The sequence below is a fragment of the Micromonospora narathiwatensis genome, from assembly GCF_900089605.1.
Taxonomy (GTDB): domain Bacteria; phylum Actinomycetota; class Actinomycetes; order Mycobacteriales; family Micromonosporaceae; genus Micromonospora; species Micromonospora narathiwatensis.
Window position 1 is genome coordinate 1,824,443 of record NZ_LT594324.1, and the last position, 56,761, is coordinate 1,881,203.

A 56,761-nucleotide genomic window follows, 5' to 3' on the forward strand; every position below is an offset into this window, starting at 1 on the left:
CAGCGGTACGCCTCGACGGCGACTCCGGCGGCGGCGCCGCCGGCCGCGCCGGTTCCCGGCCGGGGCCGGTAGAACCCGGCGTGTCGATCCCCGGCGACGCGTACCACGATCGGGTGGTCGAGGATCTTGTCCGCCGACGCGCCCGACACCCCGTGCACCCGCAACTCGACGGCCTCGCCCCCAGGTGCTGTGCCCACGCGGTCAGGGTCACAGACCGGCGACGTCGCTCGCTGCTGAATCTGTTGATTCGTCCGCCGACGCTTCCGGGCCGGGTCGTCGTTCCTGGCCGGCGCGACGTGGCGGCACCGGATCGGACCAGAAACCTCAAACAGGAGAAACCGGCATATCTCTCCCCTGGCTGTGCTTAGCTTCACGGAGCAAACCGGTGCCGTACGGGGGGAGGGATCACGCATGCCGGGACGTGAGCTGCGGGGCCTGCTGCACCCGTTCCTCCTGCTGCTGATCTTCGAACGGCCCGGTCACGGGTACGACCTGATCGAGCGGCTTGAGACGATGGGCGTCTCCGACGTCGAGCCGGGTCACGTCTACCGGGTGCTCCGTGGCCTGGAGCGCGACCGGTCGGTGATCTCAGCCTGGGAAACGGACGGCGCCGGGCCGGCGCGCCGGTGCTACACGCTGACGGCCCAGGGTCACGACGACCTCCGCTCGTGGGTCACTCACCTGACGTACCTCAACCAGGTCGTCGACGCCTGCGTGCGGCGCTCGGCGGACGCCTTCGAGCGGGCGGCCGGCGTCGGGCGTCGCGATCCCTACGCCGTTCGAGGTTGACCGGAGGACCATGCGATCTCCTGTGTTCCCGGCCGTCGACAAAGCGTTCGCCCGCCGGCTCGCGCCCGGGGAGGCGCTCGCCGCCGACGCGGAACGGATCGCGCGGACCTGCCACGAGATGGCCGTGCGGTTCCATCGCGGCGGCAAGTTGATCGTGTTCGGCAACGGCGGGCCGGCGACCGACGCCCAGCACATCGTGGTCGAGTTCGTCCACCCGGTCATCGTGGGCAAGCGGGCACTGCCGGCGATCTCCCTGACGAACGACGCGGCCACCCTCACCGGGATCGCCCGCGCGGACGGCTTCGACGAGGTGTTCGCCGCACAGCTTCGACTCCTCGCCACTCCGGAGGACATCGCGCTCGGCCTGTCGGCCGACGGCCGGTGCGCCAACGTACGCCGCGGGCTCGCCACGGCCCGCGACCTGGGCCTGCTCACCGTCGGCCTGCTCGGCGGCGACGGCGGTGACATCGCTCGTGACGCGGCCGCCGACCACGTCGTCATCGCCCGCTCCGACGATCCGTGCATCGTCAAGGAGGTGCACGTGACGATCTATCACATCCTGTGGGAACTGGTGCATGTGTTCTTCGAGCAGCCGGGCCTGCTGGACCGGGCGGCGGCCCGGTGAGCGCGTCGACCGGCCCGGCGTCGGAGTGCCACGGTGACGACATCTGCATCACCTGCTCGGACATGGCCGTGGCCGTCCGGGTCCGGGAGCTGACCGGTGACGGCCTGGCGGTGGTCGAGACCGAGGCCGGCCCGGAGGAGGTCAGCGTCGCCCTGGTCGAGGCGGTGCCGGGCGACGTCGTGCTGGTGCACGCCAAGGAGGCGATCGCAGTGGTGGACAGGATCCGATGAGCACCCGGGTCGGGGGTGCCCTCGGGGCGCTCTATCCGTTCCTCGACGACGAGCCGGCCGACGTGGACGCGGTGCTCGCCGCGGTCGCGACGTCCACCAGGGAGAAGGCGGCGGAGATCGTGGCGCTGCGCGGGGCGCTGGTCGCCGAGCACGGGCAGCGGCTGGTCGACTGCGCCCGTCGGTGCGCCGCGGCCTTCTCCGCCGGCGGCACGCTGTTCGCGTTCGGCAACGGCGGAAGCAGCACCGACGCCCAGGACGTCGCGCAGTTGTTCCTGCACCCGCCGACGGCCGCCCGCCCGTTGCCGGCCATCTCGCTGACCCACGACGTCGCCCTGATCACGGCACTCTCCAACGACGTGGGATTCGACGTGGTCTTCGCCCGGCAGGTGGCGGCGTTCGGTCGCGCCGGGGACATCGCGGTGGCGTTGTCCACGAGCGGGGGCTCGACCAATGTCCTGTGCGGGCTCGCGGAGGCGGCCCGGCGGGGCCTGGTCACCGTCGGCATCGCCGGATACGACGGCGGCCGGATGGCCGAATCCGACGTCGTCGAGCACCTCTTCGTGGTGCCGTCCGCATCCGTGCACCGGGTGCAGGAGGCGCAGACCACGCTCTACCACGTGCTCTGGGAACTCACCCAGCAGGCCCTGGCCGGCGAACTCTGACCGGCAGTCATGGGCCAGGTCAGCGTGGCGCGGCTCCACGTCCGCGTCGAGGGCATCGTGCAGGGCGTCGGCTTCCGCCCGTTCGTGCACGCGCTCGCGACGGAACACCGCCTGGCCGGGTTCGTCGGCAACGACACCGGCGGCGTCTTCGTCGAGGTCGAAGGGGACGGCCGGCGGCTTGCCGCCTTCGTCGCGGACCTCAGCCGACGCGCACCCGCGCTGGCCCAGGTGGAGCGGGTCACCACCGAGACCGTCGTGCCGACCGGGCAGCCCGGCTTCGTCATCGTCACCAGCGTCACCGGCGCCGGCCGGGACGCCCTGATCTCCCCGGACACCGCCACCTGCCCGGACTGCCTTGCCGAGCTGGCCGATCCGGCGGACCGTCGGCACGGCTACCCGTTCACCAACTGCACCAACTGCGGGCCGCGCTTCACCATCGTCACGGACGTGCCGTACGACCGTGACGCCACCACGATGGCCGCGTTCCCGCTCTGCCCGGACTGCGCCGCCGAGTACGCGGATCCGGGGAACCGCCGCTTCCACGCCGAGCCGGTGTGCTGCCCGGAGTGCGGCCCGACCCTGCGGCTCGTCACCGGGGCCGGCGACCCGGTCCACGGCCCGCCCCTTGACGGCGCGGTGCGGTGGTTGCGCGACGGGCGGATCGTCGCGCTCAAGGGGCTGGGCGGCTACCATCTCGCCGTCCGCGCCGACGACGAACGAGCCGTCGCCGCGCTGCGCGCCCGTAAGCGCCGCGAGGAGAAACCGTTCGCCGTGATGGCCGGCGACCTGCCGGCGGCGCGTGTCCTGGTCGACGTGGCGGCGGCGGCCGTGCCGGTGCTCACCGGCGCCCGCCGTCCCGTGGTGCTGCTGCCCCGCCGCCCGGACGCCCCGGTCGCCGCGTCGGTGGCGCCGGACAACCGCGACCTGGGCGTCATGCTGCCGTACACGCCGTTGCACCAGCTGCTGCTCGGCCGGCTCGGCATGCCGATCGTGCTGACCAGCGGCAACGTCTCCGACGAACCGATCGCCCACCGCGACGACGACGCCCGCGTGCGACTGGCGGGCATCGCCGACGCCTTCCTGACGCACGACCGGCGCATCCACGTCCGCACCGACGACTCCGTGGTACGCGTGTTCCGCGACCGGGAGCTGCCGGTGCGGCGCTCCCGGGGGTACGTGCCCGCGCCGGTGACCGTGCCGTGGCGGTTCGACCGGCCGGTGCTCGCCTGCGGCGCCGAACTGAAGAACACGTTCTGCCTGGCGAAGGGGCGTCGCGCCTTCGTCTCGCACCACATCGGCGACCTGGAGAACTACGAGACGCTGCGCGCGTTCACCGACGGCATCGAGCACTTCGGTCGGCTGTTCGACATCCGGCCGCAGGTCGTCGCCCACGACCTGCACCCCGAATACCTGTCGACGAAGTACGCGCTGCGGCGCGAGGACGTCGAGCTGGTCGGCGTACAGCATCACCACGCCCACATCGCCGCCTGCCTGGCCGACAACGGCGAGCCCGGCCCGGTGCTCGGCGTCGCGTTCGACGGTCTCGGGTACGGCCCGGACGGCACTCTCTGGGGCGGCGAACTGCTCGTCGCCGACCTGGTCGGGTTCCAGCGGGTCGGCCACCTCGACGCGGTGCCGATGCCCGGCGGGTCGGCGGCGGTCCGCGAGCCGTGGCGGATGGCCGCGGCATACCTCGACGAGTTGTACGGCGACGCGCTGCCGGACCTGCCGGTGCTGCGGCGGCACGAGCGGCGCTGGCCCGCGGTGGTGGCGTTGGCGCGCGGCGGCCTCAACTCGCCGCCCACCTCCAGTGTGGGTCGGCTCTTCGACGCCGTCGCGGCGCTGCTGGACCTGCGTGATCGGGTCAGCTATGAGGGACAGGCCGCCATCGCCCTGGAACAGCGGGCGGATCCCGACGAGCGTGGCGGCTACCGGACCGACGCGCCCGGGCCGGTCCCGCTCGCCGACGTCGGCCGCCAGCTCGTCCGGTGCGTGGTCGACGACCTGCTCGCCGGCGTGGACCCGGGCCGGATCGCCGCGCGCTTCCACCACGGCCTGGCCGACGCCGTGGTGCGGGCGGCGGCAGCGGCCCGGGAGCGTACGGGACTGAGCAGCGTCGCGCTCTCCGGTGGCGTGTTCCAGAACGTGCTGCTGCTCGACCGGGTGGTGTCCGGGCTGGAGGCGGCGGCGTTCCGCCCGCTCGTGCACTCCCGGGTGCCCCCCAACGACGGCGGCATCTCCCTGGGCCAGGCCGTGGTTGCCGCCGCCCGCCATCGGGCCGGCTCGGCCGGCTGACCACCCACCCCGTCCGGGGGCGGAGTCAGCAGATGCGGGGGAGTGGGTCGCCGACCAGCAGGTCGACGACCCGGGTGCCGCCGAACGCGGTCCTGAGCAGCACGATGCCGGGTGGATCGGCGGCGACGTGGCCGATGACGCTCGCGTCCCCGCCCAGGGGGTGGCGGCGCAGCGCCGCCACGGCCGCCTCCGTCTGCGTGCCGTCGACCACCGCGACGAAGCGTCCCTCGCAGGCGACGTAGAGCGGGTCGATGCCGAGCAGCTCGCAGGCTCCGGTGACGGCGGGACGCACCGGCACCGCCGCCTCGTCGAGGACGACGGCCACCTCCGCGGCCTGCGCGACCTCGTTGAGGACGGTCGCGACGCCGCCCCGGGTGGCGTCGCGCAGCAGCCGTACGCCGGGCGCCGCGTCCAGCAGGGCCGCCACGAGACCGTGCAGGGGCGCGGTGTCCGAGACGAGATCGGCCTCGATGTCCAGCTCGCCGCGGGCGAGCATGACGGTGACGCCGTGGTCGCCGATCGGCCCGGAGACGATGATCGCGTCACCGGGCCGGACGTGCCCGGTGCCCAGTGCCACCGGCCGCTCCAGCAGGCCGACCCCGGCGGTGTTGACGTAGCAGCCGTCCGCCTTGCCGCGCTGCACCACCTTCGTGTCGCCGGTGACGATCTGGACGCCGGCGCGCCGCGCCGCCGCCGCCATGGACGCGGTGATCCGTTGCAGGTCGGCGACGGGAAAGCCCTCCTCGAGGATGAACCCGGCCGCCAGGTACAACGGACGTGCGCCGCTGACCGCGAGGTCGTTGACGGTGCCGTTGACGGCGAGGTCGCCGATGTCTCCGCCCGGGAAGAACAGCGGCGACACCACGTACGAGTCGGTGGTGAAGGCCAGCCGGTCGACGTTCGGGCGGAGCACCGCCGCGTCGTCGAGCGCCTCCAGTGTCGGGTTCCGGAACGCCTCGACGAAGATCCCCTCGACCAGCGTGCGGGTCGCCTTCCCGCCCGCGCCGTGCGCGAGCGTGACCCGGGACTCCCTGATCCTCGGCCGGCGGCGGCGGGCCCGTTCGATCCGCTCCAACACCTGCTGCTCCGGCGACAGCCGGCCGGATTCCCGTCCGGCCAGGGCCTCGGCCTCGGCCACGGCGCGTTCGGCCCAGTCGGCGGTGCGTTCGGTCGTCATACCCGCACCGCCTCCGTGAGCCGCTGCCGGGTGAACCGGCCGAAGTTGTAGTAGGCCGCGCAGGCGCCCTCCGAGGAGACCATGCACGTCCCGATGGGCGTCTCCGGCGTGCACGCGGTGCCGAACACCTTGCACTCCCAGGGCTTGAGCACTCCCTTGAGGACCTCGCCGCACTGGCAGGCCTTCGGATCCGCCACCCGTACCCCGGGTACGTCGAAGAGCCGCTCGGCGTCGAAGGCCGCGTACTCGTCGCGCATCCGCAGGGCGGAGTGGGAGATGAAGCCGAGGCCGCGCCACTCGAAGTACGGCCGCAGCCGCATGACCCGGCCGATGGCCTCGATCGCCCGCGGGTTGCCGTCCCAGGGGACCACCCGGGTGTACTGGTTCTCCACCTCGCAGCGGCCCTCGGCGAGTTGCCTGAGCAGCATGAGGACCGACTGCAGCAGATCCAGCGGTTCGAACCCGGCGCACACGAGCGGCTTGCCGTAGTCGCGGGCGATGAACTCGTACGGCCGGCACCCGATGACCGTGGAGACGTGTCCCGGCCCGAGGAAGCCGTCGAGGCGCAGGTCCGGCGAGTCGAGGATCGCCTTGATCGCCGGCAGGATCGTGACGTGGTTGCAGAAGACCGAGAAGTTGTCGATCCCCTCGGCGGCGGCCCGCAGCACGGTCATCGCCGTCGACGGCGAGGTGGTCTCGAACCCGATCGCCATGAACACGACCCGGCGGTCCGGGTTGGTCCGGGCGATCTTCAGGGCGTCCAACGGCGAGTACACCATCCGGATGTCGGCGCCGGCGGCCTTGGCGTCGAAGAACGAGCCGCTCCCGCCGGGAACCCGCATCATGTCGCCGAACGCGGTCAGGATGACCCCGGGCTCGTGGGCGATCGCGATGGCGTCGTCCACCCGGCCCATCGGGATCACGCACACCGGGCAGCCCGGCCCGTGCACCAGCGAGACGTTTTCCGGCAGGTAGTCCTCGATCCCGTGCTTGTAGATGGTGTGCGTGTGGCCGCCGCAGACCTCCATGAACTTGTACTGCCGGCCCGGCTCGCACATCGCGGCGATCTGGGCGGCCAGCGCCTGGGCCCGGTCCGCGTCGCGGTACTCGTCAACGAAACGCATGTGGTCGTTTCCCTAGGTGATGTCGGATTCGGCGAGCGCCTGGAGTTCGTCGGTGTACGCCTGCCCGAGACCGTTCAGCAGTGTCAGGGTGGCGGCGGCCTCGGCCTCGTCGATCTTCGACATGGCGAATCCGACGTGCACGAGCACCCAGTCGCCGACGCCGACCTGGTCCTGACCGAGCAGGCCGATGTTGACCGCCCGCCGGACGCCGACGACGTCCACGACGGCGAGGTCGTCGCGACCGGCTTTGATCTCGACGATCTCGCCCGGGATCCCTAGACACATCGGCTGGTTCGCCCTTTCCGGTCACATTTTTTCGATCTTGATGTAGCGCCGTAGCGCGGGCAGTTCCTTCCAGAACAACCCGACGACGGCCACGCCGGCCAGCAGCGCAAACAGCTTCCGCACAGCTCACCTCCCTTGGTCGCGTCCCGGCTCCGGTCAGCCGGGCGGCAGGTTCGGCATGCTCGGCAGGATCGGGCCGTGTTCCTTGGGCCGGATGCCGGTCGAGCGGCGTGCGTCCACCGTCCCGTCGTCGTGGTGACCGGTCTGCCTCCTTCTCCGCGAGTTGCCTTCCTCAATGCCCTTGGTGTGCGCCGGCGCGTCGAGTTCGACATCGGGATCGCCGACCCGGATCTCGCCCATCCCCGCCCCCTTCATCAGTGGTCGCCGGACGGCGGACCGTGCCGCCGGCCGAGATCGTCGAAGAACCGGGGGACCTCCCGCCACACCGCGCTGCCCCCCGACATGCCCGTCCAGTGCCGGCGGATGAGCGCCACCAGCCGGAAGCAGTCGTCGACCGGCACCAGCCACTGTTGGCCGCCGCCGTGCCGGGTGCCCGCCCACACCAGCAGCGCCTCGACCCGGGGCCGCAGCTCGGCCAGCGCGGGTGACCGCGCCTCGACGGCCCGCCAGGACTCGGCGTCGATCTCCGACTCGGTCGTGCCGAGCGGGCTCGGGTAGTGCCCGAACACCTGGCCGTCCCGCCGCTTGACGAAGAACGCCAGGCCGACCGGCACGCCGAGTTCGTCGGCGGCGGGGCCTGCCAACCGGGTCCCGCGGGTGGGCACGAGTTGGTACCGGTCGCCGCCGGCCGCCTCCCGGTCGAACAGCAGGGAGCACGGCGGGCAGGCGCAGACCAGTTCCCGGTCCTGCTCGTCCCACACGTGCCGGTGCTCCGCGTCGACCGGCGCGGCGCACATTCCGCACCGCTCGACCGAGGCCGCACGCTGCCCCGCGCGGCGGATCACCCGTTGCAGCGCGCCGGCCGTCACGCCGTACCCCCCGACGCCGGTGGCCCGGCAACCTGCGGCAGCCGGTCGTCCGCCGCCGGCCGACCGGCCGGGGCCCCGTCGGGCCGTCGCCACAGGGTGGCGACCGGGATCAGCGCCGCAGCCGCCGCGGGCGCCCCCACGTCGACCGCGGACAGCTCCGGGGCGAACGTCAACACCTGCTCCCGTACGAGGTCGCGCAGGGCCGCGGCGCCGCACGAACTCGTCGACAGGCTGATCCGCGCCACCGCGTCCTGGACACCGAGCAACGCGATCTCGGCGCCCTGCGCGCGTAGCTGCGGCCGGAGATCGTCCACCGCGCGGGCCACCCGTCGCTCCACCGGATCGGGATGGACGCGGTGTAGCAGCAGCAGGTGCCGCAGCAACTCGTCGCCGGTGAGCCGGTCGAGCACGCGGGGGCTGTCGGCGGCGAGGTCGGTGATCCGGGCCAGCGCCTCGCCGTACACCCCGGTCAGGAGTTCGACGGCCTCCAGCGCCAGCTCGGCGGTGCGGCCGGGGGTCTGTTCGAGTTGACCGAGCACCGCGTCGAGGCGGGCCAGCCGCGGCTCGACGGCCGCGTCGTCGAGCCGCTGGACGTCCGGCTGCTCACCCATGCGACGCGCCGAACATCGGCGAGTGGATCTTCTTGAGGGTACGACCGCCGCCGACGTACATGTGCACCCCGCACGGCAGGCAGGGGTCGAAGCTGCGTACCGCCCGCATGATGTCCACGCCCTTGAAGTTGTCCGGGCCGTTCTCCTCGAAGATGGGGGTGTTCTGGATCGCGTCCTCGTAGGGCCCGGGCGTGCCGAAGCTGTCGCGGGGACTGCCGTTCCACGGCGTCGGCGGGTACGGGTGGTAGTTGGCGATCTTGCGGTCCCGGATCACGATGTGGTGCGACAGGATGCCCCGGACGGCCTCGTGGAAGCCGCAGCCGATGGCCTCGTCCGGCACGTCGAACTCGGCGAAGACCCGCATGTCGCCGCCGCGCATCCGCGCCATCGCCTGCTCCAGGAAGTGCAGCGCCATCGCCGCCGCGTACGCGATGAAGTAGGCCCGCGAGCGGTCCCGCTCCAGCGCGTTCGACCAGCGCGGGATCTTCCACTCCAACGTCGTCTCGGGCAGGGTCCGGCTCTTCGGCAGCGTGATCAGCACGCTCTGCCCGGTCGACTTGACGTACGGGGTGTCGACCAGCTTCGCCAGCGCCGTGGTGTAGAGCCGGGCGAAGCAGCCGCCGCCGGTGTCCAGCGCGAGGTGCTGCCCGCTGTTCTTGTCGAACCAGCGGGGGCTCATCACCCAGCTGTACCTGTCGTTGAAGTCGCGCTTGCCGGGATCCGGGAGCGTGGTCTGGTTCCAGGGGTGGCGGATGTCGACCGGGTTGCCGAGCGGGTCGTACTTGACGAACGGCTCCTCCTGGCCGACCCAGTCCTTGTAGTAGGAGCTGCCGAGCAGGATCCGCATGCCGAGGTTGATGTCGACCAGGTCGGTGGTGAGCAGCTTGCCGTCGACGACGATGCCGGGGGTGACGTGCATCGCCCGCCCCCAGTTCGTCATGGTCTCGTACCGGTAGTCGACGACGTCGGGGTCCTGGAAGGCGCCCCAGCAGCCGAGCAGGACCCGGCGGCGGCCGACCTCCTCGTAGCCGGGCAGCGCCTCGTACCAGAAGTCGAAGATGTCGTCGTTCATGGCGACGGCCTTCTTCACGAAGTCCAGGATGCTGATCAGCCGGCTCAGGTAGTCGGTGAACAGCGTCGGCTGCGGCATGGTGCCGACGCCGCCGGGGTAGACCGTCGACGGGTGGACGTGCCGGCCCTCCATGAGGCAGAACATCTCCCGGGTGGTCCGGCTGACCTTCAACGCCTCCTTGTAGACCTCGCCCTCGAACGGGTTGTACGCCCGCATGATGTCGGCGATCGTGCGATAGCCGTGGATGTCGCGGCCCGGTGCCGCGGTGGCCTCCGCGCGGGCGAGGACGCTGGGGTTGGTCTGCTTGACCATCGCCTCGCAGAAGTCGACGAAGACGAGATTGTCCTGGAAGAGGGTGTGGTCGAACATGTACTCGGCGGCCTCGCCGAGGTTGATGATCCACTCGGCCAGTGGCGGCGTCTTGATGCCGTAGGCCATGTTCTGCGCGTAGACGGAGCAGGTCGTGTGGTTGTCGCCGCAGATGCCGCAGATCCGGCTGGTGATGAAGCCCGCGTCGCGCGGGTCCTTGCCCTTCATGAACACCGAGTAGCCGCGGAACAGCGACGACGTGGTGTGACACTCGGCCACCACGCGGTTCGCGAAGTCGATCTTCGTGTAGACGCCGAGGTTTCCGATGATCCGGGTGATCGGGTCCCACGCCATCTCGACCAGTTCGCCGGGTTTCTTGCCGGCGGCCGGCTTCGGTTTCGTCGCGGTCAAGGTTTGTTCCTCTCCATCGCCGCCTGTCGACGGGGATCCGCCGGGCCGTACGGACGCCACCGGGGGTTGTAGCCGCTGGTCAGCTCCGGACCGTTGTGGTGCCACCTCGGTTCGCGGTTCGCGGTGGCGTTGGTGATGCCGCGCAGCCGGCGGACCAGGGCGCCGTACGGCTTGATGAGCAGTGTGGACAGGCTGCCGCCGGGCGGTATGTCCATGAACGGCATGAACTTGTCGGGGAAGCCCGGCATGGTGCAGCCGATGCAGATGCCGCCGACATTGGGGCAGCCGCCCACGCCGCCCATCCAGCCGCGCTTGGGGACGTTGCAGTTGATGACCGGCCCCCAGCAGCCGATCTTGACCTGGCACTTGGGCGAGTTGTAGTCCTTGGCGAAGTCGGCCTGCTCGTAGTAGGCGGCCCGGTCGCAACCCTCGTGCACGGTCTTGCCGAACAGCCACTGCGGTCGCAGCATGTGGTCCAGCGGCGGGGGCGGCGCCGAGCCGGCGGCGTGATAGAGCACCCAGGTCAGGGTCTCCATGAAGTTCTCCGGCTGGATCGGGCAGCCGGGCACGTTGACGATCGGCAGGCCGCCCTGCGACCGGAAGTCCCAGCCGAGATAGTCGGCCAGGCCCATGCACCCCGTCGGGTTGCCGGCCATGGCGTGGATGCCGCCGTACGTCGCGCACGTGCCGGCCGCGACGACCGCCCACGCCTTCGGCGCGAGCTGGTCGATCCACCAGTTCAGGGTCAGCGGCTCGCCGGTGTGCTCGTCGTTGCCGAACGACGTCCAGTACCCGTCACCATTGATGTTCTCGTTCGGGATCGAGCCCTCGATGACCAGGATGAACGGCTCGCGCATCTCGCCACGGGCCGCCTTCCGGTACGGCGCGAGGAACTCCTCGCCGCCGGCGGCCGGAGACAGCACCTTGTTGTGCAGATTGACCTTCGGCAGCCCAGGGATGAGCCCGAGCACGATGTCCTCGATCGCCGGCTGGGCGGAGGCCGTCATCGACACGGAATCCCCGTCACAACTCATGCCCTCGGAGATCCACAGAACGGTGACCTCGTCGAACCCGTTCACCTGCGGCATCACCGTGGTGTCGCGCGCGCTCATCAGACCGCTCCCAGTTCGGCGGTGTCCACCGTGATGGACTCCAGCACGACGTCGTCGTCGCCGGCGACGTCGACGTCGACGCCTCCGCACTGCGGGCAGGCGACCATCGCGAGGTGGTCGGTGATCGGCCCGTCCCGGCCGCATTCGTGGCACCGGACCGTCATCGGTTCCAGCACGAGATCGACGGCGGTGTCCGCGGCGACCGTGCCGACCGCGGCCACCCGGATGCCCTGCGTGACGACGGCGGCGTCGACCGGGTGGCCGCCGATCCGTACCCGTAGGCCGGTGACCCGGCGCCCGGCGGCTCGGCGTACCGCCGCCGCCACGATCGCCTCCGACAGACCTGTCTCATGCATCGGCGGTCACCCCCTTCTCGGCTGCCGTCCGTTCCGAACCCTCCCGCGGGCCGCCCGCGTCGGCGAGCCGCGCGGCCTGCTCCCGTACGATCCCGATCACCGTTCGGACCGCCTCGTCGACCGCGGCGGCGACCGGTGTCGACAGCCCCATCCGCTCGTCGAGGACGGCGGGTTGGCAGCCCACCACGAGGACGCGGCCGACGCTGCCCCCGAGGCTGCGCAGCAGGCGCAGCACCGACTCGGGATCCATGCCGTGCCCGTCGGCGGCCGGTGCCTCCAGCGCGTCCGCCGGCCGCAGGGTCCAGCCGGGATCGTCGAGATCCACCTGTAGGACGGCCAGCGTTCCGGGTGGCTCGTCCAGCGGCAACGCGTCCACCAGGACCAGCACGTCGTGGCGGCCGTCCAGCAGATCGTAGGCCAGATGCATGCCCCGGATGCCGTAATCGGACACATCCACCCCCGGTGGGAGGACGGCCTCCCGCAGGCGTCCGACGACCTCCACGCCGAACGCGTCGTCGCCGAGGAAGATGTTGCCGATGCCGGCCACCAGGACCCGGCCGTCGCCGCTCATCGCGCCTCGACCTCTCCGGGCAGCGCCTGGACCTCGCCGGTACGGGCCTCGACCGCCTCGGGCAGCGGTTCGACCTCCTCGGGGCGGAAGTGGCGCAGGCGGCCGTACCACTGGTGCAGGTCCGCGCCCGGGTCGTCGTCGACCGTCACGGCCAGGAACCGCGTCCCGTCCACGTCCAGCAGCACCTGCTCCACCCGGGCGGTACGGCCGGCCAGGAACATGTCGTGCGCGTCGGTGCCCCGCCGGCGTGGTCGTAGCCGGACCCGGCTACCGCGCGCCAGCAGGCTGCCCGCGACGAGGACGGCCTCGGCCTCCGGTGAGACCGCCGGTTCGGCCCCGGGCTCCCACCAGGGCGCCTGTTCGGCGGGCTCGGCGGGCGGGCGGGCGGGCGTCAGGGAACGGATGGCGCCGTGCAGCCGTTCGAGGACCTCCGGCGGCATCGTCTCGACGCGGTCGAGGATGGCCGCGGCTCGGGGATCGGTGGCCCGGACCTCGCGCTTCTCGGCGTCGGAGAGGGTGAGCGTACGCAGCGACAGGATCTCGTCGATCTCGGTCGCGTCGTGCAGGTCACCCGGGCTCTCCGGGGCGATCCGCGGATGGTCGTAGAGGATGACCGGTGACGACAGGAGAGTGTCGGCGGTGTCCGGCTCGCCGGCGAGGACCGGAAAGGTGTGCACGTTCCGGCACTCCCGGGCCGCCCCCGCCGCCCACTCCGGCGGGTCGAGCAGCGACAGGAACCGACCCCGGTCGACGGCGATCAGGGTGTGCGTGGCGAGCAGGCAGCAGCGCAGCGCCTCGGTCCGCCGGCTGCCGGCCGGGGTGGTCCGGTCGGTGTTGTCGACGCGTACCGTGAGCCGCAGCAACCGGAAGGGTGCCCGGCACGGCTCGGCGGAGACGCTGACCGACGCGGACAGCGGCGAACATCGGCGCACCACCCGCCCCACCGGCTCGCCCCGGCCGTCGACCAGCACCTCGACGTCCTCGCCACCGGGCACCCGCACCTCGACCCGGCGTCCGCGCCGCAGCTCGGTGACCGGCACCTCGACGTCGAACTCCCGTGGGACCGCCTCGTCGAAGCTCAACTCGGTACGGCCGTCGACGTCGACGCGGTCGACCGGCCGGTGGCCGCCGCCGGCCGTCCGCTTTTCGACCGCCTTGCGTTGCAGGTGCAGAAAGCGCAGCCGGATCCGGACGACCCCGCTCTCCGGAGTCTCCACCAGACACTCGGTCTGCTGCCACGGCGACTCCGCCGAGCCCGCCACGCCGCTGTCGACCAGGCCGTGCGCCTCCCCCCAGGCGGGCGGTACGAGGACCCCGAACTGCCAGCGCACCCGGTTCTTCCCGGACGAGCGCCGGTAGGGGTAGAGCAGGTAGCCCTCGTACAGGATCGCGTCGGCGACCGCCTCGGCGCTGCCGAAGCCGGCGCTCGAACAGCGCGGATGCATGCCGTCAACCCCCCTCGGTGTGAGCCGTCGCCCTGGTTCTAGCCCGGCGCGGGGGGTGTCCGTAAGTGCGCGGCGTTCCTAGGCGACGACGGCACTCACCGGACCGGGGGCGCCGCGTCAGGACGGCCGGGGAGGGTCGTCAGCGCAGGCGGTGGTCGAGGGCGGTGTGCCGGCGTCCGGCGCCGACCGTGCGTACGGCGGCGGCGAGGGCGCGGCGGGAGCCGACGAGGACGACGAGCCGCCGGGCGCGGGTGACCGCGGTGTAGAGCAGGTTGCGTTGCAACATCATCCACGCGCTGGTCGTGAGCGGGATGACCACCGCCGGATATTCGGAGCCCTGGGAGCGGTGGATGGTCATGGCGTACGCGTGGGCGAGTTCGTCCAGTTCGTCGAAGTCGTAGTCGATGCTCTCGTCCTCGTCGGTGCGTATGGTGAGGGTCTGCTCCTCGGGGGAGAGGGCGGTGACGACGCCGAGCGTGCCGTTGAAGACGCCGGCCCGCCCCTTGTCGTAGTTGTTGCGGATCTGGGTGACCTTGTCGCCGACGCGGAAAACCCGCCCGCCCATCCGCCGTTCGGGTTGCCCCTCGCGGTGCGGGGTGAGGCGCTGCTGCAACAGGGTGTTGAGGGCGGCGGCGCCGGCGGGGCCGCGGTGCATCGGGGTGAGCACCTGCACGTCCCGGCGGGCGTCGAGCCCGAACTTCGCCGGTACGCGGGCGCAGGCGACGTCGACGGTCAGGGCGGCGGTGGCGTCGTTGTCGTCGCAGGCGAACAGGAAGAAGTCCGGCAGGCCGTGCAGGATGGGCGGGCGGCCGGCGTTGATGCGGTGGGCGTTGGTGACCACGCCGGACTGGGCGGCCTGGCGGAAGATCTGGGTCAGCCGCACCCGGGGGACGGCCGGGGCGGCGAGCAGGTCGCGCAGAACCTCACCGGCGCCGACGGAGGGGAGTTGGTCGACGTCGCCGACGAGGAGCAGGTGCGCCCCGGGCGGGACGGCCTTGACGAGCTTGTTGGCCAGGATCAGGTCGAGCATGGATGCCTCGTCGACGACGAGCAGGTCGACGTCGAGCGGATTTTCCCGGTCGTAGGAGGCATCCCCGCCGGGACGTAGCTGGAGCAGCCGGTGCACCGTGGCGGCGGGCTGGCCGGTCAGCTCGGACAGCCGTTTGGCGGCGCGACCGGTCGGCGCGACGAGGGTGACCCTGGCCTTCTTCGCGGCGGCCAGTTCGACGATCGAGCGGACCGTGAAGCTCTTGCCGCAGCCCGGCCCGCCGGTCAGCACCGCCACCTTCGACGTGAGGGCGAGCCGGACCGCCTGTTCCTGCTCCGGGGCCAGGTCCGCGCCGGTGCGCGCCTTCAGCCAGGTGAGGGCCCGGCCCCAGTCGACGTCGGCGAAATGGGGCAGCCGGTCGGCCCGATCCCTGAGCAGCCGCAGGAGCGCGGAGGCGAGGGACTGCTCGGCGCGGTGGAACGGCACCAGGTACACCGCCGGCACCGGCTCGCCCGCGCCGTCCGGCAGCGTCTCCCGGACGACACCCTCGTCGGCGACCAGGTCGTCGAGGCAGCGGGTGACGAGATCGCCCGGGACGTCGAGGATCTTCGTGGCGTCGGCGACCAGTTCCGCTGCGGGCAGGTAGCAGTGGCCGTCGTCGGTGGCCTCGGAGAGGGTGTACTGCAGGCCGGCCATGACCCGTTGGGGGCTGTCGTGCGGGATGCCGACGGCCTGGGCGATGGTGTCGGCGGTCTTGAAGCCGATGCCCCACACGTCGGCGGCCAGCCGGTACGGCTCCTTCGTCACGACGTCGACGGACGCGTCGCCGTACTGCTTGTAGATCCGTACCGCCAGCGACGTCGACACCCCGACGCCCTGCAGGAAGACCATCACCTCCTTGATGGCCCGCTGTTCCTCCCAGGCGGCGGTGATCTTCGCGGTGCGTTTCGGTCCCAGGCCGGGCACCTCGACCAGGCGGGCCGGCTCCTCCTCGATGACCCGCAGGGTGTCCAGGCCGAAGTGGGCCACGATCCGCTCGGCGAACACCGGGCCGATGCCCTTGACCAGGCCGGAGCCGAGGTAGCGCTGGATGCCCTGGATCGTGGCCGGCAGCACGGTGGTGTAGGAGTCGACCTCGAACTGCCGCCCGTACCTCGGATGCGACGACCACCGGCCGTGCAGCCGCAGGCTCTCCCCAGGTTGTGCCCCGAGCAGCGCGCCGACCACCGTCAACAGGTCGCTGCCGCGTTCGGTGGCGACCCGGGCGACGGTGTACCCGGTCTCCTCGTTGACGTAGGTCAGCCGCTCCAACACCGCGTCCAGCACCGCCAGCGGCGGACGAGCAGAGACAGTCACCGGCCTATCGTGCCGGTTGGCCCACCACCGCCGTCACGGTGGTCGGCGCGGCACCCGGTCAGAGGTTGAGCGGCCCCGGGTCGGTGGCCAGTTCCCGGAAGCGCTTGCGCGGGTCCGGCACCAGCCGCCGGGCGGACAGGTCGAGCAGCCCGGCCACCCCGGTCAGCGTGGCGACCGGGGTGCCGTCCGGCCGGGCGTAGTTCTGGTCGATGTGGAACGTCTTGCGCTCGCCCCAGCGGAACTCGCAGGACACGTCCACCTCGTCGCCACCGCGCAGCTCGCTGAGGTATCGGACGGTGACCTCCAGGGCGACCGGTCCCACGCCGCTGGCGATGAGCCGGTCCTGGGAGATGCCGGCGGCGCGCAGGCACTCCCACCGGGCGTGCTCGCCGTACTGCAGATAGACGGCCTGGTTCAGGTGGCCCTGGGTGTCGAGTTCGTAGCCCCGCACGGTGACGCGCACCCGGAACGGATCTCCCATTCGCCCGAGCATAGGCCCCGGTAGCTGCCGTTCGCACACCTGCCGTGGCCAGGTCACCTCGTGTTCCCCTCGGTCGACGAGATTGGCCCCGTTACGTCTCCCCGACGAAGGAGCGACGACCATGGGCCACGGCCACCCTCATCATCACCACGCGCACCCGGAGCAGGCCGCCGGCGGCGACCTGCCGACGGCGCTCGACACGTCCGTACCCGACAGCGAGCTCTCGCCCGCGGACCTGTCCCGGCGCGGCTTCCTGCGCAACGCCGGCCTGCTCGGCGCCGGCGCCGCCGCGACCGTGCTGGCCACCCCCGGGCTCGCGCACGCCAACGACGACGACGATCAGGGCCGTCAGCGTACCGGCGGGTTCCAGTGGCTGGCCGGCGACCACCACATCCACACCCAGTACAGCTCGGACGCCATGTACCGGGTCGTCGACCAGGCCCGGCACGCGCGGGCCAACGGCCTGGACTGGATGGTCGTCACCGACCACGGCAGCGAGACCCACGCCAAGATCGGGGTGGAGAAGGTCAACCCGGACATCGTGGCCGCCCGCAGGCAGCTCAAGGACCTACTCGTCTACCAGGGTCTGGAGTGGAACATCCCGGCCGCCGAGCACGGCACGGTCTTCGTCAGCCCCGGCCGCAACGAGGTCGCCGTGCTGAAGGAGTTCGAGAACGCGTACGACGGCGCGGTACGCAACGCCAGCGACCCCACCCCGGCCAACGAGGCGCTCGCCATCGCCGGGATCAAGTTCCTCGGTGAGGCGGTCCGCCGGCGCCGGGTCGACGGCGCCCTGTTCCTGGCCAACCACCCGGCCCGGCGCGGCGTCGACTCGCCGCACGAGATCCGTGGCTGGCGCGACGCCGACCCCAGCGTGGCGATCGGCATGGAGGGCGCCCCCGGCCACCAGGCCGCCGGCATCCCGAAGCCGGAAGGTGCGGGCGGCGGCCGTGGCTATTACGAGGGCAGCCCGTCGGCGGCGTCCTTCCCCGGGTACCCGCTGGAGAGCTACCGCACCTGGGGCGGCTTCGACTGGATGACCTCGACGGTCGGCGGGCTGTGGGACAGCCTGCTCGCCGAGGGCAGGGCCTGGTGGATCACCGCCAACTCCGACTCGCACGTCAACTACCTGGACACCGCCATGCGTGGGCCGGGCAGCGACTTCGCCGCGAACGGCCGCTACAACGACCCGGTGCACGGCCCGCTGCTCACCACGGCCGGCGACTTCTGGCCGGGCCAGTACAGCCGCACGCACGTCGGGGCGGACTCGTTCGACTACCGCGCCGTGATGGACGGGCTGCGGGCCGGCCGGGTCTGGGTCGACCACGGCGGGCTGATCAGCGGGCTCGACGTACGGGCCCGGGTGGCCGGCGACCGGCGCCCGAACTCGGGTACGCCGCTCGGCGGCGTCCTGCAGGTACGTCGGGGCACCGCCGTCGAGCTGACCATCGACATCGACCTGGCGGCCACCCCGAACTGGTCCCAGTTCGTGCCGGTGCTCGCCCGGGTCGATGTCATCGCCGGCGCGGTCACCGGTCCGGTGGCCGACGGCGACACGTTCACCGCCCCGAACACTCGGGTGGTCAAGTCGTTCGAGGTGAACAAGGGCAGCGGGCGGGTGTCGTTCACCTACTCGTTCGGCAAGGTGGCCGAGCCGTTCTACGTGCGGCTGCGGGGCACCGACGGCAACCGCGCCGCCCCCGGCCTGATGGGCGCCGGGGTGGACCCGTTCGGGCCGGCGATGGATGTGATGGGCGCCGCCGACCCGTGGACCGACCTGTGGTTCTACGCCAACCCGATCTGGGTGTTGCCCCAGTGAGAACGGTCGGCATCAGCCTGGGCCACCGGACCGACGAGGAGGCCGAGCACTGGCTGCGCGACGTCGTGCGGCCGCTCGGCCTCCCCGGCCTGGTCGCCTGCACCCACCTCGTACGCGAGCCCTGGCCGCACGTCGCGATCAGCCTGAGCGGGCCGGACCTGGACGCGGGCGGGGCCGGGCCGGGCGGCGGCGTGTCACCGGCGGAACGACCGTCCTGGCTGCCGGCTACCCCGGCGGAGCTGTGCGCGGCGGCCGAGTACGCCGCGACCGAACATGACGCGCTGCGTTCGGGCCGGGCGGTGCTCTTCCCCGGGGTGGAGCGGCTGACGGGCACGGTCGCGGTGGGTGAGTTGTTGGCCGCGAGCGCGATCGACCAGGTCATCCTGCTGGGCGGCGAGCCCGCCGACGCCGGGGCCCTGGTGCTGACCCGCGACTTCGTCCGGCCGCAGTGGCGCGACGGGTCGCTCACGCTGATCGTCACGCCGGCGGGGCCCGGTCGGGTGGCCCCCTTCGAGGTGCCCGACCCCACCCCGTGCTGCGCCGATCACTGACGAGGTCGGTGGCGGCCCGCAGCCCGGCCCGTCGGTCCCCGCGAACCGGGGTGACGGCGGGCCAGGGCGTGGCCGCCACCGCCACGGCGCTCGGCGGCGCCGCCGGCCGCTTTGGCCAATCGGACCGCGTTCGCCCCACCGGCGATTACCGTACGTTAACGTGACCATATTTCGCGTAACGCTCGGTACGGTTCTTGCCGTGCCCGCCGCGGTGGTCGTGCCAGCGATGCCGGCAGCAGCCGCGCCGTACGTGTCCTGCCCGGCCGTGAAGCCGCCGATGCCCCCGCCCACCGCACCGGCCCCGCCGGCGGTCGACCCCGCCCAGGCAACGGTCGGCGGTGAGGCGCTGGCGACCACCGGGCTGGCCGTTCCGGCGGGTGCGCCGGCGGCGCCGGCGGTGACCGCCACCTCCTGGCTGGTGGCGGACCTCGACCGTGGGGTGGTCCTGGGCGGGTGCGCCCCCCACGAGTTCCGGGCGCCGGCCAGCGTGCAGAAGCTGCTGCTGGCCGAGACGCTGATGCCCCGCCTCGATCCGGCCCAGGTGGTCGAGGTGAACCGGGACGATCTGCGCGATCTCGATCCGGCCAGCTCGCTGATGGGGGTGGTCGAGGGCGGCCGGTACTCGATCGAGAGCCTGTGGTTGGGGCTCCTGCTCAAGTCCGGCAACGACGCGGCCAACGTGCTGGCCCGCGTCGGCGGCGGCAGCGCCGGCCGGCAGGGCGGCGTGCAGGCGATGAACGACGAGGCGCACCGGCTGCGCGCGAACCAGACCCACGCGGCGACGCCCTCCGGCCTGGACGGCCCCGGTCAGTACACCAGCGCGTACGACCTCGCGCTGATCGCCCGGGAGGCGTTCGCCCGGGAGGACTTCCGGCGGTACATCGCCACCAGGACGGTTCAGATACCGGGCGAGCCGGGAACGCCGGACCTCGCGCTGACCCACGACCTCACGCTGCTCGACCACTACCCGGGGACGCTCGGCGGCAAGACCGGCTTCACCGACCTGGCCCGGCAGACGTACGTCGGGGTGGCCGAACGCGACGGCCGGCGGCTCGCGGTGACCCTGCTCGGCGCGGAGACCGCGCCGCTGGGCAGCCTCGGGGAGGCGACGGCCCTGCTCAACTGGGGTTTCGGCCTGGCTCCCGACGCGTCCGTCGGCCGTCTCGTCACACCCGAGGAGAAGAGGGGCGACCACGTGGTCGCCCCGGCGCGCGGCGACCGGCGCGGCGGGCTCGTGGACTGGTCGTCGTGGTCGCTGCCGACCGCTCTCGGCCTCGGCGCCGCCGTCCTCCTGGCCGTGCTGCTGGTGACGATCCCCTGGCGACGGGTGAGCGCCCGACGCCGAGCCGAAAAACGGTGACGCGCTGAGGCTGCCGGAGGCGCACGTCGCCCGGCGGACCGCCGCCCGGGCGGTGTGCCCGGAGAAGGCGGTCCGTCCGGGTCCGACCGGCCCACGGACCAGGCCGGCCGGACCCGGACGCGCGGTCAGGCCACCACGGACCGCAGCGGGATCTGCGCGTCCCGCAGGGCGCGCACCAGGTCACCCAGGAACGGGTGCTCGTCGGACTGGAGACCCTCCGGGTTCGGGATCACCAGGTAGGCGGAGGAGTCGGCCTCGGACACCCGGGCGGTGTCGGTGAAGCCGGCCACCACCTGCCGGGTACGGTCCAGGTCGCCGGCCGCCACCTCGATGGTGATCGGCCGCCACTCACCGCCCAGGTTCTCCGGGGCCGGGGCGGCCGCCGCGGCGGCGCGGGCCGGCTCGACGCCGGTCGTGCGCTGCGGCGCGAGGGTACGCGCCGACTGCCCGCCCGCGTTCGGGTAGAGCAGCGCGTTCGCCACCAGGTGCAGACCGTTCTCGTTGTACGCCCGGAACAGCGGGTTGAACGCGAACAGCACCGCCCGACCGGTGCCGGTCGGCTCCTCCACCAGCGCCACCGAGCCCTTGAGCGCGTCACCCCGGACGGTGTAGCCGTTGGCCCAGAAGGTGTCGCCGGACGGGTAGCTGAGCACGTTGGTGCCGGTGCTGCTCGGGCTCAGGATCGGGTCGCCGTTGTTGAACTCGAAGTCCTCCGCCGGGCGGCCCAGCGCGACCGGGCTGTCCTGGTTGACGTCGACCCGCAGGTGCGAGCCGATCACCTGGTAGCCGCTCGGCTTCTGCTTCTCGACGGTGGAGGTGAGTCCGGCGGCCCGGGCCATCCGGGTGCCCTCGTTGCGCAGGCCGAGGTAGGTGTGGCCCTGGGCGATCCAGTTGCGCAGGTTGGCCTGCCCGGCGGCGGTGAGGCCGCCGGTCGAGTTGCTGCCGTCCGGCACGACCAGCACCGTGCGCTCGGTGAACGCGGGGGCGTTGTTGTTGATGTCGGCGGTGGTCACCGGCGTGAGGTCCAGCCCCCACCGCTTGCCGAGCACGTACCGGGCCTCGCCGTGCGAGCCGGAGGTGGTGCTGATGCCGGTGCCCTGGAACAGCCCGACGTCGGGCAGGTCCACCGGGGTTCCGTCGGCCGCCGCGGCCCGCGGGGCCAGGGTCACCCCGAGGGTGCGGGCGACCTCGTCGATCTCCGGGGTCAGGCTCTTCGCGGGGAATCCGACCACGCCGGTGTCGAGGTCACGCACGAGCGGCACGCCCTCACCGAGCAGCCGGAAGGTGAGCTCGGCCGCCGCCGCGGAGTCCAGCGGGTACGCGTACGAGCCCTTCGCGCCCGCCGCCGAGGTCTTCCCGCCGGAGACGCGCCGGACCAGCTGGGCCTGCGGCCGGACGTCGTCGCCGGTGTAGAGGGCGTTCACGCCCATCAGCAGCGGGTTGCTCCAGGACGACACGTCGTAGAAGTAGGGGAACGGGACGTACGGGTCCTCGCCCATGATCGCCTGGATCCAGTGCTTCTGCGGCTGGTCCATGGGGATCCAGTACGCGCCCTGGGGCACGGTGACGTCGGTGGCCGTACGACCGCCGAAGATCCGGGCGGTGGGCACCCGGGTCGGCTTGGTCACCTCGTACACCTCGACGTCCATCCCACGCAGCCGCTCGACCAGCTGGCGTACGTCGGCGAGCTGACGGTCGGGGAGCAGGAAGTACGACCGGATCTTGACGTCCGGCACCGGGAACTGGACGGTGTTGGTCGGCTGGACCACCTCGTTCGGCTCCAGCGTCCCGGCCCGGCCCTCGGCGAGCGCGTCGGTCCAGATCTTGTAGTAGCCGGTCAGCACTTCGTGCTTGTGCGTGGCGGCCCAGCCGAGGGTCGACCACTGGGTGTGGAACTGCTGCTGCACCCGGTCGGCCACCGCCGACGAGCTGCCCTTCTCGAAGGTCATGCCGGCGGCGCCGAAGCCGGCGGCCGGCACGGTGTCGCCGTAACCCATGAAGAACAGGTCGTACGTCGAGTAGTTGAAGTAGCACTCGGTGGTGACGGCTCCGCCGCACGCGCCGTTGTAGCCGAACCCGGCCTTGTTGGCCTCGCCGATCCGGTTGATCCAGTCGACCGCCTCACTGGCGATCTCGTGGTGGATCGGGTCGGCGTTGGGCGGGAAGAAGTACTGCCGGCCGCCCATCTCGTGCGCGTCGATGAAGACCTGCGGCGGGTACTGCCGCATGAGTTCGATCTTGCCGTCGGTCTCCTGCTGGGTGCGGGCGAACCAGTCCCGGTTCATGTCGAAGCCGTACTCGTTCTGCCGGCGGTTGGCGTCGCGGCCGTCCGGGTTTTGGGTCGGCACGATGACGGTGACCAGGTTGTCGTTGCGCTGCTGCACCGCGCAGGACAGGCCGGCGGCCAGCTCGTACAGGGTCTTGAGGGCGGCGTCCGTGCCGCTCTTCTCGCCACCGTGCACGTTGGCCGTCACCCAGACGATGGCCGGCTGGTCGGCCGCCGTCCGGGCGGCCTTCTGCGCGGTGGTCCGGCGCGGGTCCCGGAGGTCGCGGACGTCGTCGGCGATCCGCCGCAGCGTGCCCTGCTGGACGTGCCGCTCGCTGGAGACGACGGCGTACGGCAGCGGCTGGCCGAGCACACTGGTCGACATGACGCCGGTGATGACCCGGTCGGAGGCGCCGTCGACGGCGTTCAGGTAGGTCCGGACCTCGTCGTTGGTGACGACCCGCTCCTGGCCGAGGCCGAGAGGGAAGCCGAGCACCGACTCGGGGCTGGGCACCGTGGACAGTCGGGCGGAGGGGTCGTTGCTGCACGTCGGGGTGGGGGCGGTAGCGCCGGCGGGGGTGCCGATCGCGAGGGGTGCGGTGCCGGACAGCAGGAGGACCGCGGCGGCGCCGGCCAGCCGTCGCGTGAGGATTGATCCGGGTGGTTGCTTCGACAGGGGCATGTCGTTACCTGTTTTCCACTGGGAATTGCGACGCAGTGAGACCGGAGCCTATGACCAGGGCTTTCTCGTGGTCAAGATTCATTTGGGATGGACATACCCGCACGTCAACGCCTATTTGCCCGCACACCCTTCGGAGAAACGGGGAGCGGGACGGCTGGGATCCGTCCCCGGCCGCCCCTGCGCCGTGGTGGCGGACCGGGCCCGCCAGGACGACCAGGAGCGCCTGCGCGGGGCCGCCGTCGCGAAGTCGTCATTCAGCCGGGTGGACCCACACCCGGACTTCCTGTCGAAGCGGCCGACCGGCACCAACGCGACAATTAGGATGCGGAAGGTGATGACCTGGCGACGCGGCGGCCTGCTGGCGGGGACGGTGCTGCTGCTCGGTGCGGCCTGCACCACCACCACGGAGGCCGAGCGGCAGCAGCCACCGGCGGGCCCGTCGAAGACGTCGGCGGGGACGCCGTTCGGGCCGTTGGTCGCCGGGATGCCCGGGTACCCGAGCCCCGGCAACGTGTACGCGGGCGTGGGGCCGAACCTGCTGGCCGAGCCGGTGCGGGGCGACAAGGCGCTGGTCTACGTGCCGAACACCAAGAGCAACGACGTGTCGGTCATCGACCCGAAGACCTACCGGGTCGTCGACACGTTCCCGGGCGGCCCCGAGCCGCAGCACGTCGTGCCGTCGTACGACCTGCGGACGCTGTACGTCGCCTCCAGCAAGATCCCCGACGGTGGGCTCGTCCCGATCGATCCGCGCACCGGCAAACCCGGTGCGTTCCGCAAACTGGAGGACGTCTACAACCTCTACTTCACGCCCGACGGCCGGCAGGCCATCGTGGTCGCCGAGGCGTACCAGCGGCTGGACTTCTACGACCTGGCCAACTGGCAGCGGGTGCGCTCGGTGCGGTTCCCCGAGTGCAAGGGCGTGAACCACATGGACTACTCCGCCGACGGCAAGGTCATGATGTTCAGCTGCGAGTTCGCCAACCGGATGCTCGTGCTCGACACGGTCAGCCTCCGCAAGCTGCGCGAGTTCACCCTGACCGAGACCGCCGACGGGATGCCGCAGGACACCCGGCTCACCCCGGACGGGCAGCACTTCCTGGTCGCCGACATGCATGCCAACGGTGTCTACGTCTTCGACGCGGGGGCGACCCGGCAGACCGCGTTCATCCCCACCGGGAAGGGCGCCCACGGTATCTACTTCAGCCGCGACGGCAAGCTCGGCTACGTCACCAACCGGGACGCCGGCAGCATCACCGTGCTCGACCTGGCCACCCTGAAGCCCACCACCACTTGGAAGATCCCCGGCGGCGGCAGCCCCGACATGGGCGGTCTCTCCGCCGACGGCACCGCGCTGTGGCTCTCCGGCCGCTACCACAACGAGGTGTACGTCCTGCGTACCAGCGACGGCAAACTGCTGGCCCGGATCCCGGTCGGCAGCGGCCCGCACGGTCTCACCGTCTGGCCCCAGCCGGGCCGCTACTCCCTCGGCCACACCGCCAACATCCGGTAGCCGCCGGACCCGCCACTTCGGCCCGATCGCGGCCCGTCCGGCAGTGTCGGCAATCTGACAGCCGTAGCGCTGAGCGCTCTGGTGATCGGGTTGCCCGTCGACGCCGTCGATAAGCCTCTGACCTGGGCATATGTTTGATTCATGGGGGGTGGTTTTCCCAGTTTCGTGTTCGCCGCCGCGCCGACGACGTCGTGGGAGGTGCCACAGGTTCATCGGCTGCGCGCGTCCACCGGAACGCGCGTACGGAGAGGAGCGAGTCGTGGGGACCTTCCATGAACGGACAAGTCAGCGGGTGTACGAGCTCGCCGTCCTCGCCACCGCGCCGATCTGCGGTGTCATGCTGGCCGCGCTGCACGTCCGGCCGCAGTCGATCGAGCTGACGATGCCCTACGTCATCCGGGTCAGTTGGGAGTTCGGCCTCATCGTGGTCGGCGTCGCGGGTCTGCTCGGCATGTTCTGGCCGGGGCAGCTCGGCACCGGCCTCGGCATCGAGCTCGCCGCGGTGCTGATGCTGGGCGCGATCGCCGCGATGTACGTCGTCTCCGTCCTGGTGGTCGCCGGCGAGCAGGCGGTGGTGGCGGCGTCGTTCGTCGGCGCGGTGGCGCTCGGCTCCTGGCTGCGCTCGTTCGAGATAATGCGGTCCCTGCGCTGGCTCATCCGCATGCACCACGCCGGCGTCGATCCATGCGTGAAGGCGCCGACATGATCACCGCCCAGGATCCCGGCTCGCCCTACTGGGCGCAGGTTCTGATCTCCACGCTCGGGCTCTTCGGCGGCGCCAGCGGCCTCGGCGTGCTCGCCACGATCGCCGTGCAACGGCGGAAGTTGAAGGCCGACACGGCCGGAGCGCTGACCGACGCGGCGCTGGCCCTGGTCCAGCCGCTGCGGACCCGGGTCACCGAGCTGGAGACCGAGGCGCTGGCCGTCCGGGAACAGTTGACGGCCTCCCAGCGGGAACTCCAGGAACTGCGGACGACGGTGTGGGAGCTGACCAGGACGCTGGACCGATGGCGAGAGGCGATCATGGCGCCGGGGACGAGCGTGCGCCGGATCCAGGCTCTCGTGGCGGAGGAGGAGCGGCGCTTCCGCAACCAGCCCCGACGCCCCGTCCCCTGACGCGCCACCGGGGACAGCCCGGCACCCTGACGATCGCCTGGCGGCGAGCGGCGTCAGCCGTGCCCGTCGCCTCGGTAGAGGTCCAGTTCGCCGTCCAACTCGACGGCGAGCACGGTGGCGTACCCGTCGAGCGTGGTGGGCGCGTCGACGTAGAGCACACCCGGCACGTCGGCGAAGCCACCGACCACCCGGTGCGCCAGCTCGGCACCGGTGTGCAGCACCGAGACCCGGCGTACGGCGTTGCGCAGGCCCCGCACCGCGACGAACTCACGTGGCGCGTCGAAACAGAGCAGGTACACCGTCCGGCGGTCCGCGGAGAGCGTGGACGGGCCGTAGTGGTGCCCGGGCGGCAACCCGGCGCGGGTGCCGTGGACGGCGTCCCGGTTGCGGCCGATCCAGTCGCCCAGGCCGAGCAGCCGGTCGGTCTGTTCGGGCGTGATGGTGCCGTCCGGCTTCGGTCCGACGTCGAGCAGCAGGTTGCCGCCCGCGCCGATCACCTCGGCGAAGGTGCGGACGAGCTGCCGCACCGACTTGTGGTTGCGGTCCTGCGGCCGGTAGCCCCACGAGTCGTTGACGGTCAGGCACAGCTCCCACGGACCGTCGGGCGCGGTGACGGGGAGACCCTGCTCGGGGGTGGCGTAGTCGCCGAAGCCGGTCAGCCGTCCGTTGACGACGGTGTGCGGTGCCCGGGCCCGGATCCGCTCGCCGAGCTGGGCGAAGCGCCACTGGCTCTCGTCGCGCTCCCACTGCCCGTCGAACCAGAGCAGGTCGGGCGCGAACCGGTCGACCAGTTCGTCGAGCTGCGCCCGGTGGAACGCCAGGAACCGCTCCCAGCGCTCGGGGTCCTCGCGACCCGGCGGCGCGTACGCCAGCGGGTTGTCGGAGTTGGCGTCCACGACCGGGCCCCGGACGGTGGCGTAGTCCGGATGGGACCAGTCCGCGTGGGAGAAGTAGAGCCCGACCTTCAGATCGCGTCGGCGCATCGCCGCGGCGTACGCGGCGACCAGGTCGCGCCCGGCCGGCGCCCGCCGTACGACGGACAGGTCGCCGGCGTCGGTGTCCCACAACGCCACGCCGTCGTGGTGCTTGGCGGTGAGGACCGCGTAGCGGGCGCCGGCCCGGTGGAACAGCTCCGCCCACGCGTCCGGGTCGAACCGGGCCGCGGTGAAGCCGTCCAGTTGCCGCAGGTAGTCCTCCGGCGAGATCTCGCCGTTGAACATCGACCACGACTCGGTGACCCCGTTGACCGCGTAGACGCCCCAGTGCACGAAGATGCCGAGCTTGGCGTCGGCGAACCAGGGCTGCAGGGTCATCGCGCGTCCGGCCCTCCGGTCCGTCGTCGTCGGCCGTGCCGTGCCGTCGGGTGACGACGTGCCCTGGCGTGCCGCTGTTGGGCGGCCGGCTGCCGACCATCCGCAAAGTTAGGGGCACTGTCGACAGTTGTCAATGTTCGGGGCGGCGGAACGTATCGCCCGACGTCTATTGACAAAGGTTGTTAACGATTGCAATCTGTGAGAGCGCTCTCTCTACGCGTTTGGGGTGATTCCATGAACGTTCGACGACAGTTGGTCGCTGCCGTCTCCGCCCTTCTCCTCGTCGCGGCGGTGGCGGTCGGCGCGGCCCCCGCTCACGCCGTCGGTCCGTCGTTGTTGCCGGTCACCGTCAGCAACAACACCGGCCGGGCCGAGGCGGTGTACCTGTACGTCATCGGCATCCAGTTGTCCAGCGGTCGACTCGGCTACGTCACCGCCGGCGGCACGTTCGTACCGTGGACCGGCGGCCAGATCCCGCCGTCGCCCGCTCCGGACGCGTCGATCCCCGGTCCCGGCAACGGCGGCAGCGCCACCATCCAGTTCCCGCGTGGCTTCTCCGGCCGGGTCTACTTCTCCTTCGGCGAGAAGCTGAAGTTCTTCCTCACCCCGGACGGCCTCGTGCAACCGGCTCCCTGGGCGGCCGGGGACGCCAACCGGAACATCCTGTTCGACTGGAGCGAGTTCACCTACAACGACGCGGGGCTCTGGTTGAACAGCTCCCAGGTCGACATGTTCGCGGTGCCGCACGCGGTCACCGTGACCGGCGCCGACGGAGCCACCAGGCGCACCGGCGACGTCGTCAGCAACGGCCGCAACGCGGTCATCGACGGGATCCGGGCGCAGGCCGGCTGGGCGAACACCATCTACACCCGGTCGGACGGCACGGTGTTGCGCGTCCTGGCGCCGGGCAAGGCCGCCGGAGCCGGCCTGCTCAGCGCCACCTACCTGGACTCCTACATCGCCAGCGCGTGGAACGCGTACACCAGCAGGACGTTGACGGTGGTGCCGTTCGCCGACCAGCCGAGCGTCCGTTACTACGGCCGGACCGCCGGCAACGTGATGACCTTCACCAACGGGGCTGGCCAGGTGGTGGCCACCTTCAACCGGCCCTCCTCGGCGAGCGTCTGGGGCTGTGACGGTGACCTGCCCGCGCCAAACGACCAGGTGGTCGGCCCGATCTCCCGTACGCTCTGCGCGGCCCTGAACCGCGGCACCCTCGGCACCGTCGACACGCAGCCCAGCACGAACGCCGCCGAGTTCTACCGCAACACCCCCACCAACCAGTACGCGCGGCTGATCCACGCCAACATGGCCGACGGCAAGGCGTACGCGTTCGCCTTCGACGACGTCGGCGCGTTCGAGTCGCTGGTGCACGACGGCAACCCGAGAGCGGCCGGTCTGGTCCTCAGCCCGTTCGGCGGCTCCGGCGGCTCGCCGGGCGGTGGCGTACCGGTGTTGAGCAACTGGAACAACAAGTGCGTCGACGTACCGAGTTCCAACTTCGTCGATCGCGCGCCGTTGCAGATGTGGACCTGCAACGGTACGAGCGCCCAGAAGTGGACGTTCGACGGCACGGCGCTGCGCAGCCAGAACAACAAGTGCATGGACGTGGACGGCGGGGCGACCGGCAACGGCGCCGTCGTGCAGCTCTATACCTGCAACGGCACCGGGGCCCAGCAGTTCACCCTGAACGCCGCCGGTGACCTGGTCAACCTACAGGCCAACAGGTGCGTCGACATCAAGGACTGGAACGGCGCCGACGGGGCGCGACTCCAGCTCTGGGACTGTGCGGGCACCCTCAACCAGAAGTGGCGCAAGGGCTGATCAGAGTCCCTCCACGTCACGGCCGACGGCCCGGATCCTTTCGGATCCGGGCCGTTCAGCCTGCGGGTCGCCGCCGACCGCTGCCCGGTTTGTCGGCCGGTGCGCCGCTCGGCTCGACGCGAAGCGGTCATAGCTGCCGATAGCTCCGCCGGTGTCGCCGGCGGCTTCCCTCGTCGTTGCCATTTCGTGTCTTGACAGTCATGAAGACGTGGGTCGTATGGTTCCACGCAACCGGTTGCGCAACCGGTTGCACGAGGAGGTGCAGGGCAGATGGCGACCATCGCCGATGTCGCGAGGGCGGCGGGTGTGCATCGCTCCACCGTGTCGCGCATTCTGCGGGACCCGAAGGCGTTCCGCGGCGAGACCCGCACCCGGGTCCTGGAGGCGGCCGCCCGGCTCGACTACCGGCCGAGCCGGATCGCCCAGGCACTGAGCGGAGGCGCCTCGCCCCTCGTGCCGCTGGTCGTGCCGGACATCAGCAACCCGTTCTTCGCCCGGGTCGCCCGCGGCGCGGAGGAGATCGCCCGCGCCTCAGGTCTGCACATCGTCGTCTGCAGCACCGGCGGCGACGTCGAGGCCGAGGTCGCGTACCTCCAGGCGATGAGCGATCTCGACACGCCGTGCATCCTGTTCACGCCGAGCACCGACACCGTCGCGGCGCAGGTGCTGTCGATCGCCCAGCACACCGCCGTGGTACTCATCGACCGCTCCCTGCCGGAAACCGACCTCCGTTGCGTACGGGTGGACCACACGCAGGCCGCGGCGGCCGGCACGCGGCACCTGCTCACCCGCGGGCACCGCCGCGTCGTGTGCGTCAGCGGCCCGATGTCGGCCTCCTCGGCGCGGGAGCGGGTCGCCGGCTACCAGACGGTCATGGCCGATGCCGGACTGCCCGCCCAGGTGGTGGAAGGTGACTTCACCATCGCCGGCGGTCGGCACGCCGCCGCGCGGCTCTTCGCCCGGGACGAGCCGCCGACCGCGATCCTCGCCGCCAACGACCTCTGCGCCGTCGGCCTGCTGGCCGCGGCGCGTGACGCCGGGCTGCGGGTGCCCGACGACGTGGCCGTGCTGGGCTTCGACGACCTCGACGTCGCGCAGCACGTGAACCCGAGCCTGACCACCCTCCGACAGCCCTCCGCCGAACTGGGCGGCCAGGCGGCCCGCCTGGCGCTCGCCGACGCCGGACTCGGCGACGGCTCGGACGTCGTCCTGACCCTCCAGGCCGAACTCATCGTCCGGGAGTCCGCGTGATCCAGACCGTTCGCACCACCCCCGAAACGCACCTCAGGAAAGGCGCCATGATGAAGAACCTCCATGTCCGCCGGCGCTCGCTGGTGGCCCTGGCGGCCGTGGCCACGGCCGCCGTGACGTTGTCGGCCTGCTCGTCCGGCGGCACGGACGCCGCCGGCAAGGGCGACGGGACCAACGTCGTCTACGTGATGTCCGACAACCTCGGCGACAAGGGTTTCAACGACTCGGCGGCCGCCGGCTTCGACCGGGCCAAGGCCGAAGGCGCCGGGACGAAGCTGCTGCAGGCGTCGCCGAGCGACCCGCAGCTGTGGCGGCAGAACCTCGAAGCCGTCGCCAACTCCGGCCAGTACGACCTGATCTTCACCGGCCCCGGCATGCACGACAACCTCGCCGCGGTCGCCCCCCAGCACCCCGACCAGAAGTACGTCTTCTTCGACGACGAACTGAAGGCGCCGAACGTGCTGTCCATCCGGTACGCCCAGAACGAGGGGTCCTACCTGGCCGGCGTGCTGGCCGCCAACGCCTCGCTGGACCCGAAGACGTTCCCGCTGTCCAAGGGCAACAAGAAGGTGGGCATCGTCGCGGGCCAGGACCTGCCCGGCATCCAGGAGTTCATCGTCGGCTTCAAGCAGGGTGTGGCCTCGGTGGACCCCGGCATCGGCGTCAACATCTCGTTCGTCGGCAACTTCAACGACGCGCAGAAGGCGTACGACCTGACCACCACCCTGTTCAACTCCGGTGCTGACGTCGTCTACAACGTGGCCGGTCCCGCCGGTCTCGGCATCCTGAAGGCGGCCGCCGACACCAACCACTACGCGATCGGGGTGGACTCCGACCAGAACGGCCTGCACCCCAAGAACGTGCTCGCCTCGATGCTCAAGCAGATCGGCAACTCGGTCTACGACTCGGTCAAGAAGTACGAGAAGGGCGAGATCACGTTCGGCGAGACGGTCGTGTACGGCCTGGACAACGACGGTGTGGCCCTGGTCTACAACGACGCGCTGGTGCCCGCCGAGGTGAAGCAGAAGATCGACGTCGCCAAGCAGAAGGTGGTCAGCGGCGAGGTCAAGGTCGACTCCGTACTGAAGTAGTCCCGCCCGTGGCCGCGACCGGGCGCCCGACGTCGGTCGCGGCCACGGCCAGATCGTGCCAAGCGAAGGAAGGCCATATGGACGCCTCCACCGCGGGTCACCCGATCCTGCACCTGCAGGGGATCCGCAAGACGTTCGGTAGCAAGGTGGCAATCGAGTCCATCGACCTGGCGGTCGCCGCCGGGGAGGTCCACGCGATCTGTGGCGAGAACGGCGCGGGCAAGTCGACGCTGATGAACATCCTGGCCGGCATCCACCAACCGGACGCCGGGACGATCAGCGTACGGGGCCGGACGGTGGACATCTCCGGCCCGGCGGAGGCGGCCCGGCTCGGCATCGGCATGGTGCACCAGCACTTCACCCTGGTGCCGTCGATGACGGTGGCCGAGAACATCTTCCTGGGCCGGCAGCCCCGCCGGTGGGGCGGCCTCGTCGCCGACCGCGCGGCGATGCGGCGGGCCGCCGCGGACCTGATCGGCCGGTACGGCTTCGAACTGCGCCCCGACCAGCGGGTGCGGGAACTGACCGTGGGCCAGCGGCAGCGCGTGGAGATCATCAAGGCGCTCGCCTTCGACGCCGAGATTCTCATCCTGGACGAGCCGACCGCGGTGCTCACCCCGACCGAGGTCGACGACCTGATGAAGGTCATCGAGGTGCTGCGCGACCGGGGCCGCACCGTCCTGTTCATCACCCACAAGCTGCGCGAGGTCAAGGCGGTGGCCGACCGGGTCACCGTGATCCGGCACGGCCGCAGCGTCGGCACCCGCGACAACGCGGGGCTCTCCGAGTCGGAGATCGCCGACCTCATGGTGGGCCGGGCCGTCTTCCTCGCCGAGCGCAAGCAGGTGCCGCCGCGTACCGACCGGGGCGACGACTACCTGACGGTCGCGGGCCTGACCAGCGTCGACGGGACCGGGCGCGCGGTGCTGCAGGACGTCACCTTCGGCATCCGGCCCGGCGAGGTGCTCGGCATCGCCGGCGTCGAGGGCAACGGCCAGACCGAACTCGCCGAGGCGCTGACCGGCCTGCGTCCCGTCGCCTCCGGCCGGGTCGCGCTCGACGGCACGGACGTCACCGGCTGGCCGGCGGGCCGCCGTCGCGGTGCCGGAATGGCCTTCATTCCCGAGGACCGGCTGGACCGGGGCCTCAGCCGGACCATGTCGGTGGCGGAGAACCTCGCCGCGTCCAACTACACCCGCGGCCGGCTGGTCCGACGCGGCCTGATCTCCCAGGCGGCGCTGCGTCGTTTCGCCGCCGAGCAGATCCGACGCTACGACATCCGTGGCGCCGCGCCGGAGACCCCGGTCGGGACGCTCTCCGGCGGCAACATGCAGAAGGTGGTCCTGGCCCGCGAACTCGCCCGGGAACCACGGGTGCTCGTCGTGGCCCAGCCCACCCGGGGAGTGGACATCGGGGCGAGCGAGTTCGTCCACCGCCAGATCCTCGCCGCCGCCGAGCGCGGCTGCGCGGTCCTGCTGATCTCGTCGGAACTCTCCGAGGTGCTCGCCCTCTCCGACCGGATCGGGGTGATGCTGCGGGGCCGCCTCGTCGACGTGCTCGACGCCGCCGACGCGACGGAGACCCGGCTGGGCCTGTTGATGAGTGGCGGCCGAGCGGAGGTGGCGGCATGACGACAACCGACCTGACGGCGCCGGACCTCGCGGGGGCGTACCAGGAGAGCCGCGGCGCCGCCCTGGCCCGGCGGGCACGCGAGACCTGGGCCGCGTCGCGCCGTCCGCTGATCGCGGTGGTCCTCACGCTGGTCTTCGGTTTCCTGCTGGTGGTCGTGGTCTCCGACAACCCGGTGCTCGCCTACCAGCAGCTCTTCCTGGCCAACTTCGCCACCCCCGCGAACTTCGGCAACCTGCTGATGCGGACCGCGCCGCTGCTGCTGATCGCCGTGGGCATCGTCTTCTCGTTCCGGGCCGGCATCTTCAACGTCGGCGCCGAAGGGCAGCTCTACCTCGGCGCGATCAGCGCCGCGGCGGTGGCCCTGTCGCTGCCCACACTGCCCGCCGTGCCGATGATCCTGCTCTGCCTGGTCGCCGGCATGGCGGCCGGGGCGATCCTGGCCTGGATCCCCGGGCAGCTGAAGGTCCGGCTCAACGTGGACGAGGTCGTCACCACGCTGATGCTCAACTTCATCGCCATGCTGCTCACCAGCTACCTGGTCAGCAAGCCGCTGCGCGACCCGACCGCGTACGGCGCCACCAGCAAGCCGCTTCCGCCGCAGTCCTTCCTGCCGCAGATCCCCGGCCTGCCGACCGCCAACGTCGGGTTCCTGGTCGCGTTGCTGATGGTGCCGGTGGCCTGGCTGGTGCTGTTCCGCACCCCGTGGGGCGCCAACCTGCGCGCGGCCGGCAGCAACCTGCGCTTCGCCGAGGCCGTCGGCGTACGCGCCAAGCGGGAGATCATCCGCGCGATGCTGGTCTCCGGCGGCCTCGCCGGACTGGCCGGCGCGGTCTACGTCCTGGGCACCGGGCACCGCTTCGAGCAGAACTTCTCGCCGGGCTTCGGGCTCGTCGCGCTGACCGTGGCGCTGCTGGCCCGACTCCACCCGGTGGCGGTGCTGCTGACCAGCCTCTTCTACGCGGCCATGCTCAACGGCGCCGCCTACATGCAGATCGCCACGGACGTGCCGCGCTCCCTCGTCAGCCTGCTGACCGGACTGCTCGTCGTCCTGATGACCGTCGAGTTCCGTCGTCGGCACCGCGCCCGGGTGCAGAAGGAGGCCGGGGCATGAACCAGTTCCTGTACGCCGCGTTGCTGTCGACCACGCCGGTGCTGCTGGCGGCACTGGCGGCGATGTTCACCCAGCAGGCCAACATCCTCAACGTCGCCGTCGAGGGCATGATGCTGACCGCCGCCTTCGTGGCGATCGCGGTCGGACAGGCCACCGGCAGCGTCGCCGCCGCCCTGCTCGCGGCCCTGGCCGCCGGCCTGCTGATGGCCCTGGTGTTCGGCGTGGTGACGCTGATCCTGCACGCCGATCCGCTGGTCGCCGGCCTCGGCATCAACCTGCTGGCGGCGGGCGTGACGGTGTTCCTGCTGGAGCGGGTCTACCACAACCCCGGCGGCCTGCGGCCCGACAGCTTCCCCGACCTGTGGCGGGTCGAGGCCGACTGGCTGGGGGCCGTCCCGGTGATCGGGCCGGCGCTGAACGGGCAGAGCGTCATCGTCTATCTGGCGATCCTGCTGGTGCCGGTCTCGTCGATCATCCTGTACCGCACACCGCTCGGCTACGCCCTGCGCGCCGCCGGCGAGGACGAGGCCGCGGCCCGCGCCGCCGGCATCAACGTGCCCCGGGTACGCCTGGTCGCGGTGCTGTTCAGCGGCGTGCTCGGCGGGCTCGCCGGCGCGCAGCTCTCCATGGCCACCCTGCACTTCTTCCTGCCCGACATGACCAGCGGGCGCGGCTTCCTCGGACTGGCCGCCATGCTGTTCGGCGGTGCGACCCCGGGTGGCGCGGTCGCCGCGTCGGCGCTGTTCGGCGTCGCCGGTGCGGCCGGTGACCGGCTGCAGAGCGGCGCCATTCCGAACCAGTTCGTCCTGGCGCTGCCCTACCTCGCCGCGATCGTCGCGCTGAGTCTGTCCAAGGCAGGCGTGCTGCGTCGCGTCCGCGCCCTGAGGAAAGTGAAGGCAATCGCGTGAGCACCCCCATCGTCTACGACTGCGACCCGGGCAACGACGACGCGTTGGCCGTCCTCGCGGCCGTCGGGCACCCCCGGCTCGACCTGCTGGCGGTCACCACCGTGGCCGGTCACCTGGTGGCGGAGCACACCGCCCGCAACGCGGCGATCGCCCTGGCCGCCGCTGGTTCGGCCGTCCCGGTCAGCCGCGGCAGCGCGCTGCCGCTGGTCCGGGACCAGGTGCTCGCCGGGATCCTCGACCTGGAGCAGGGGCTGGACCGGGTCCGGGAGGACCTGCCGGCCGTGGCCCTCGACCCGCGCCACTCCGTCGACCTGATCATCGACACCGTGCGGGCCCGGCCCGGCGCCGTGCTGGTCGCCACCGGACCGCTGACCAACGTCGCCACGGCGCTGCGCAAGCACCCGGCCGTCGCCGACGACCTGGCCCGGATCATCACCCTGAGCGGCGCCTGGGGTCTCGGCGGCAAGACCGCGGCGGCGGAGTTCAACGTGTGGTGCGACCCGGAGGCGGCGGCGGTCGTCTACGCGGCCCCGGTGCCGGTCACCGTGCTGCCCACCGAGGCCAGCGGCGGCGTACCCGTCGACGAGGACCTCGTCTCCCGGGTGGCGCGACTGCCCGGCCCGGCCGCCGCCCTGGCGGTGGAACTGCTGAAGTCGCTGCGCGGCACCCACCGCAGCAATATCCTCGGGCCCACCCCGGTGCCGCTCAACGACCCGTGCGCCGTCCTGTACGCCGCCGACCCCGCGCTCGGCGAGCTGGTTCGGGTCCGCGCCGACGTGGAGCTGGCCGGCCGCCACACGTACGGGCGGACGGTCATCGACCTCGGCGGTCGCAGCCCCGAGCCACCCAACGTCGACGTGGTGATCCGCCTGGACGCCGCCGCCGTGCGGGACGCGCTGGTCGACAGCCTCCGCCGGCTCACCCCCTGACGTCCACCGAACCCGTACCACAGCAACACCCTGGCACCGAAAGGAACCAATACCGTGACCCGCAAATCGGTCCTCATCGCCGGCGAGTCCTGGACCGTCCACAGCATCCACCAGAAGGGCTTCGACAGCTTCACCACCACCGAGTACGCGGAGGGGGTGCAGTGGCTGCGGCAGGCCCTGGAGGACGGTGGCTGGCAGGTCAGCTACCAGCCGGCGCACGTGGCGGCCACCGACTTCCCGAGCACCGTCGAGGAGCTGAACGCGTACGACTGCGTGATCATCAGCGACGTCGGCGCCAATACCTTCCTGCTGCACCCGGAGACCTTCACGAAGTCGGTGCCGCGCCCGGACCGCCTCGCCGTGCTGCGCGACTGGGTACGGGGTGGGGGAGGCGTCATCATGGTCGGCGGCTACCTCACCTTCCAGGGCATCGACGCCAAGGCCCGCTACGCGGGCAGCGCCATCGAGGACGCCCTGCCGGTGACCATGCACCCGTACGACGACCGCGCCGAGCGCCCGGCGGGCGTCACGCCCGCCGTCCGGCTCCCGGAGCACCCGGCGATCCGGGGCGTCACCGGCACCTGGCCGGACCTGCTCGGCTACAACGTCGTACGGCCCCGGCCGGAGGCTGACGTGGTCGTCACCGTCGACGCCGACCCGCTCGTCGTCGCCTGGGACCACGGCCGGGGACGCGGCCTGGCCTTCACCTCCGACTGCGGCCCCCACTGGGCGCCGCCGACCTTCGTCGACTGGGACGGCTACGCCCCGCTCTGGCAGCAGATGGTGTCCTGGACCGCCGGGGAAGGACGATGACGATGGTTCCGCTCAACGTCGCGACGTGGGGAGCGGCGGGCGGTCCGGTCTGCGTGTGCCTGCACGGCATCACGGCCAACGCCAGCTCCTGGACCCGGCTCGGGCCGCGCCTGGCCGAACTCGGTTTCCGGGTGCTGGCCCCCGAGCTACGGGGGCACGGCGAGAGCCCGAAGACCGCCGACGGGTACGACACGGAGACGCTGCTGGCGGACCTCGCCGCCGTCGTACCGGCGCAGCCGCACGTGCTGATCGGGCACTCGTTCGGCGGCTACCTCGCCCAGGAGGCGGTGCTGCGCGGCGTGTTCCGGCCCCGCGCGCTGATCCTGGAGGACCCGGTCTCCCACCAGCCGGACCAGGAGGTGCCCACGGCGATGCTGGCGTACGACCGTACGCACCTGCCCCGCGACATCGAGGGGACCATGGCGCTGAACCCGCACTGGACCCGGCTGGACGCCGCCGGGAAGGTGCTCAGCCTCGAACAGGTCAACTGGGACGGGGCCCGGGCGGCGTTCGCCGGCAACGGTCCCTGGGACCTGCGCGGCTCCGCCGCCCGGGTCGCCGCCACCGTGCCGACCCGCTGGGTGCTGCCCGGCGAGAGCCGGTTCGTCCCCGCGGCGGACGTCGCGGCGCTGCGCGTGGCGGTCGGCGCCGACCCGGTGGTGGTCGTGCCGCACGCCGGGCACAGCATCCACCGGGACGACCTGGACCGCTTCGTCGACGTGGTGACGTCGCTGTACGACCCGAGGAGCAGTTCGTGACCCGTATCCACCCGGCGCCGGAGCAGTTCGCCTTCACCGTCGGCGGACTGCCTCCCCTCGCCACCGCCGACGTCGGCGAGGAGATCGAGGTGTTCACCGAGGACTGCTTCTCGGGCCGCCTGACCTCGGTCGCCGGCCGCCCCCGCGAGGTCGCGCCCTTCCCACGGGTGAACCCGCTCACCGGACCGATCGAGCTGCGCGGCGTCCGGCGCGGCGACGTGGTCGCGATCCACCTGGTCGCGCTCACGCCCGCCCGGGACTGGGGCGTCTCCACCCTGTCGCCCAACTTCGGCGCGCTGTCCGGCACCCGGCTGAGCCCCAATCTCCAGCCCGAGACGGCGGAACACGTCTGGATCTGGTCGGTCGACCCGGCGACGGGCACGGTGCGTACCCGGACCGCGAACGGCCGCGAGCTGGCCGTGCCGCTGCGCCCGTTCCACGGCACCGTGGGGGTGGCGCCGGCGCACGGCGAGGTACGGACCAGCGCGGTGCCGGACGCCTTCGGCGGCAACCTCGACGTGCCGGCGCTCGGTGCCGGCACCACCCTCTACCTGCGGGCCAACGTGCCCGGCGCGATGCTCTACCTCGGCGACGGGCACTTCGCGCAGGGCGACGGCGAGTTCGGCGGCACCGCGGTCGAAGGCGCCATGGTGACCCGGCTGCGGACCGCGGTGCTGGCGGAGGAGCACCTCGCGGCCCGGGACGTCGACTGGCCCCGGATGGAGACGGACGACGAGATCATCGCCATCGGCGTCGGCCGGCCGCTGGAGGACGCCGTACGCGTCGCCGTGCACAGCCTCGTGCGCTGGGTGAGCCAGAGCTGCGACCTGGCGCCGCACGACGCGTACCAGTTGGTCTCCCAGGGCTGCTCGGCCCGCATCGGCAACCTGGTCAACCCCTCCTACACGGTCAGCGTCTCGCTGCCCAAGGCCCTGCTGCCCAACCGTCCGGTGATCATGGACGGCATCCACGACCGGCTACGCGGGCACCGGGAGGTGGCGGCGTGAGCGGAAACCGACCGGACGTCGTCGTGGTCGGCAGCGTCAACGCCGACCTGCGTATCGAGGTCGACATGCTGCCCCGGCCGGGCGAGACGATCCACGGTGGATCGCCGTCGTGGTTCAGCGGCGGCAAGGGCGCCAACCAGGCCGTGGCGCTGGCCCGGCTCGGCCGGTCCGTCACCCTGGTCGGGGCCGTCGGCTCCGACCTGGCCAGCGCCGACCTCGCCCGGCAGCTCGCCGCCGAGGGAGTGAACCTGGACCGGCTGGCCACGGTGAACGGCCCGGTCGGCCAGGCCGTGGTCTTCGTCGACCCGTCCGGCGAGAACTCGATCGTCGTCTCGCCCGGCGCCAACGCGGCCGTGCGTCCCGACCTGGTTCGCCGGGCGCACGCCGAGCTGGCCGGGGCGAAGGTGGTGCTGGCGCAACTGGAGATCCCCGTCGACGCCGTCCTGGCCGCGGCGTCCGCCACCCGGGGCATCTTCGTGCTCAACCCGGCGCCGGCCGTACCGCTGCCACCGGAACTGCTGCGGCGGGTGGACGTGCTGGTCCCGAACCGGGGCGAACTCGCGCAGCTGTGCGCGGCGCCGCTGCCGGCCACGGTGGACGAGGTCGCGAGCCTGGCCCGGCGGCTGCCCTGCGCCGCGGTGGTGGTGACCCTCGGCGGTGACGGCGCGCTCGTCGTCGACGGCGACACCGTCCACCACCTCGCACCCCCCGCGGTCACCGCCGTGGACACCACCGGCGCGGGGGACTGTTTCTGCGGCGCGCTCGCCGACGCCCTCGCCGAGGGACGCCCGCTGGTCGACGCCGCCGAGTTCGCCGTACGGGCGGCGGCGCTCAGCGTGACGGCACCCGGTGCGCAGGCGTCCATGCCCACCCGGGCGCAGGTGCTGGCCGCCGAGGCACCCGACGAAGCACGCCCCGAGGACAGGATGGGGGTACCGAGATGACCCGGACGCGCGACGACCAGCTCGACGGGCTCGGCACGGTCACGGACACCGTCGGGCGCGCCCGCCGCGCGGCACCCGGGCTCGCCGACGCCGGACGAAAGCGACGCGCCCGGATGCTCGAGACGATGGCCGGGCAGCTGGAACGGTCCCGCGCCGAGCTGGTGGCCACCGCCGCGGCGGAGACCGCCCTCGCGCCGGACGTGCTCGACGCCGAGGTCACCCGCACCGCCGACCAGCTACGGATGTTCGCCGACGTCCTGCGGGAGGGCTCGTACCTGGAGGCCACCGTCGACGCCGCCCCGGCCGGCGACGTGCTGCGCTGGCTGCGGCCGCTCGGGCCGGTCGCGGTCTTCGGCGCCAGCAACTTCCCCTTCGCGTACGGCGTCGCCGGCGGCGACACCGCCTCGGCGCTCGCCGCCGGGTGTCCGGTCGTGGCCAAGGAGCACCCCTCGCACCCGCGCACCTGCCGGGCCGTGCTGTCCGCCCTGCGTACGGCGGCCGTGGCGGCCGGGATCACCCCGGACGTGATCGGCATGGTCAGCGGCTTCGAGGCCGGGGCGCAGCTCGTCACGCACCCGGACGTCACGGCCGTCGGGTTCACCGGTTCGGTCGGCGGTGGACGGGCCCTGTTCGACCTGTGCGCCGCGCGCGCCGAGCCGATCCCGTTCTACGGCGAGCTGGGCAGCGTCAACCCGGCCGTGGTGCTGCCGTACGCCGCCCGGACCCCGGACGCGGTGATCGAGCCGCTCGTCACCTCCATGCTCACCCGTGGCGGTCAGGTCTGCACCAAGGCCGGCCTGGTCTTCCTGCCCGACGACGCGGAGGATCTCGCCGACCGGCTGCGCCGGCGGATGGCGGCGGCACCGCACCCGGTGCTGCTCAACGCGTCGATCGCGGCCGCGTTCCCGGCCGGCACCGCGAAGCGGGCGGCGCTGGACGGCGTCGAGGTGCTCTGCGGCGACGGCCCCGTGGCCGGCGCCGGTGAACGCGGGCCGGTACGTCCGGTGCTGCTGGCCACCACCGTGACGGGCCTGCTCGCCGACGCCAACGCGGACCTGCGCGAGGAGTGCTTCGGGCCGTACGCGGTCCTGGTGCGCTACCGGTCCGTGGCGGAGCTGCGGACCGCGCTCGCCGTGCTTCCGGCCTCGCTGGTCGCCGGGGTGTACGGCACCGACGACGACCTGACCGACGCCCGCGGCGTACTGGACGTCCTGGTGGACCGTGCGGGTCGGGTGGTGTGGAACCAGCCGACCAGCGGGTTGCGGGTGGGCTGGGCGACCCACCACGGCGGCGGCTATCCGGCGTCCACCGCAGCCGGTACCACCAGCGTCGGCGCCACCGCGATCCGGCGCTGGCTGCGCCCGTCGGCGCTGCAGGGCTGGCCCACCGCGCTGCTGCCGGACGAGCTGCGCGACGCGTCCGGTGGGGCCGAGCCGAGCCTGCCCGTGCGCCGCGACGGGCGGCTGCACCTGCCGAGGGCCGAGGCGGCGGCATGAGCTACGTGGTGGTCGGGGCGGGGATCGTCGGGCTGGCGGTCGCCCGGGAGTTGCTGATCCGTCGCCCTGGCAGCTCCGTCGTCGTGCTCGACAAGGAGCACCGGGTCGGCCAGCACCAGACCGGCCACAACAGCGGCGTCGTGCACGCCGGCGTGTACTACCAACCGGGGTCGCTGAAGGCGACCCTGTGCCGGCGCGGGGTCGGGCTGCTGCGCGAGTACACCGCCGAGCACGACATCGCCTACCAGGAGCTGGGCAAGGTCATCGTCGCGCGGGACGCGGCGGAGGAGGCCCGGCTGACCGACCTGCACGAGCGGGCGCGGGCCAACGGGGTGCCGGGCGTGCGGCTGTTGGGGCCCGACGGCCTGCGGGACCGGGAACCCCACGTCGTCGGCCGGGCCGCCCTCCTCTCGCCGCACACCGCCGTCGTCGACTTCGGCCAGGTCGCCCGGGCCCTCGCCGCCGACGTGGCCCGCCTCGGCGGTGAGGTCCGCCTGGGCGCCGCGGTCACCGGGATCAGCCGGCGCGGCGACTCGGTGGTGCTCGCCACGACCGGTCCGGACGTCGTGGCCGGGCAGGTCATCCTCTGCGCCGGGCTGCACGTCGACCGGCTCGCCGCGCTGGCCGGCGGGGACCCGTCGCCGCGTATCCTGCCGTTCCGGGGCGAGTACTACCGGCTGCGGCCGGAGCGGTCGTCGCTGGTGCGGGGACTGATCTATCCCGTACCCGACCCGCGGTACCCGTTTCTCGGCGTCCACCTCACCCGTCGGGTCGACGGGACCGTCGACGTCGGCCCCAACGCCGTGCTCGCGCTGGCGCGGGAGGGCTACCGACGCCGGGACGTCCGCCTCGGCGACCTGCTCGCGACGCTGGGCTACCCGGGGTTTCCGCGGCTGGCCGCGCGGCACTGGCGCACCGGCGTACACGAGTTGCTCGGGTCGCTGCTCAAGGGCCGGTTCGCCGCCGCCGCCCGGCGTTACGTCCCCGAGCTGACCGCCGCCGACCTGGTCCGCGCCCCGGCCGGTGTCCGCGCCCAGGCCGTGGACCGGCGCGGAGACCTCGTCGACGACTTCCGCATCGAGATCATGGGGCGGGTCGTCGCGGTACGCAACGCCCCCTCGCCCGCGGCGACGTCCTCGCTGGCGATCGCCGAGCACGTGGTGCGGCGGGCGTTGTCCGCGGCAACCGAACGGGGATTGGGATGAGTACGGGTTCGATCGACGCGACGCGGCGGGGTGGCCCCCCGGCACCGGACACCCGCGACCTGGTCGGCGCGCTGCGCCGCGCCGGCGTCGCCGAGGTTGACGACTCCCCGCTGCGCCGTTCGCTCTACTCCTCCGACGCGTCGCTGTACCGGATCGCGCCGCGGGTGGTCGTCCTGCCCCGGCACGTCGACGAGGTGCTCGCCGCGCTGGCCGTCGCGACGGAGCACGGCGTGGCGGTGACCATGCGCGGCTCCGGCACCTCGATCGCCGGCAACGCGGTCGGGCCCGGCATCGTGCTGGACACCAGCCGGTATCTCGACCGGGTGCTGGAGATCGACCCGGAGCGCCGGACCGCGCTGGTCGAACCCGGTGTCGTGCAGTCGAGCCTGCAACGCGCGGCGGCACCGCACGGCCTGCGGTTCGGTCCCGACCCGTCGACCCACAACCGGGCCACCCTGGGCGGGATGATCGGCAACAACGCGTGCGGGTCGCGGGCCCTGGGCTACGGCCGCACCAGCGACAACGTCCTCGGTCTCGACGTGGTGGCCGGCACCGGCGAGCGCCTGCGCCTCGGCGCGATCGACGGGGCCACCGAGGACTCGCCGCTGCTGACCGAACTCCGGCGGCTGGTCCGGGGCAACCTGGCCACCATCCGGACCGAACTCGGCCGGTTCGGCCGCCAGGTCTCCGGATACTCCCTCGAACATCTGCTGCCCGAGCGGGGCTTCGACGTGGCCCGCGCGCTCGTCGGCTCCGAGGGCACCCTGGCCCTCACCCTCGCGGCCCGCGTCCGCCTGGTCCGGGACGCCGCCGTACGCGTCCTGGTGGCGCTCGGCTACCCGTCGATGGCGGAGGCCGCGGACGCGGTGCCGGCCGTCCTGCCGTACGCCCCGATCGCCTGCGAGGGCCTGGACGGGCGGATCGTGGAGGTGGTACGCGCCCGCCGGGGCGCCGCCGCGGTGCCCGAGCTGCCCCGGGGCGACGGCTGGCTGTTGGTGGAGTTGGCGGGCGAGGAGCGGTCCGCGGCGCTGGCGACGGCGCGGCGGCTGGCCGCCGGGGCGGGCGCGCTCGACGCGACGGTGGTCACCGACCCCGCCCACGCGGCGGCCCTGTGGCGGATCCGGGAGGACGGGGCCGGGCTGTCCAGCCGTACGCCCGCCGGCGTGCCCGCCCACGCCGGGTGGGAGGACGCCGCCGTGCCGCCGGAGCGGCTCGGGGCGTACCTGCGTGAGTTCGAGACGCTGATGACCGAGTACCGGCTCACCGGGCTGCCGTACGGGCACTTCGGCGACGGCTGCGTGCACATCCGCATCGACTTCCCGCTGACGGCCGCCGACGGCACGAAGGTCTTCAAGGACTTCCTGTACGCCGCCGGAGAGCTGGCCGCCCGGCACGGGGGATCGATGTCCGGCGAGCACGGCGACGGGCGGGCCCGCGGCGAACTGCTGCCGCTGATGTACTCGCCCGACGCGATCGCCCTGTTCGAGCGGGTCAAGGCGGTCTTCGATCCGCGCGACGTGCTCAACCCGGGCGTCATCGTCCGGCCGGCGCCGCTGGACGCCGACGTGCGGGTCGCCGCCGCGCCGACGCTGCGCCGCACCGAGCTGCCCAGCCTCGCGCTCGCCTACCGGCACGACCGGGGCGACCTGTCGATGGCCGTGCACCGCTGCACCGGCGTCGGCAAGTGCCGCGCCGACACCACCGGGTCCGGCGGCGTGATGTGCCCGTCGTTCGTGGCCACCCGGGACGAGAAGGACTCCACCCGGGGTCGGGCCCGGGTGTTGCAGGACGTGGTCTCCGGACGGCTCGGGCCGGACGGCTGGCGGTCCGCCGCGCTGCACGACGCGCTGGACCTCTGCCTGTCCTGTAAGGGCTGCTCCGCGGACTGCCCGACTGGGGTGGACATGGCCGCCTACAAGGCGGAGGCCCTCCACCAGCGCTACCGCGGGCGGCTGCGTCCCCGGTCGCACTACGTCCTCGGCTGGCTGCCGCGCTGGACCCGGCTGGTTGGTCGGGTACCGGCGGTGACCCGCGCGCTCAACGCGATCATGCGCTCGACCGTGCTGCACCCGCTCATCACCTGGTCCGCCGGGGTCGACGCCCGGCGTACGCTGCCGAGCTTCGCCACCACGACGTTCCGCCGCTGGTTCACCCGGCGCGCCCGGCCGTCCCCACCGGGGCGACACGGAGACGTGGTCCTGTTCGTCGACACCTTCACCGACGCCTTCTCACCCGAGGTCGGGCGGGCCGCCGTGGCGGTGCTGGAACGGGCCGGCTACCGGGTGAGCGTGACCGGGAAGCCGGTCTGCTGCGGGCTGACCTGGATCTCCACCGGCCAGCTCGACGGCGCTCGGCGGCAGGTCCGGGCCACCGTCGCGGCGTTGGCCCCGCACGTACGCGCCGGCGCCACGGTGGTCGGCCTGGAACCGTCCTGTACGGCGGTGCTGCGTTCCGACGCGCTCGAACTGCTCGACGGTCCCGACGCGGAGGCCGCCGCGCAGGTGGCGGCGGCCACCCGTACGCTGGCCGAGCTGTTGACCGCCACTCCGGACTGGGCGCCGCCGGACCTGGCCGGGGCCACCGCCGTCGCCCAGCCGCACTGCCACCAACACGCGGTGCTGGGCTGGGACACCGACGCGGCGCTGCTGAAGCGGGCCGGCGTCGAGGTCCAGCGGCTCGGCGGCTGCTGCGGGCTCGCCGGCAACTTCGGTGTCGAGCGGGGCCACCACGAGGTCTCCGTCGCCGTCGCGGAGCACGACCTGCTTCCCGCGGTACGCGGTGCGGCGGGCGACGCGGTCGTGCTCGCCGACGGATTCAGCTGTCGTACCCAGCTCGACGCGCTCGCCGACCGGTCCGGGGAGCACCTGGCCCAGCTCCTCGCCCGTCACCTGCCACCGGAGTCGACGAGCCACTGAGCGGGGTCCCCTGTGGAACACCTTCAGTAGCCTTTCCGACACGGTATGCCATTCGCGCCTCCCGGTGGTTAGATTCTGTGACGGTCTGACTACCGGGAGGCGTCTGTCGGTGTCCGCGATGCTGGAACCTCGTCTGATTCCGGAACCTCGCCGTGCCGTGGCCGAGGCCACCTCGACGCGTGACCGCGCGCGCTGGCGGGCTCTGCTCCAGCTGGCCCGACTACGCTTCCTGCTCTACAACCTCCTGCCGGTGGGCCTCGCCGTGGCGGTGTCGGTCCATCAGGGTCACCCGCTCGACCTCACCTGGTACGCCGTCGCGCAACTCTTCGCGTGGACGGTCCATGTCATGACGCACTTCTGCAACGAGTACTTCGACCTGGAGGCCGACCGCGCGAACGTCTACTTCACGCCGTGGACCGGCGGCAGCCGGGCACTGGTCGACGGCATGGTCGCGCCCGTGGTGTCGCTCGGCGCGGGGTTCGTCCTGTTCGGCGTGTCGACGCTGATGGTGGCGGTCATGCCGTCCTGGCAGGCGCGCGTGCTCGCCGCCGCGGCCGTCGTGCTGGCCTGGTTCTACACCGCGCCGCCGGTGCGGCTGAACTATCGGGGCGCGGGCGAGCTGACGGTCGCCGCGATCCTCAACGGCCTGTGGCCCGCCGTCGCGGTGGTGCTCCAGGCGGGCACCGTGCCGTGGCTGCTGCTGGCCGTGCTGGCACCCACCGCCGTGCTCCAGGTGGCGCGGATGATGGTGATGAACCTGGGGGACCGCCGATCCGACGCCACGGTCGGCAAGCGCACGCTGCCGGTCATCTTCGGCTACCGGTCGGCGGTGCGCCTGATCGTCGCCGCGCAGCCCGTCGCGTACGGGATGCTCACCGCCTTCGCCCTGCTCGGCTGGGTGCCGTGGCTGGTGTGGGCGGCGATGGCCGCCACAGCGCCGCTGTCGGTGTGGCTCGTCGTCCGGCTCCGCGCCGGCGCGATGCGTGACCTCGATCCCCGGCGCATGACACCGGTGGTGTTCTGGGCCTCGAACCACGTCTCCCTGATCGTCGCGGCGGCCATGCTCGGCGTGATCCTGGACGCGGCCCGGGGTTCCGCCGGCACCGGGGCGCTGGCCGTGCTCGGCGCCGTCCTTGCCGGCTACGGGCTGCTGTTCGCGTACCGCCTGTGGTTGGCCCGCCGCGCCCCGGCCGGGGGATGACCGCGACCGGCCCGCGCACCGCGCTCGACCCGTTCGCGGGTCCTGGCCCGGCGCGACGGCCCGCCCGGCGATGCCGGGCGGGCCGTCGCGCGACAGGTCAGCGCGCAGCCGTCACCGCAGGCCGGCGTGAGCCCGCCGGTCGTGGGCCGGTTCCGGCGACGGGTGCAGGCCGGGCTCGTGCAGCCCGTCCTCGGCGACCCGCCCGATCCGGGCGTACGTCTCCGGGCGGCTCGACTTGAGGGCGAAGCCCCAGGCGAGGCCGATCACCCCGGCGAGCACCGGGAACGCCGGCAGCAGCCACCTGAGGTAGGTGGCGGTGTCGGGGTCGAGCAGCGCGTCGAAGTTGATCAGCAGCACCACCAGGACGGTGCTGAGCAGGATCGTGCCGAGCACCGGCGCGAGCACCCGCTGCCAGATGCTCTCCGGCCCCGGCCGGCCGTGGAAGAACCCGACCACGGCGGCGGAGGTCAGCGTCATCAGCAGCACCACCCCGACCGCCGCCGCGCCGGAGAGCCAGGTGAACAGGTCGATGATGGGGTCCCGACCCGACAGCGCGAAGGCCAGGAAGACGACCACCGCGAGCGCGCTCTGCACGAGCGAGCCGGCGAGCGGAGCGCCGCTGCGGGTCGAGGTCGCACCGAGGAAGCGGGGCAGGACCCGCTCCCGGCCCAGCGCGAAGAGATACCGGGCGACGCCGTTGTGGAAGGAGAGCAGCGCCGCCAGGACCGAGGTGATGAACAGGACGTTCGCGATGTCGGCGACGACCGAGCCGGCGTACTGGTCCAGCGCGCCGAAGATGACGCCCGGGCCGGCGTCCGCGGAGGCCTGGGCCGCGTTGTCCGGGCCGGTCAGGACGGTCAGCGCCCAGGCGGAGACGGCGTAGAACAGGCCGGTGAAGGCGACCGCGATGTAGGTGGCCCGGGCCACCGTCCGCCGGGGATCCTTGACCTCCTCGCTGTAGATGGCGCCGCTCTCGAAGCCGGTGAAGCAGGCGATCGTGAACGCCAGCACCGCGCCGAAGCCGGCGGTGAAGAGCTTGCTCGGATCGATGCCGGCGTAGCTGACCGCGTCGCCGGCCGGGTGGGTGAAGGAGACCGCGTCGAAGATCAGTACGACCACGCACTCAAGGCCGAGCAGGACCGCCAGGACGGTGGCGTTCAGGTCGATGCGGAGGATGCCGAGCAGGCCGACGAGCGCCCAGGCGAGCAGTGCCCAGACCCACCAGGCGAGGTCCAGCCCCGCCTTGGCGGCGAAGAACTCCTGGAGGATCGCGCCGATCAGGCCGTAGAGGCCGATCTGGATCGCGTTGTACGCCGCCAGGGCGACCGCCGACCCGGCTACGCCGCTGGCCCGGCCGAGACCGTTTGCGATGTAGGCGTAGAAGGCGCCGGCGTTGGCCACGTACCGGCTCATTGCGGCGTAGCCGGTGGCGAACACCGCCAGCACCGCGGCGAGCAGCACGTATCCGAGCGCGGCGCCGACGTTGCCGCTGACGGCGAACATCGTGGTGACGCCGCCGCCGAGGACGGTCAACGGGGCCGAGGCGGCGACGGTGAAGAAAACAAGGTGCGCTGTGCCGAGACGACCGCGGCGCAGACCGCTATCAGAAAAGAACGAATCAGCCGACAAGACTTCTCCAGGGCAGTTGAGGGGGTTGGAGCCCGTGTTAGAAGAGCCGGGAGCAGAGTATTGGTGATCACGTATCGTCACAACCCCGCTTCGGTTGATAACCGGATACGCCGACCGTTGTCCGAATTGAACTGCGCGTGGTCATGCCGTACCGTGCCGTGTCGACGCTCAGGCCGGCTGTTGAGGATGGACTCATGACCTACCCCAGCGCACACCCGACGTACCGGCTCGCAGACGCGCTGTTTCTCATCGGTCATGACGAGTTCTCCGGTAAACCGCACGGAGCCGCCGATCGGCTCGACTGTGGCCTCGCCGGTGCCGCTCTCGCCGAGTTGATGTTCGAGCGTCGGATTGCCGTGGAGGACGGCAGGATGGCGGCGATCGATGGACGGTTGTGGCAGGAGCCGCTGACCGATCTGCTGGCCACCGAGATCATGCGACGCGAGGGAGCGCACCCGATCCGGCTGTGGATACGGTATCTGCGCGATCACCTCAACATCTGCGAGCGGGTCGGCACCCGGTTGGCGACCGCCGGGGTGGTGCGCCGGGAGCAGGGGCGGCTGCTCGGCCGGTCCGTCCGCTGGCCGGCGGTCGACCCCAACCAGGCGGCCTCACCACGGGTTCGGCTGACCGCGATGATGATGCGTCAGAACGCCGCCGACCTCGATGTGGAATCGTTGCTGCTCGCCGCGCTCATCGAGGCGGTGGGTCTGGGCCCCAACGTCTTCGACGCGCAGGTGACCGCGCGGATGCGGGAGTGCGGAAAGCTTCTTCCGCCGCCGCTGCACAGCCTTCTCGGCGCCGTCGTCGCCGCGCTCGACGCGACCACCGTCAGCGTACGGCGCTGACGTGCCCGCCCCGCCCGGGCGGGGCAGGCACGCTGGTCAGGCGGGGTTGCGCCACATCGGGTAGAGGCTCGGGCCGTCGGGCAGGTCCAGGGTGGACGAACCGGACGCGAAGCCGTGCCGGGCGTAGAGCGCCGCGTTGCGCGGCGAACTCGCCTCGAGGTAGGCCGCCGAGCCGGCCTCGTCGAGCCGGGCGAGCTTGTGACGTAGCAGGGCGGATCCCACTCCCTGGCTGTGCCGGTCCGGGTGTACCGCGATGAACGGCAGGTACCAGTGCGGCTCGCTCGGGTGGTTGGCCGCCATCATCCCGTCGAGGACCGCGAACCGCTTGGTCGCGTCCGCCCCGACCGACGCCTCGAGGGTCTGCAACAGGTCCGGTCCCTCGTCGGCCTCGTCGTCGCCGTCGGCCGGCAGCCAGAGCGTGACGCCCGCGCCCTCGCCGGCCAGATAGACCTCACCCGCATCGAGTACGAGGTCGACGAACGCGCCGAAGAACGCCGGGTGCGCCTTCGCCCGGTGCTCCTCGTCCGGGAAGATCCATCCGCTGACCGGGTCCCGCATGAAGGCTTCCGCCATCACCGTCGCGACGAGCTGGGCGTCGGCGCTCGACGCCCGCCGGATGTCTCCCTGCCATTCAGCCACTGTCTTCCCCTGCCTGGCGTTGTCGGGTCAACTGTTGAGCGCGCAGTACGCTACCAGTCACCGCGGGGCGACGTGCCCGCCGAAGGTCCGCACCGGATGCTCCGAAGGACCACCGTGGAGGGACCGCGTGATATGCCCACCGCTTTCCCCGTCGCCCGACTAACCGCAGGTGCCGCCGACGGTGAACCAGCAGGCGGTGTGCGGGGAGGTCTTGAAGAAGCGGAGCAGCATGCTGGCCACCTTCTGTCGTCCTGACATCGCCGGATGCGTCCCGTCGGTGCCGAAGTCCGACCGTTGCCAGGTGAGCCCGTCGGAGCGGGGCTGGAGACCGTCGGCCCAGAGGTACGGCCCCCAGGCCGCCCACGGCGCGGTGCCGTTGTAGTCCAGGTTGCCGGCCCGAGGGTCGATGCCGCCGCCCGACATCTGGGTGACCTGGGCCTGGATCACCCACTTGACGCCGAAGCCGGTCTCGTAGGCGTACGGCTCGGGGTTGAGGCTGGTGGTGGCGTAACCGCCGTAGATCCGGCTGGAGAAGAAGACCTGCTGCAGGTTGGGGTAGCGCTTGCGCAGCGCGCGGAGGATGTTGCCCTGCTGCGTCACGAGCTGGTACGCGTCGGCGTTGGCCGCGGGCAGGGACACCGACGGTTGGGCGTTGGCGACCTTGACCCAGGCGATCTGCACCTGTCGCTCGGTCAGGCCGAGGGGCGCCAGCCGGGTGTCCCGGACCCGGTCGTAGTTGGCGTCGGTGGGCGCGTCCCAGGTGCCCGCGGTCTGGCCTCCGGCGGCGCCGTCGACGATGACGAGCTTGTCGTGGTTGACCTGTGGGTCCGCGGCGGCCTGGCCGATGAAGGAGTACGGCGCACACGGCCCGCCGGTGTCCGCCGAGCAGAACTCCTGGGTGGTGTTGGACATGCCGATGGAGAGCAGGACGTACCTGCCGCCGGCGCTCGGGGTGCCGGCGCTGTCGAGCGGGCGTACGCGTAGGGCCCGGGTGACTCCGGCCGTGCGGTGGGTGTCGGGCATGGTGTTCCGGCCGGCCGGATACAGCCCGCCCTGGAAGCCGAGGTAGCTGCCGCTGCCCAGGTCGTTGAGGGGGAGAACGGTTGCGGCGACCGCGTCGGGCAGGCCGACGACGGTGGTCGCCGCGACGGCGGTCAGCATCGCGAGGAACCCGCGAACATTGACAATCATGAACAGAACCTAGAAGTCGATAGTGATGAAGGTCAATGGCTCCGAGTGTCCTGACGGGAGCGGAACGCCGTGCGGTACGCCTGGGGCGAGATGCCGAGTTCGCGGCGGAAGCTGTGCCGCAGGTTGCCGGCCGAGCCGATGCCGGTCCGGGCTGCGATCTGTTCGACCGACTCGTCACCGGTTTCGAGCAGCCGTTGCGCGGCGAGGATCCGCTCCCGCACCAGCCAGCGGTGCGGGCTCATCCCGGTGAGGCGTTGAAAGCGCCTGGCCAGGGTACGCGGGCTCATGTGCACCCGGGCTGCCAGCGAGTGCAGCGACCACCGTTGCGCCAGGTGCTGGCGCATCCAGTCGAGCAGGTCCGGCAGCGGGTCACCCGGATCGGGGCTGAGCGGCGAGTCGACGAACTGAGCCTGGCCCCCGCTGCGGTAGCCGGCCAGCACCAGCCGTCGGGCCAGGGCGGCGGCGGCGTCCGCGCCGAAGTCTCCGCGTACGACGTGCAGCGCGAGATCCATCCCCGCCGACATCCCCGCGGAGGTGAGCACGCGGCGGTCGTCGACGAACAGGGCACGCGGGTCCACGGTCGCGCCCGGGAACAGCGTGGCGAGCAGCGGGGCCATCGCCCAGTGCGTCGTGACCCGCCGCCGATCGAGCAGGCCGGCGTGCCCGAGCACGAACGCCCCGGTGCAGATCGACATGATCCGCGCGCCACGTTCGTGTGCCCGGCGCAGGGTCGTCAGCAGCGCCCGAGGCGGGCTCTCCCGCTCCCTCGTCCACCCCGGCACCACCAGCAGATCGGCGCGTTCCGCGTCGTCGAGCCCGTACGCCGCCCGTACGGTGACCCCACCGTCGAGGTCGACCGGACCCGGCACCAGCCCGCACGTCCGGGTCCGGTACCACGAGCCGAACCGGTCGGAGTAGTCCACGCCGAAGATCTCGTTGACGGTCACGTAGTCGAAGCTGCCCGCGCCGGCGTAGGCCAGCACGGCCACCCCGGGTCCGTCCAGCGGCATCCGGCGACCTCCTCCGCCTCACGCGGCCGCCCGCCGGGCGGCAGGGACCGGGTTCGTGGCATCGATCCTAGGAACCGGAGCAGGTCGGACCGGCGGTGAGATCCGGCCACGTATCGGCAGGATCAGGTCGGTGCCGCGCCACGGCCGCCCCGGCGTACCCGTTCCGGTTCTAGCGTCGGTGCCTGACGCGCCGGGTGCGTCGCCCGGACCGGACGAGAGGTGGCTACCGTGAACGAGACTTCCCCCGCGGTACGGCGACGGACCTTCCTGCTCGCCGCCACGGCGTTGACGGTCGCCGGCGCCGGCGCCGGCGACCCGGCGAGCGCCGACCCGTCCGGCAGGAAGGAGCGGCCGGCGGTGGCGGCACGATCGGTCGGCGCGTTCGAGGTGATCCCGCTGCTCGACGCGGCGGGGCCGTTCTTCCTCGACCGGCAGGTGGCCTTTCCCCAGGCCACCCCGCACGCCTGGGACCTCGCCCGGGGCGTCGACCCCGGCGCGTTCGGCCCCGGGGAGACCTGGCGGCTCGACTTCCGCTGTTACGCGATCCGCGGGCCACGGGGCCGGCTGACGCTGGTCGACACCGGGGTGGGGCCCGACGGCAGTCCGGCCGGAGGCTGGGCGCCGACGCCGGGCCGGCTGCCGTCCGAGCTGGAGCGCGCCGGAATCGACCCCGTGGACGTCGACGTGGTGGTGCTGACCCACCTGCACGAGGACCATTTCGGCTGGTCCGTCGGGCTGGACGGGAGGCCGATGTTCCCCAACGCCCGCTACGTGGTCCAGCGGAGCGAGGTGGCCGCACTCCCGGACGGTGACGCGGCCCGGGCGTACGTCGTCGACCCGCTGCGCGTGACCGGCCAGCTCGACGAGGTCGACGGCGCCACCCGCCTCGCCACCGCCCCTGGCCGGTCGGGCGGATCGATCCGCGTCATCCCCACCCCGGGCCACACGCCGGGTCACCAGTCGGTCGTCGTCGACCACGGCCGCGAGCAGGTGATCGTTACCGGTGACGTGCTGGTGCACGCGGTCCAACTCGTCGATCCGGGGGTGGCCTACCGGTACGAGGCCGACCCCGACGTCGCCCGTCGGACCCGTCAGCGGCTGCTCGCCGAAGCCAGGGCCCGTCGCACCGTGCTGGCCACCGCGCATCTGACCCAACCCTGGACCGAGGTGGCGACGGAGCCGCGGTGACGGCCGGCCGGTCCGACGGGTGGGAGGACGGCCCGGGCTCAGGGCTTGCGCGCGACCGCCGCGTACATGGACGCCTGCGCGACCGACGTCCGGTGCTCCGGCGGCACGTCGGGACGCCACTCGGTGACGGGGGTGATGCCCGGCGAGACGAGTTCCAGGCCGTCGAAGAACGCGGCGAACTCGTCCCTGGTCCGGAAGGCCATGTCGATCATGCTGGTCGTGGTGACCGGCGCGGCGGTGGCGGCGACCTCGCGCGGCACCAGGTCGGTGGTGGCGTGCGAGATCACCACATGGCTGCCCGACGGCAGGGCCTCGACCAGTCGGCGGGTGATCCCGTACGGGTCGTCGGCGTCGGTCAGGAAGTGCAGGATCGCCACGAGCATCAACCCGACCGGCCGGTCCAGGTCGATGGTGGCGCGGACGTCGGGGTGACCCAGGATCCGCTCCGGGTCGCGCAGGTCCGCGTCGACGTACGCGGTGGCGCCCTGCGGCGCGCTGGTCAGCAGGGCGCGCGCGTGCGCGAGCACGATGGGGTCGTTGTCGACGTACGCGACCCGCGAGCCGGGGGCGATCTCCTGGGCGACCTCGTGCATGTTCGGGCTGGTGGGGATGCCCGTCCCGATGTCGAGGAACTGCCGGAGGCCGGCCGTGGCGGCCAGGTAGCGGGTGGCCCGCCGCATGAACCGGCGGTTCTCGATCACGGTGGTCCGGATCGCCGGGTACGCGGCGGCCACGGCGTCGCCGGAGCGTCGGTCCGCCGCGAAGTTGTCCTTGCCGCCGAGCCAGTAGTCGTAGCGGCGGGCCGGGTGCGGGACGGACGGGTCGATCCGTGTCGACGGCGGCTGCTCCGGCCCTGGTCGTACCCCCGACGTCATGTCCGCCACCGTGACCTCCCCGTCCATAGTGGGCATCCACCTGGATCCTAACCGGCGGGCCCGTCACCGGGGATCCCTCCCACGGCTCGCCACCCGCGCGGTCGGTCCCCCGGCTGCGGCAGATGGCCTGGCCCCGGTCGGCATCACCGATTGCGACGTGGACGGCGCACCGGTGCGGCAGAGTCGGAGAACGGGGCGCCGACCGGTGTCCGAGAACGGCGGGTCGAACGGCGATGGCCAGGTCGGACGGGGCGGGCCGGGACGGCAACGAGCGTGGTGGCGCGCGGCCGGCCGGCCGGCTGTCGCTCGGGCCGGGGGTGTTCCGTCCCGTGATCCTGCTCGCCATGGTGCTGTCGCTGAACGGCGCGGACGTCGGAACGATCGGTGCGGCGGCGATGCAGTTGGAGGCGGGGCTGGGCATCGACCACGCCCGGCTCGGCCTGCTGGCCACGGCGTCATCGGGCGTGGGTGTGCTCGCGTGCGTGCCGCTGGGGGTGCTCGCCGACCGGACCAACCGGGTACGCCTGCTCGTGATCACCGTCGCGCTGTGGGCGCTGGCCATGGTCGCCGGCGGGCTGGCGCCCAACTACTGGTGGCTGCTCGCGTCCCGGCTGCTGCTCGGTGCCGCGGTGGCCGCGTCCGGCCCGGTGGTGGTCTCCCTGACCGGGGATCTCATCCCACCCGCCGAGCGCGCGACGGTCCTCGGCTGGATTCTCACCGGCGAGATCCTGGGTGCCGGGTTCGGCCTGCTGGCCGGCGGCGAGATCGCCGCGACGATCTCCTGGCGGGCCGCGTTCTTCCTGCTCGGGGCGGTCAGCGCGGGGCTGGCGGTGGCGCTGTGGCGGCTGCTGCCCGAGCCCGCCCGGGGCGGTGCGAGCTGGCCGTCCCCGCAGCGGGGCGGAGCCGAACCGGGACAGCCGAGCCCGGGGCGACCGGCCGCCGACCGCGCGTGGGCGGTGGTGTCCACCCAGGGCATCGAGCCGGTCCGCGGCCGGGTGCTACGGGAGGACCCGAACCAGTGGTCGATCCCGCGGGCCGCGGTCTACCTGTTGTCGATTCCCACCAACCGGCTGTTGATCGTGGCCTCGGCGACAGGATATTTCTTCTTCGCGGGTCTGCGCACCTTTGTCGTCATCTTCGCCGTACGGCACTTCGGCATCTCGCAGACCGAGTTCGGTGCTCCGCTGGTGGTGATCGGGGCGGCGGCGCTCGCCGGGGTGGTGTTCGCCGGCCGGCTAGCCGACCGCGCGCTGGCCCGGGGCCGGGTCAGCGTACGGGTGGTCGTGCCCGCGATCGGCTACGTCGCCGCCGCGATCTTCTTCGTTCCGGGGGTGTGGCTGTCCTCGTTGGTGATGGCGCTGCCGTTGATCGCGCTCGGTGCGGCCGCCCTGGCGGCGGCCAATCCACCGCTGGACGCGGCCCGGCTGGACATCGTGCCCGGCCAGTTGTGGGGCCGGGCGGAGAGTCTGCGGACGGTCCTGCGGCTCGTGGCCGAGGCGGGGGCCCCGGCCACCTTCGGGTGGCTGGCCGACCGGTTGGGCGGCGCGGCCGGGCAGGCCGACGCCGTCGGTCTGCGCGACACGTTTCTGATCATGCTCGTCCCGTTGCTGGCCAACGGGCTCCTCCTGTTTACCGTCCGGCGCGTCTACCCGGTCGACGTGGCGACGGCGGCCGCGTCCCAGCGCCCCGCCACGGCCTGAGCCGGGGCCACCCGAGCCCGGCCTCGGCTCAGGGCATTTGGCGGGATTCAGGGAATTGGCACCGATCTGCATGGTTAAGGTGAATTCAAGCTGGCTTCGGGGGTCGGTGTTTCCCCGGCGCCACCCGCGCCGCCGATCACCAGGAGCGGTACCGCACCGACCGCTCCAGCCCGCATCGGGCGGTACGCCCCACGACAGCGGCGGCGTCCGCACCGGGGCTGCCCGGACGAGCAGACACCGTCGGCCCCGTGCCCGGCCAGGAAGGAATAGTGATGAGCCAACGCACGGCCGTCGCGGCGGTTCGCCGGGTCGAGCAGGCCCGGTCGCGGGAGAACTTCCCGGTCGCGTTGCGCGTCCTGCCCGGCCGTTACCGCCGGCATCTGCTCGCGGTCTACGCCTACGCCCGCCAGGTCGACGATCTCGGGGACGAGCCCCTGCCAGACCCGACCGACCGGCTCGCCGCCCTCGACCACATCGAGGCCGAGCTGCGGTCCCTCTACGCCGACCGCGAGGTGACCCACCCGGTGGTGCGTGCCCTCGCCCCCACGGTGGCCGAGTGCCGGCTGCCCCTCGGCGCGCTGGTCCGGCTGATCGAGGCGAACCGGGTCGACCAGCGGGTGACCCGGTACGCCACCTTCGACGAGCTGGTCGGGTACTGCACCCTGTCGGCCAACCCGGTCGGCGAGCTGGTCCTGCACGTCTTCGGGCAGGTGGGACCGGACAGGGTCGCGCTGTCCGACCGGGTCTGCACGGCGTTGCAGCTCGTCGAACACCTGCAGGACGTGGCCGAGGACCACCAGCGTGGCCGGATCTACCTGCCGGCGGAGGACATGGACCGGTTCGACGTCACCGAGGCCGACCTCGCCCGTCCCACGGCCAGCCGCCGGCTCCGCGACCTGATCGAGTTCGAGGCGGAGCGGGCCCGGGCGTGGCTCGACGCCGGAGCCCCGCTCGTGGCGGCCCTGCACGGCTGGGCCCGGCTCGCGGTGAGCGGCTACCTGGCCGGCGGCCGGGCGACCCTCGACGCGCTGGCGGCGGCCGGTTACGACCCGCTGCCGACCACTGTCCGCCCCCGGGGCCGGCGCGTC

Annotated in this window: 52 protein-coding genes (2 of these 52 cut by a window edge); 30 read left to right on the forward strand and 22 right to left on the reverse strand. The window is 72.4% G+C overall.

The features are described from left to right. Positions 1-197 carry the 5' end (the start) of a hypothetical protein gene (locus GA0070621_RS08205; RefSeq protein ID WP_091192788.1) on the reverse strand. Its footprint begins 2,092 nt before the window's first position, so only the first 197 of its 2,289 coding nucleotides appear in the window; it begins with the start codon at positions 195-197; its stop codon lies beyond the left edge, outside the window. 214 nt (positions 198-411) lie between these two features. Between GA0070621_RS08205 and GA0070621_RS08210 the strand changes: the two genes are divergently transcribed. From GA0070621_RS08210 to hypF, 5 genes are read left to right on the forward strand one after another with little or no spacing between them, the layout of a single operon-like run. Then, entirely contained in the window at positions 412-789 is a 378-nt protein-coding gene (locus GA0070621_RS08210) for a helix-turn-helix transcriptional regulator (protein ID WP_091192790.1), read from the forward strand. Between the two features lie 10 nt (positions 790-799). Further along, positions 800-1,414 (forward strand): D-sedoheptulose-7-phosphate isomerase, encoded by a 615-nt coding sequence (locus GA0070621_RS08215; RefSeq protein WP_091192792.1) that lies wholly within the window; start codon positions 800-802, stop codon positions 1,412-1,414. Beyond that, positions 1,411-1,644 carry a HypC/HybG/HupF family hydrogenase formation chaperone gene (locus GA0070621_RS08220; RefSeq protein WP_197673949.1) on the forward strand — a complete coding sequence of 78 codons (234 nt, stop codon included), beginning with the start codon at positions 1,411-1,413 and terminating at the stop codon, positions 1,642-1,644. The genes GA0070621_RS08215 and GA0070621_RS08220 overlap by 4 nt, the downstream gene beginning before the upstream one ends. Continuing rightward, positions 1,641-2,306 carry a D-sedoheptulose-7-phosphate isomerase gene (locus GA0070621_RS08225; protein WP_091192794.1) on the forward strand — a complete coding sequence of 222 codons (666 nt, stop codon included), beginning with the start codon at positions 1,641-1,643 and terminating at the stop codon, positions 2,304-2,306. The genes GA0070621_RS08220 and GA0070621_RS08225 overlap by 4 nt, the downstream gene beginning before the upstream one ends. Before the next feature lie 9 nt (positions 2,307-2,315). Next, positions 2,316-4,601, forward strand: a complete 2,286-nt coding sequence (gene hypF, locus GA0070621_RS08230; RefSeq protein ID WP_091192796.1) for a carbamoyltransferase HypF — start codon at positions 2,316-2,318, stop codon at positions 4,599-4,601. 25 nt (positions 4,602-4,626) lie between these two features. On the opposite strand, the gene hypE is transcribed toward hypF, so the two are convergent. From hypE to GA0070621_RS08295, 14 genes are all read right to left on the reverse strand, one after another. Next, on the reverse strand, positions 4,627-5,778 hold the full coding sequence (gene hypE / locus GA0070621_RS08235) for a hydrogenase expression/formation protein HypE (protein WP_091192797.1): 1,152 nt from the start codon (positions 5,776-5,778) through the stop codon (positions 4,627-4,629). After that, a complete protein-coding gene (gene hypD / locus GA0070621_RS08240; RefSeq protein ID WP_091192799.1) occupies positions 5,775-6,902 on the reverse strand; it encodes a hydrogenase formation protein HypD in 1,128 nt (375 codons plus the stop codon). The genes hypE and hypD overlap by 4 nt, the downstream gene beginning before the upstream one ends. Positions 6,903-6,914: 12 nt before the next feature. Next, positions 6,915-7,187: a HypC/HybG/HupF family hydrogenase formation chaperone gene (locus GA0070621_RS08245; RefSeq protein WP_091192800.1), complete on the reverse strand. Its 273-nt coding sequence runs from the start codon at positions 7,185-7,187 to the stop codon at positions 6,915-6,917. A gap of 21 nt (positions 7,188-7,208) precedes the next feature. Further along, a complete protein-coding gene (locus GA0070621_RS31245; protein WP_377592864.1) occupies positions 7,209-7,310 on the reverse strand; it encodes a DUF6893 family small protein in 102 nt (33 codons plus the stop codon). Between the two features lie 33 nt (positions 7,311-7,343). Continuing rightward, positions 7,344-7,547, reverse strand: a complete 204-nt coding sequence (locus tag GA0070621_RS08250) for a hypothetical protein (RefSeq protein WP_091192802.1) — start codon at positions 7,545-7,547, stop codon at positions 7,344-7,346. Between the two features lie 14 nt (positions 7,548-7,561). Continuing rightward, positions 7,562-8,176, reverse strand: coding sequence for a DUF5947 family protein (locus GA0070621_RS08255; RefSeq protein WP_091192804.1), 615 nt, complete (start codon positions 8,174-8,176; stop codon positions 7,562-7,564). Further along, entirely contained in the window at positions 8,173-8,787 is a 615-nt protein-coding gene (locus tag GA0070621_RS08260) for a NifU family protein (protein ID WP_167666708.1), read from the reverse strand. Before GA0070621_RS08260 ends, GA0070621_RS08255 begins: the two co-directional genes overlap by 4 nt. Further along, positions 8,780-10,579, reverse strand: a complete 1,800-nt coding sequence (locus tag GA0070621_RS08265; RefSeq protein WP_091192805.1) for a nickel-dependent hydrogenase large subunit — start codon at positions 10,577-10,579, stop codon at positions 8,780-8,782. The genes GA0070621_RS08260 and GA0070621_RS08265 overlap by 8 nt, the downstream gene beginning before the upstream one ends. Then, positions 10,576-11,691, reverse strand: a complete 1,116-nt coding sequence (locus tag GA0070621_RS08270) for an NADH-quinone oxidoreductase subunit B family protein (RefSeq protein ID WP_091192808.1) — start codon at positions 11,689-11,691, stop codon at positions 10,576-10,578. The genes GA0070621_RS08265 and GA0070621_RS08270 overlap by 4 nt, the downstream gene beginning before the upstream one ends. Continuing rightward, the gene (locus GA0070621_RS08275; protein WP_091192812.1) at positions 11,691-12,047 is read right to left on the reverse strand and encodes a hydrogenase/urease maturation nickel metallochaperone HypA; all 357 of its coding nucleotides are present in this window, start codon (positions 12,045-12,047) and stop codon (positions 11,691-11,693) included. Before GA0070621_RS08275 ends, GA0070621_RS08270 begins: the two co-directional genes overlap by 1 nt. Further along, positions 12,040-12,618, reverse strand: coding sequence for a hydrogenase maturation protease (locus GA0070621_RS08280; RefSeq protein WP_091192814.1), 579 nt, complete (start codon positions 12,616-12,618; stop codon positions 12,040-12,042). Before GA0070621_RS08280 ends, GA0070621_RS08275 begins: the two co-directional genes overlap by 8 nt. Continuing rightward, complete coding sequence (locus GA0070621_RS08285) at positions 12,615-14,063, reverse strand: hypothetical protein (protein WP_091192817.1); 1,449 nt, start codon at positions 14,061-14,063, stop codon at positions 12,615-12,617. The genes GA0070621_RS08280 and GA0070621_RS08285 overlap by 4 nt, the downstream gene beginning before the upstream one ends. A gap of 139 nt (positions 14,064-14,202) precedes the next feature. Next, on the reverse strand, positions 14,203-16,407 hold the full coding sequence (recD2, locus tag GA0070621_RS08290) for an SF1B family DNA helicase RecD2 (protein ID WP_091192819.1): 2,205 nt from the start codon (positions 16,405-16,407) through the stop codon (positions 14,203-14,205). 58 nt (positions 16,408-16,465) lie between these two features. Next, entirely contained in the window at positions 16,466-16,888 is a 423-nt protein-coding gene (locus GA0070621_RS08295; protein WP_091192821.1) for an acyl-CoA thioesterase, read from the reverse strand. A 121-nt stretch (positions 16,889-17,009) separates the two neighbouring features. On the opposite strand from GA0070621_RS08295, the gene GA0070621_RS08300 reads away from it, so the two are divergent. From GA0070621_RS08300 to GA0070621_RS08310, 3 genes are all read left to right on the forward strand, one after another. Then, positions 17,010-18,707 (forward strand): PHP domain-containing protein, encoded by a 1,698-nt coding sequence (locus GA0070621_RS08300; RefSeq protein ID WP_091192824.1) that lies wholly within the window; start codon positions 17,010-17,012, stop codon positions 18,705-18,707. After that, on the forward strand, positions 18,704-19,258 hold the full coding sequence (locus GA0070621_RS08305) for a hypothetical protein (RefSeq protein WP_167666709.1): 555 nt from the start codon (positions 18,704-18,706) through the stop codon (positions 19,256-19,258). Before GA0070621_RS08300 ends, GA0070621_RS08305 begins: the two co-directional genes overlap by 4 nt. 160 nt (positions 19,259-19,418) lie before the next feature. Next, positions 19,419-20,618, forward strand: a complete 1,200-nt coding sequence (locus tag GA0070621_RS08310; RefSeq protein WP_407940333.1) for a D-alanyl-D-alanine carboxypeptidase family protein — start codon at positions 19,419-19,421, stop codon at positions 20,616-20,618. 125 nt (positions 20,619-20,743) lie between these two features. Here the strand turns inward: GA0070621_RS08310 and GA0070621_RS08315 are convergent, their stop codons facing one another. After that, positions 20,744-23,566, reverse strand: coding sequence for a M14 family zinc carboxypeptidase (locus GA0070621_RS08315; protein ID WP_091192828.1), 2,823 nt, complete (start codon positions 23,564-23,566; stop codon positions 20,744-20,746). Positions 23,567-23,753: 187 nt separating this feature from the next. On the opposite strand from GA0070621_RS08315, the gene GA0070621_RS08320 reads away from it, so the two are divergent. From GA0070621_RS08320 to GA0070621_RS08330, 3 genes are all read left to right on the forward strand, one after another. Then, positions 23,754-25,079, forward strand: coding sequence for a YncE family protein (locus tag GA0070621_RS08320; protein ID WP_167666711.1), 1,326 nt, complete (start codon positions 23,754-23,756; stop codon positions 25,077-25,079). 259 nt (positions 25,080-25,338) lie between these two features. Beyond that, positions 25,339-25,785, forward strand: coding sequence for a hypothetical protein (locus GA0070621_RS08325; protein WP_157739894.1), 447 nt, complete (start codon positions 25,339-25,341; stop codon positions 25,783-25,785). Continuing rightward, positions 25,782-26,195, forward strand: a complete 414-nt coding sequence (locus GA0070621_RS08330; RefSeq protein ID WP_091192835.1) for a hypothetical protein — start codon at positions 25,782-25,784, stop codon at positions 26,193-26,195. Before GA0070621_RS08325 ends, GA0070621_RS08330 begins: the two co-directional genes overlap by 4 nt. Before the next feature lie 53 nt (positions 26,196-26,248). Here GA0070621_RS08330 and GA0070621_RS08335 read toward each other — a convergent pair whose 3' ends face one another. Further along, complete coding sequence (locus GA0070621_RS08335) at positions 26,249-27,508, reverse strand: alpha-L-fucosidase (RefSeq protein WP_091192853.1); 1,260 nt, start codon at positions 27,506-27,508, stop codon at positions 26,249-26,251. A 234-nt stretch (positions 27,509-27,742) separates the two neighbouring features. On the opposite strand from GA0070621_RS08335, the gene GA0070621_RS08340 reads away from it, so the two are divergent. From GA0070621_RS08340 to GA0070621_RS08410, 15 genes are all read left to right on the forward strand, one after another. Next, on the forward strand, positions 27,743-29,332 hold the full coding sequence (locus tag GA0070621_RS08340; RefSeq protein ID WP_091192855.1) for a glycoside hydrolase family 64 protein: 1,590 nt from the start codon (positions 27,743-27,745) through the stop codon (positions 29,330-29,332). A gap of 270 nt (positions 29,333-29,602) precedes the next feature. Further along, the gene (locus GA0070621_RS08345; RefSeq protein ID WP_091192858.1) at positions 29,603-30,583 is read left to right on the forward strand and encodes a LacI family DNA-binding transcriptional regulator; all 981 of its coding nucleotides are present in this window, start codon (positions 29,603-29,605) and stop codon (positions 30,581-30,583) included. A gap of 47 nt (positions 30,584-30,630) precedes the next feature. Then, complete coding sequence (locus GA0070621_RS08350; protein ID WP_091192860.1) at positions 30,631-31,674, forward strand: BMP family lipoprotein; 1,044 nt, start codon at positions 30,631-30,633, stop codon at positions 31,672-31,674. A 77-nt stretch (positions 31,675-31,751) separates the two neighbouring features. Continuing rightward, a complete protein-coding gene (locus GA0070621_RS08355; protein ID WP_091192863.1) occupies positions 31,752-33,305 on the forward strand; it encodes an ABC transporter ATP-binding protein in 1,554 nt (517 codons plus the stop codon). Next, positions 33,302-34,417 (forward strand): ABC transporter permease, encoded by a 1,116-nt coding sequence (locus GA0070621_RS08360; protein WP_091192864.1) that lies wholly within the window; start codon positions 33,302-33,304, stop codon positions 34,415-34,417. The genes GA0070621_RS08355 and GA0070621_RS08360 overlap by 4 nt, the downstream gene beginning before the upstream one ends. Next, entirely contained in the window at positions 34,414-35,325 is a 912-nt protein-coding gene (locus GA0070621_RS08365; protein ID WP_091192867.1) for an ABC transporter permease, read from the forward strand. The genes GA0070621_RS08360 and GA0070621_RS08365 overlap by 4 nt, the downstream gene beginning before the upstream one ends. Continuing rightward, the gene (locus GA0070621_RS08370; protein ID WP_091192869.1) at positions 35,322-36,254 is read left to right on the forward strand and encodes a nucleoside hydrolase; all 933 of its coding nucleotides are present in this window, start codon (positions 35,322-35,324) and stop codon (positions 36,252-36,254) included. Before GA0070621_RS08365 ends, GA0070621_RS08370 begins: the two co-directional genes overlap by 4 nt. A gap of 54 nt (positions 36,255-36,308) precedes the next feature. Then, positions 36,309-37,067, forward strand: coding sequence for a glutamine amidotransferase (locus tag GA0070621_RS08375; RefSeq protein WP_091192872.1), 759 nt, complete (start codon positions 36,309-36,311; stop codon positions 37,065-37,067). After that, positions 37,064-37,825, forward strand: a complete 762-nt coding sequence (locus GA0070621_RS08380) for an alpha/beta fold hydrolase (RefSeq protein ID WP_091192874.1) — start codon at positions 37,064-37,066, stop codon at positions 37,823-37,825. Before GA0070621_RS08375 ends, GA0070621_RS08380 begins: the two co-directional genes overlap by 4 nt. Next, positions 37,822-38,832 carry an acetamidase/formamidase family protein gene (locus GA0070621_RS08385; protein WP_091192878.1) on the forward strand — a complete coding sequence of 337 codons (1,011 nt, stop codon included), beginning with the start codon at positions 37,822-37,824 and terminating at the stop codon, positions 38,830-38,832. The genes GA0070621_RS08380 and GA0070621_RS08385 overlap by 4 nt, the downstream gene beginning before the upstream one ends. Beyond that, on the forward strand, positions 38,829-39,776 hold the full coding sequence (locus tag GA0070621_RS08390) for a ribokinase (protein WP_091192881.1): 948 nt from the start codon (positions 38,829-38,831) through the stop codon (positions 39,774-39,776). Before GA0070621_RS08385 ends, GA0070621_RS08390 begins: the two co-directional genes overlap by 4 nt. Further along, a complete protein-coding gene (locus GA0070621_RS08395) occupies positions 39,773-41,272 on the forward strand; it encodes an aldehyde dehydrogenase family protein (protein ID WP_091192884.1) in 1,500 nt (499 codons plus the stop codon). Before GA0070621_RS08390 ends, GA0070621_RS08395 begins: the two co-directional genes overlap by 4 nt. Next, positions 41,269-42,477: an L-2-hydroxyglutarate oxidase gene (gene lhgO / locus GA0070621_RS08400; protein WP_091192887.1), complete on the forward strand. Its 1,209-nt coding sequence runs from the start codon at positions 41,269-41,271 to the stop codon at positions 42,475-42,477. Before GA0070621_RS08395 ends, lhgO begins: the two co-directional genes overlap by 4 nt. Then, positions 42,474-45,392, forward strand: coding sequence for an FAD-binding and (Fe-S)-binding domain-containing protein (locus tag GA0070621_RS08405; RefSeq protein ID WP_091192889.1), 2,919 nt, complete (start codon positions 42,474-42,476; stop codon positions 45,390-45,392). The genes lhgO and GA0070621_RS08405 overlap by 4 nt, the downstream gene beginning before the upstream one ends. A 118-nt stretch (positions 45,393-45,510) precedes the next feature. Beyond that, the gene (locus tag GA0070621_RS08410; RefSeq protein WP_091192892.1) at positions 45,511-46,593 is read left to right on the forward strand and encodes a prenyltransferase; all 1,083 of its coding nucleotides are present in this window, start codon (positions 45,511-45,513) and stop codon (positions 46,591-46,593) included. A gap of 111 nt (positions 46,594-46,704) precedes the next feature. Here the strand turns inward: GA0070621_RS08410 and GA0070621_RS08415 are convergent, their stop codons facing one another. Beyond that, complete coding sequence (locus tag GA0070621_RS08415; RefSeq protein ID WP_091192897.1) at positions 46,705-48,222, reverse strand: APC family permease; 1,518 nt, start codon at positions 48,220-48,222, stop codon at positions 46,705-46,707. 194 nt (positions 48,223-48,416) lie between these two features. Between GA0070621_RS08415 and GA0070621_RS08420 the strand changes: the two genes are divergently transcribed. Then, positions 48,417-49,070, forward strand: a complete 654-nt coding sequence (locus tag GA0070621_RS08420; RefSeq protein ID WP_091192900.1) for a GOLPH3/VPS74 family protein — start codon at positions 48,417-48,419, stop codon at positions 49,068-49,070. A gap of 36 nt (positions 49,071-49,106) precedes the next feature. Here the strand turns inward: GA0070621_RS08420 and GA0070621_RS08425 are convergent, their stop codons facing one another. The 3 genes from GA0070621_RS08425 to GA0070621_RS08435 all read right to left on the reverse strand — a co-directional run bounded on the left by GA0070621_RS08425 (position 49,107) and on the right by GA0070621_RS08435 (position 51,910). Beyond that, a complete protein-coding gene (locus tag GA0070621_RS08425; protein ID WP_091192904.1) occupies positions 49,107-49,709 on the reverse strand; it encodes a GNAT family N-acetyltransferase in 603 nt (200 codons plus the stop codon). A gap of 159 nt (positions 49,710-49,868) precedes the next feature. Next, positions 49,869-50,900 carry a hypothetical protein gene (locus GA0070621_RS08430; RefSeq protein WP_157739895.1) on the reverse strand — a complete coding sequence of 344 codons (1,032 nt, stop codon included), beginning with the start codon at positions 50,898-50,900 and terminating at the stop codon, positions 49,869-49,871. Positions 50,901-50,932: 32 nt separating this feature from the next. Continuing rightward, a complete protein-coding gene (locus GA0070621_RS08435) occupies positions 50,933-51,910 on the reverse strand; it encodes a helix-turn-helix domain-containing protein (protein ID WP_091192910.1) in 978 nt (325 codons plus the stop codon). 228 nt (positions 51,911-52,138) lie between these two features. Here GA0070621_RS08435 and GA0070621_RS08440 point away from each other — a divergent pair, with 228 nt between their 5' ends. Further along, positions 52,139-53,098 carry an MBL fold metallo-hydrolase gene (locus tag GA0070621_RS08440; protein ID WP_167666712.1) on the forward strand — a complete coding sequence of 320 codons (960 nt, stop codon included), beginning with the start codon at positions 52,139-52,141 and terminating at the stop codon, positions 53,096-53,098. 38 nt (positions 53,099-53,136) lie between these two features. Here GA0070621_RS08440 and GA0070621_RS08445 read toward each other — a convergent pair whose 3' ends face one another. Continuing rightward, positions 53,137-53,973: an SAM-dependent methyltransferase gene (locus GA0070621_RS08445; RefSeq protein WP_091202190.1), complete on the reverse strand. Its 837-nt coding sequence runs from the start codon at positions 53,971-53,973 to the stop codon at positions 53,137-53,139. A gap of 233 nt (positions 53,974-54,206) precedes the next feature. Here GA0070621_RS08445 and GA0070621_RS08450 point away from each other — a divergent pair, with 233 nt between their 5' ends. After that, positions 54,207-55,673 carry an MFS transporter gene (locus GA0070621_RS08450; RefSeq protein WP_157739896.1) on the forward strand — a complete coding sequence of 489 codons (1,467 nt, stop codon included), beginning with the start codon at positions 54,207-54,209 and terminating at the stop codon, positions 55,671-55,673. A gap of 272 nt (positions 55,674-55,945) precedes the next feature. After that, on the forward strand, positions 55,946-56,761 hold the 5' portion of the coding sequence (gene hpnC, locus GA0070621_RS08455) for a squalene synthase HpnC (RefSeq protein WP_091192918.1). It continues 42 nt past the right edge of the window; only the first 816 of its 858 coding nucleotides appear in the window; it begins with the start codon at positions 55,946-55,948; its stop codon lies off the right edge, out of view.

Coding starts and splice junctions, on each gene's coding strand:
- GA0070621_RS08225 (WP_091192794.1), top strand. CDS start 1,641: ATGAGCACCCGGGTCGGGGGTGCCCTCGGGGCGCTCTATCCGTTCCTC.
- GA0070621_RS08435 (WP_091192910.1), bottom strand. CDS start 51,910: ATGCCGCTGGACGGACCCGGGGTGGCCGTGCTGGCCTACGCCGGCGCG.
- GA0070621_RS08250 (WP_091192802.1), bottom strand. CDS start 7,547: ATGGGCGAGATCCGGGTCGGCGATCCCGATGTCGAACTCGACGCGCCG.
- lhgO (WP_091192887.1), top strand. CDS start 41,269: ATGAGCTACGTGGTGGTCGGGGCGGGGATCGTCGGGCTGGCGGTCGCC.
- GA0070621_RS08285 (WP_091192817.1), bottom strand. CDS start 14,063: ATGCATCCGCGCTGTTCGAGCGCCGGCTTCGGCAGCGCCGAGGCGGTC.
- GA0070621_RS08445 (WP_091202190.1), bottom strand. CDS start 53,973: ATGACGTCGGGGGTACGACCAGGGCCGGAGCAGCCGCCGTCGACACGG.
- GA0070621_RS08380 (WP_091192874.1), top strand. CDS start 37,064: ATGACGATGGTTCCGCTCAACGTCGCGACGTGGGGAGCGGCGGGCGGT.
- GA0070621_RS08360 (WP_091192864.1), top strand. CDS start 33,302: ATGACGACAACCGACCTGACGGCGCCGGACCTCGCGGGGGCGTACCAG.
- GA0070621_RS08280 (WP_091192814.1), bottom strand. CDS start 12,618: ATGAGCGGCGACGGCCGGGTCCTGGTGGCCGGCATCGGCAACATCTTC.
- GA0070621_RS08430 (WP_157739895.1), bottom strand. CDS start 50,900: ATGATTGTCAATGTTCGCGGGTTCCTCGCGATGCTGACCGCCGTCGCG.
- GA0070621_RS08450 (WP_157739896.1), top strand. CDS start 54,207: ATGGCCAGGTCGGACGGGGCGGGCCGGGACGGCAACGAGCGTGGTGGC.
- GA0070621_RS08350 (WP_091192860.1), top strand. CDS start 30,631: ATGATGAAGAACCTCCATGTCCGCCGGCGCTCGCTGGTGGCCCTGGCG.
- GA0070621_RS08295 (WP_091192821.1), bottom strand. CDS start 16,888: ATGGGAGATCCGTTCCGGGTGCGCGTCACCGTGCGGGGCTACGAACTC.
- GA0070621_RS08300 (WP_091192824.1), top strand. CDS start 17,010: ATGGGCCACGGCCACCCTCATCATCACCACGCGCACCCGGAGCAGGCC.
- GA0070621_RS08260 (WP_167666708.1), bottom strand. CDS start 8,787: ATGGGTGAGCAGCCGGACGTCCAGCGGCTCGACGACGCGGCCGTCGAG.
- GA0070621_RS08315 (WP_091192828.1), bottom strand. CDS start 23,566: ATGCCCCTGTCGAAGCAACCACCCGGATCAATCCTCACGCGACGGCTG.
- GA0070621_RS08215 (WP_091192792.1), top strand. CDS start 800: ATGCGATCTCCTGTGTTCCCGGCCGTCGACAAAGCGTTCGCCCGCCGG.
- hypE (WP_091192797.1), bottom strand. CDS start 5,778: ATGACGACCGAACGCACCGCCGACTGGGCCGAACGCGCCGTGGCCGAG.
- GA0070621_RS08395 (WP_091192884.1), top strand. CDS start 39,773: ATGACCCGGACGCGCGACGACCAGCTCGACGGGCTCGGCACGGTCACG.
- hypF (WP_091192796.1), top strand. CDS start 2,316: ATGGGCCAGGTCAGCGTGGCGCGGCTCCACGTCCGCGTCGAGGGCATC.
- GA0070621_RS08245 (WP_091192800.1), bottom strand. CDS start 7,187: ATGTGTCTAGGGATCCCGGGCGAGATCGTCGAGATCAAAGCCGGTCGC.
- GA0070621_RS08340 (WP_091192855.1), top strand. CDS start 27,743: ATGAACGTTCGACGACAGTTGGTCGCTGCCGTCTCCGCCCTTCTCCTC.
- hypD (WP_091192799.1), bottom strand. CDS start 6,902: ATGCGTTTCGTTGACGAGTACCGCGACGCGGACCGGGCCCAGGCGCTG.
- GA0070621_RS08345 (WP_091192858.1), top strand. CDS start 29,603: ATGGCGACCATCGCCGATGTCGCGAGGGCGGCGGGTGTGCATCGCTCC.
- GA0070621_RS08410 (WP_091192892.1), top strand. CDS start 45,511: ATGCTGGAACCTCGTCTGATTCCGGAACCTCGCCGTGCCGTGGCCGAG.
- GA0070621_RS08275 (WP_091192812.1), bottom strand. CDS start 12,047: ATGCATGAGACAGGTCTGTCGGAGGCGATCGTGGCGGCGGCGGTACGC.
- GA0070621_RS08405 (WP_091192889.1), top strand. CDS start 42,474: ATGAGTACGGGTTCGATCGACGCGACGCGGCGGGGTGGCCCCCCGGCA.
- GA0070621_RS08335 (WP_091192853.1), bottom strand. CDS start 27,508: ATGACCCTGCAGCCCTGGTTCGCCGACGCCAAGCTCGGCATCTTCGTG.
- GA0070621_RS08365 (WP_091192867.1), top strand. CDS start 34,414: ATGAACCAGTTCCTGTACGCCGCGTTGCTGTCGACCACGCCGGTGCTG.
- GA0070621_RS08270 (WP_091192808.1), bottom strand. CDS start 11,691: ATGAGCGCGCGCGACACCACGGTGATGCCGCAGGTGAACGGGTTCGAC.
- GA0070621_RS08355 (WP_091192863.1), top strand. CDS start 31,752: ATGGACGCCTCCACCGCGGGTCACCCGATCCTGCACCTGCAGGGGATC.
- GA0070621_RS08420 (WP_091192900.1), top strand. CDS start 48,417: ATGACCTACCCCAGCGCACACCCGACGTACCGGCTCGCAGACGCGCTG.
- GA0070621_RS08210 (WP_091192790.1), top strand. CDS start 412: ATGCCGGGACGTGAGCTGCGGGGCCTGCTGCACCCGTTCCTCCTGCTG.
- GA0070621_RS08330 (WP_091192835.1), top strand. CDS start 25,782: ATGATCACCGCCCAGGATCCCGGCTCGCCCTACTGGGCGCAGGTTCTG.